General features: G+C 66.2%; 50 protein-coding genes, 1 tRNA gene and 1 other RNA gene (2 of these 52 only partly in view). 27 read left to right on the top strand and 25 right to left on the bottom strand.

Annotated elements, in window-relative coordinates; all coding sequences use genetic code 11:
- Window positions 1-726, bottom strand: partial view of a MurR/RpiR family transcriptional regulator gene (locus IB236_RS11035; protein ID WP_192420741.1) — the 5' portion only. The gene continues 195 nt to the left of window position 1, outside the view; only the first 726 of its 921 coding nucleotides appear in the window; the start codon lies at window positions 724-726; its stop codon lies beyond the left edge, outside the window.
- 99 nt (window positions 727-825) lie between these two features.
- Here IB236_RS11035 and IB236_RS11030 point away from each other — a divergent pair, with 99 nt between their 5' ends.
- The 6 genes from IB236_RS11030 to IB236_RS11005 all read left to right on the top strand — a co-directional run bounded on the left by IB236_RS11030 (window position 826) and on the right by IB236_RS11005 (window position 7,838).
- Entirely contained in the window at window positions 826-2,007 is a 1,182-nt protein-coding gene (locus tag IB236_RS11030) for a M20 family metallopeptidase (protein WP_192420739.1), read from the top strand.
- Window positions 2,008-2,050: 43 nt separating this feature from the next.
- The gene (locus tag IB236_RS11025) at window positions 2,051-3,040 is read left to right on the top strand and encodes a tripartite tricarboxylate transporter substrate binding protein (protein ID WP_099731250.1); all 990 of its coding nucleotides are present in this window, start codon (window positions 2,051-2,053) and stop codon (window positions 3,038-3,040) included.
- Between the two features lie 130 nt (window positions 3,041-3,170).
- Entirely contained in the window at window positions 3,171-4,211 is a 1,041-nt protein-coding gene (gene pyrC / locus IB236_RS11020; RefSeq protein WP_192420737.1) for a dihydroorotase, read from the top strand.
- Window positions 4,196-4,969 carry a DUF3025 domain-containing protein gene (locus IB236_RS11015; RefSeq protein WP_192420735.1) on the top strand — a complete coding sequence of 258 codons (774 nt, stop codon included), beginning with the start codon at window positions 4,196-4,198 and terminating at the stop codon, window positions 4,967-4,969. Before pyrC ends, IB236_RS11015 begins: the two co-directional genes overlap by 16 nt.
- A gap of 186 nt (window positions 4,970-5,155) precedes the next feature.
- A complete protein-coding gene (gene htpX / locus IB236_RS11010; RefSeq protein ID WP_056745306.1) occupies window positions 5,156-6,034 on the top strand; it encodes a protease HtpX in 879 nt (292 codons plus the stop codon).
- 229 nt (window positions 6,035-6,263) lie between these two features.
- The gene (locus IB236_RS11005) at window positions 6,264-7,838 is read left to right on the top strand and encodes a methyl-accepting chemotaxis protein (protein WP_116748910.1); all 1,575 of its coding nucleotides are present in this window, start codon (window positions 6,264-6,266) and stop codon (window positions 7,836-7,838) included.
- Between the two features lie 19 nt (window positions 7,839-7,857).
- On the opposite strand, the gene IB236_RS11000 is transcribed toward IB236_RS11005, so the two are convergent.
- The gene (locus IB236_RS11000) at window positions 7,858-8,922 is read right to left on the bottom strand and encodes a GlxA family transcriptional regulator (RefSeq protein WP_192420733.1); all 1,065 of its coding nucleotides are present in this window, start codon (window positions 8,920-8,922) and stop codon (window positions 7,858-7,860) included.
- A 123-nt stretch (window positions 8,923-9,045) separates the two neighbouring features.
- Between IB236_RS11000 and IB236_RS10995 the strand changes: the two genes are divergently transcribed.
- Window positions 9,046-10,389 carry an amidohydrolase gene (locus tag IB236_RS10995; protein WP_099731246.1) on the top strand — a complete coding sequence of 448 codons (1,344 nt, stop codon included), beginning with the start codon at window positions 9,046-9,048 and terminating at the stop codon, window positions 10,387-10,389.
- A 34-nt stretch (window positions 10,390-10,423) separates the two neighbouring features.
- Here IB236_RS10995 and IB236_RS10990 read toward each other — a convergent pair whose 3' ends face one another.
- From IB236_RS10990 to IB236_RS10935, 12 genes are all read right to left on the bottom strand, one after another.
- Entirely contained in the window at window positions 10,424-12,142 is a 1,719-nt protein-coding gene (locus IB236_RS10990) for an NAD(P)/FAD-dependent oxidoreductase (RefSeq protein ID WP_099731245.1), read from the bottom strand.
- 189 nt (window positions 12,143-12,331) lie between these two features.
- On the bottom strand, window positions 12,332-13,399 hold the full coding sequence (locus tag IB236_RS10985; RefSeq protein WP_192420731.1) for a lysylphosphatidylglycerol synthase domain-containing protein: 1,068 nt from the start codon (window positions 13,397-13,399) through the stop codon (window positions 12,332-12,334).
- 17 nt (window positions 13,400-13,416) lie between these two features.
- Entirely contained in the window at window positions 13,417-14,655 is a 1,239-nt protein-coding gene (clsB, locus tag IB236_RS10980; RefSeq protein WP_099731243.1) for a cardiolipin synthase ClsB, read from the bottom strand.
- A complete protein-coding gene (locus IB236_RS10975) occupies window positions 14,652-15,425 on the bottom strand; it encodes an endonuclease/exonuclease/phosphatase family protein (RefSeq protein ID WP_192420729.1) in 774 nt (257 codons plus the stop codon). The genes clsB and IB236_RS10975 overlap by 4 nt, the downstream gene beginning before the upstream one ends.
- Before the next feature lie 189 nt (window positions 15,426-15,614).
- A complete protein-coding gene (gene cysK / locus IB236_RS10970; RefSeq protein ID WP_192420727.1) occupies window positions 15,615-16,532 on the bottom strand; it encodes a cysteine synthase A in 918 nt (305 codons plus the stop codon).
- A gap of 125 nt (window positions 16,533-16,657) precedes the next feature.
- The gene (gene rtcA, locus IB236_RS10965) at window positions 16,658-17,734 is read right to left on the bottom strand and encodes an RNA 3'-terminal phosphate cyclase (protein ID WP_192420725.1); all 1,077 of its coding nucleotides are present in this window, start codon (window positions 17,732-17,734) and stop codon (window positions 16,658-16,660) included.
- On the bottom strand, window positions 17,731-18,585 hold the full coding sequence (locus IB236_RS10960) for a nucleotidyltransferase domain-containing protein (protein ID WP_192420723.1): 855 nt from the start codon (window positions 18,583-18,585) through the stop codon (window positions 17,731-17,733). The genes rtcA and IB236_RS10960 overlap by 4 nt, the downstream gene beginning before the upstream one ends.
- A 60-nt stretch (window positions 18,586-18,645) precedes the next feature.
- Window positions 18,646-19,389, bottom strand: coding sequence for an abortive infection family protein (locus tag IB236_RS10955; protein WP_192420721.1), 744 nt, complete (start codon window positions 19,387-19,389; stop codon window positions 18,646-18,648).
- 11 nt (window positions 19,390-19,400) lie between these two features.
- Complete coding sequence (locus tag IB236_RS10950) at window positions 19,401-20,624, bottom strand: RtcB family protein (protein WP_192420719.1); 1,224 nt, start codon at window positions 20,622-20,624, stop codon at window positions 19,401-19,403.
- Window positions 20,625-20,646: 22 nt separating this feature from the next.
- On the bottom strand, window positions 20,647-21,387 hold the full coding sequence (locus tag IB236_RS10945; RefSeq protein ID WP_192420717.1) for a hypothetical protein: 741 nt from the start codon (window positions 21,385-21,387) through the stop codon (window positions 20,647-20,649).
- 27 nt (window positions 21,388-21,414) lie between these two features.
- The gene (locus IB236_RS10940) at window positions 21,415-22,554 is read right to left on the bottom strand and encodes a slipin family protein (protein WP_192420715.1); all 1,140 of its coding nucleotides are present in this window, start codon (window positions 22,552-22,554) and stop codon (window positions 21,415-21,417) included.
- A 291-nt stretch (window positions 22,555-22,845) separates the two neighbouring features.
- Window positions 22,846-22,918: transfer RNA gene (locus IB236_RS10935), tRNA-OTHER, on the bottom strand.
- A 343-nt stretch (window positions 22,919-23,261) separates the two neighbouring features.
- Between IB236_RS10935 and rtcR the strand changes: the two genes are divergently transcribed.
- Both rtcR and rnpB read left to right on the top strand, forming a co-directional pair.
- A complete protein-coding gene (gene rtcR, locus IB236_RS10930) occupies window positions 23,262-24,896 on the top strand; it encodes an RNA repair transcriptional activator RtcR (protein ID WP_192420713.1) in 1,635 nt (544 codons plus the stop codon).
- 10 nt (window positions 24,897-24,906) lie between these two features.
- Window positions 24,907-25,246: RNase P RNA component class A (gene rnpB / locus IB236_RS10925), an RNA gene on the top strand.
- 66 nt (window positions 25,247-25,312) lie between these two features.
- On the opposite strand, the gene IB236_RS10920 is transcribed toward rnpB, so the two are convergent.
- The 6 genes from IB236_RS10920 to IB236_RS10895 form a co-directional block, all read right to left on the bottom strand.
- Window positions 25,313-26,536, bottom strand: a complete 1,224-nt coding sequence (locus IB236_RS10920; RefSeq protein ID WP_192420711.1) for a M48 family metallopeptidase — start codon at window positions 26,534-26,536, stop codon at window positions 25,313-25,315.
- A gap of 2 nt (window positions 26,537-26,538) precedes the next feature.
- On the bottom strand, window positions 26,539-27,804 hold the full coding sequence (locus IB236_RS10915; protein WP_225581099.1) for a YjgN family protein: 1,266 nt from the start codon (window positions 27,802-27,804) through the stop codon (window positions 26,539-26,541).
- Between the two features lie 335 nt (window positions 27,805-28,139).
- The gene (locus IB236_RS10910) at window positions 28,140-28,934 is read right to left on the bottom strand and encodes an rRNA pseudouridine synthase (protein WP_108497158.1); all 795 of its coding nucleotides are present in this window, start codon (window positions 28,932-28,934) and stop codon (window positions 28,140-28,142) included.
- 33 nt (window positions 28,935-28,967) lie between these two features.
- Window positions 28,968-30,665 (bottom strand): MBL fold metallo-hydrolase, encoded by a 1,698-nt coding sequence (locus IB236_RS10905; protein WP_192420708.1) that lies wholly within the window; start codon window positions 30,663-30,665, stop codon window positions 28,968-28,970.
- A gap of 80 nt (window positions 30,666-30,745) precedes the next feature.
- Window positions 30,746-31,498 (bottom strand): Asp/Glu racemase, encoded by a 753-nt coding sequence (locus tag IB236_RS10900; protein ID WP_304503413.1) that lies wholly within the window; start codon window positions 31,496-31,498, stop codon window positions 30,746-30,748.
- A gap of 92 nt (window positions 31,499-31,590) precedes the next feature.
- Complete coding sequence (locus IB236_RS10895; protein WP_192420706.1) at window positions 31,591-32,553, bottom strand: tripartite tricarboxylate transporter substrate binding protein; 963 nt, start codon at window positions 32,551-32,553, stop codon at window positions 31,591-31,593.
- Window positions 32,554-32,651: 98 nt separating this feature from the next.
- Here IB236_RS10895 and IB236_RS10890 point away from each other — a divergent pair, with 98 nt between their 5' ends.
- Window positions 32,652-33,521 carry a LysR substrate-binding domain-containing protein gene (locus tag IB236_RS10890; RefSeq protein WP_056059282.1) on the top strand — a complete coding sequence of 290 codons (870 nt, stop codon included), beginning with the start codon at window positions 32,652-32,654 and terminating at the stop codon, window positions 33,519-33,521.
- A gap of 7 nt (window positions 33,522-33,528) precedes the next feature.
- Here the strand turns inward: IB236_RS10890 and IB236_RS10885 are convergent, their stop codons facing one another.
- Window positions 33,529-34,731, bottom strand: a complete 1,203-nt coding sequence (locus IB236_RS10885; RefSeq protein ID WP_192420704.1) for an MFS transporter — start codon at window positions 34,729-34,731, stop codon at window positions 33,529-33,531.
- Between the two features lie 124 nt (window positions 34,732-34,855).
- Here IB236_RS10885 and IB236_RS10880 point away from each other — a divergent pair, with 124 nt between their 5' ends.
- Window positions 34,856-35,740, top strand: coding sequence for a LysR family transcriptional regulator (locus IB236_RS10880; RefSeq protein WP_192420702.1), 885 nt, complete (start codon window positions 34,856-34,858; stop codon window positions 35,738-35,740).
- A gap of 25 nt (window positions 35,741-35,765) precedes the next feature.
- Here IB236_RS10880 and IB236_RS10875 read toward each other — a convergent pair whose 3' ends face one another.
- On the bottom strand, window positions 35,766-35,963 hold the full coding sequence (locus IB236_RS10875) for a hypothetical protein (RefSeq protein WP_146869969.1): 198 nt from the start codon (window positions 35,961-35,963) through the stop codon (window positions 35,766-35,768).
- A 120-nt stretch (window positions 35,964-36,083) separates the two neighbouring features.
- On the bottom strand, window positions 36,084-36,788 hold the full coding sequence (locus IB236_RS10870) for a glutathione S-transferase N-terminal domain-containing protein (RefSeq protein WP_192420700.1): 705 nt from the start codon (window positions 36,786-36,788) through the stop codon (window positions 36,084-36,086).
- A 95-nt stretch (window positions 36,789-36,883) separates the two neighbouring features.
- On the opposite strand from IB236_RS10870, the gene dapF reads away from it, so the two are divergent.
- From dapF to lepB, 4 genes are all read left to right on the top strand, one after another.
- Entirely contained in the window at window positions 36,884-37,765 is an 882-nt protein-coding gene (gene dapF, locus IB236_RS10865; protein ID WP_192420698.1) for a diaminopimelate epimerase, read from the top strand.
- Complete coding sequence (locus IB236_RS10860; RefSeq protein ID WP_056059265.1) at window positions 37,762-38,451, top strand: DUF484 family protein; 690 nt, start codon at window positions 37,762-37,764, stop codon at window positions 38,449-38,451. The genes dapF and IB236_RS10860 overlap by 4 nt, the downstream gene beginning before the upstream one ends.
- Before the next feature lie 56 nt (window positions 38,452-38,507).
- Window positions 38,508-39,485 (top strand): tyrosine recombinase XerC, encoded by a 978-nt coding sequence (locus IB236_RS10855; RefSeq protein WP_192420697.1) that lies wholly within the window; start codon window positions 38,508-38,510, stop codon window positions 39,483-39,485.
- A 118-nt stretch (window positions 39,486-39,603) separates the two neighbouring features.
- Window positions 39,604-40,272, top strand: a complete 669-nt coding sequence (gene lepB / locus IB236_RS10850; RefSeq protein WP_082522360.1) for a signal peptidase I — start codon at window positions 39,604-39,606, stop codon at window positions 40,270-40,272.
- A gap of 47 nt (window positions 40,273-40,319) precedes the next feature.
- Here the strand turns inward: lepB and IB236_RS10845 are convergent, their stop codons facing one another.
- Both IB236_RS10845 and IB236_RS10840 read right to left on the bottom strand, forming a co-directional pair.
- Window positions 40,320-41,975, bottom strand: a complete 1,656-nt coding sequence (locus IB236_RS10845) for a methyl-accepting chemotaxis protein (protein ID WP_056745281.1) — start codon at window positions 41,973-41,975, stop codon at window positions 40,320-40,322.
- 32 nt (window positions 41,976-42,007) lie between these two features.
- The gene (locus IB236_RS10840; protein WP_099731229.1) at window positions 42,008-42,535 is read right to left on the bottom strand and encodes a chemotaxis protein CheW; all 528 of its coding nucleotides are present in this window, start codon (window positions 42,533-42,535) and stop codon (window positions 42,008-42,010) included.
- A gap of 228 nt (window positions 42,536-42,763) precedes the next feature.
- On the opposite strand from IB236_RS10840, the gene IB236_RS10835 reads away from it, so the two are divergent.
- The 12 genes from IB236_RS10835 to murF all read left to right on the top strand — a co-directional run.
- Window positions 42,764-43,999, top strand: a complete 1,236-nt coding sequence (locus IB236_RS10835; RefSeq protein WP_099731228.1) for a class I SAM-dependent rRNA methyltransferase — start codon at window positions 42,764-42,766, stop codon at window positions 43,997-43,999.
- A 112-nt stretch (window positions 44,000-44,111) separates the two neighbouring features.
- Entirely contained in the window at window positions 44,112-45,173 is a 1,062-nt protein-coding gene (locus tag IB236_RS10830; RefSeq protein ID WP_192420695.1) for a GTP-binding protein, read from the top strand.
- Between the two features lie 497 nt (window positions 45,174-45,670).
- Window positions 45,671-46,168, top strand: coding sequence for an RNA polymerase-binding protein DksA (gene dksA, locus IB236_RS24600; protein ID WP_233193807.1), 498 nt, complete (start codon window positions 45,671-45,673; stop codon window positions 46,166-46,168).
- A gap of 47 nt (window positions 46,169-46,215) precedes the next feature.
- Window positions 46,216-47,955: an STAS domain-containing protein gene (locus IB236_RS10820; RefSeq protein ID WP_192420683.1), complete on the top strand. Its 1,740-nt coding sequence runs from the start codon at window positions 46,216-46,218 to the stop codon at window positions 47,953-47,955.
- 151 nt (window positions 47,956-48,106) lie between these two features.
- On the top strand, window positions 48,107-48,673 hold the full coding sequence (hslV, locus tag IB236_RS10815) for an ATP-dependent protease subunit HslV (RefSeq protein ID WP_056059237.1): 567 nt from the start codon (window positions 48,107-48,109) through the stop codon (window positions 48,671-48,673).
- Between the two features lie 132 nt (window positions 48,674-48,805).
- Entirely contained in the window at window positions 48,806-50,131 is a 1,326-nt protein-coding gene (gene hslU, locus IB236_RS10810; protein WP_192420681.1) for an ATP-dependent protease ATPase subunit HslU, read from the top strand.
- A 252-nt stretch (window positions 50,132-50,383) separates the two neighbouring features.
- Entirely contained in the window at window positions 50,384-50,812 is a 429-nt protein-coding gene (gene mraZ / locus IB236_RS10805) for a division/cell wall cluster transcriptional repressor MraZ (RefSeq protein WP_015012546.1), read from the top strand.
- An 8-nt stretch (window positions 50,813-50,820) separates the two neighbouring features.
- Window positions 50,821-51,747, top strand: coding sequence for a 16S rRNA (cytosine(1402)-N(4))-methyltransferase RsmH (gene rsmH / locus IB236_RS10800; RefSeq protein ID WP_192420679.1), 927 nt, complete (start codon window positions 50,821-50,823; stop codon window positions 51,745-51,747).
- Between the two features lies 1 nt (window position 51,748).
- Complete coding sequence (ftsL, locus tag IB236_RS10795) at window positions 51,749-52,078, top strand: cell division protein FtsL (protein WP_056059227.1); 330 nt, start codon at window positions 51,749-51,751, stop codon at window positions 52,076-52,078.
- Window positions 52,075-53,820 carry a penicillin-binding protein 2 gene (locus IB236_RS10790; RefSeq protein ID WP_116748936.1) on the top strand — a complete coding sequence of 582 codons (1,746 nt, stop codon included), beginning with the start codon at window positions 52,075-52,077 and terminating at the stop codon, window positions 53,818-53,820. Before ftsL ends, IB236_RS10790 begins: the two co-directional genes overlap by 4 nt.
- On the top strand, window positions 53,820-55,334 hold the full coding sequence (locus IB236_RS10785) for a UDP-N-acetylmuramoyl-L-alanyl-D-glutamate--2,6-diaminopimelate ligase (protein ID WP_192420677.1): 1,515 nt from the start codon (window positions 53,820-53,822) through the stop codon (window positions 55,332-55,334). The genes IB236_RS10790 and IB236_RS10785 overlap by 1 nt, the downstream gene beginning before the upstream one ends.
- On the top strand, window positions 55,325-56,650 hold the 5' portion of the coding sequence (gene murF, locus IB236_RS10780; RefSeq protein WP_192420675.1) for a UDP-N-acetylmuramoyl-tripeptide--D-alanyl-D-alanine ligase. The gene runs 153 nt beyond the window's last position; the window shows 1,326 of its 1,479 coding nt (coding positions 1-1,326); its start codon is at window positions 55,325-55,327; its stop codon lies beyond the right edge, outside the window. Before IB236_RS10785 ends, murF begins: the two co-directional genes overlap by 10 nt.

The following is a 56,650-nucleotide window of genomic DNA, read 5'->3' as shown; positions in this document are numbered from 1 at the left end:
GCGCACCTGCAGCCGGTGGTGGGACAGCGCGGCCAAGGGCGCAGCGGCGCTGTCGGTGATGGCCAGCACCTGGGCCCCCGCGTCGCGAAAGCGCTGCGCCACTTTCACCGGCCCGCTGGCGTAGCGGCGGATGCTGAAGACCAGCAAGGCATCTTCGGGCTGGATCCACAGCAGCTGGTCGGTGGCGTCCACCGCGCCAGCCCCCAGTTCGTGCACGCCCGGGCGGCACATGTTCAGGTGCAGCGCCAGCCAGGCGGCCACCGGGGCGCTGTTGATCTGCGCCAGCACAAAGATGCGTCCCTTGCCCTGTGCGATGCGCGTCACCATGGCCTCGAAGGCCGCCATGTCCAGTCCGTCGCGCGTGGTGGTGAGGTTGTGCTGGTCGTGCAGCAGCGCATCGTCCACACACTGCTGCAGGCTGCGCCGGGTGCCGATGGTGACCGGCGCGCGCTGCCCCGCCGTTTGCAGCAGGGCGGTGACCTCGGCCCGCGCCTCGCGCTGGGCCTCGGCATAGCTGCCGTAGCCCAGCTTGGCAAACAGCCGCACCACGGTCGATGCACTGGTGCCAGTGCGCGCAGCGAGGGCGGTGGCGGACTCCAGCAGGGCGTGGGGGTAGTCGCGCCCCAGGGCCTCGGCCAGCGCCCGTTCGCTGGCGGTCAGGTCGGCGTCCTGGCGGGCCAGCCGCTCGGTCAGCAAGGCGTTGGATTCGTGCAATGATGATTTCATAAAATTCTCATTCGTGCAAAATACGTTGCAGAACCCCGGGTCGCGTGCAACACTGCGGCCCAAATTTTGCCCCTACCTGGGGCTTGCCCAAGGACAACGATGCTCAATACCCTGAACGAAGGTCTGCTGCCGGTGCGTGCGCAGGTCCTGGACTGGCTGGCCAGACAGCAGCAGTCCATGCAAGACCTGTTGCAAAAAGTGGTCAATATCGAGAGCGGCAGCCGCAATGAGGCGGGCGTGGCAGCCGTGGCCCATGCCCTGGCCGAGCGCCTGCAGGCGGCCGGTGTGCCGGTGCAGTTCGAGCCCGTGCCCGGTTATGGCGTGCTGCTGCATGCGCAGGTCAACCCGGCAGAGGGCGCTGCAGCCGGTGGCGCGCCCATCATCCTCATGGGGCACATGGACACGGTGTTTCCCGATGGCACCGTGGCCAAGCGCCCTTACCGCGAGGAAGCGGGGCGTGCCTACGGCCCCGGCGTGGCCGACATGAAGTCCGGCCTGGTGCTCAACGTGTTTGTGGCCGAGGCCTTTGCGCGCTGCGGCGGCCTGCAGGCGCCGCTGCACCTGTTCTTCTCGTGCGATGAAGAGATCGGTTCGCCCGCCACGCGTGACCTCATCATGGCCCGCGTGCGGGGGGCGCGTGTGGTGTTCAACGCCGAGCCGGGCCGTGTCAGCGGCAACGTGGTCACCAGCCGCAAGGGCTCGATGGTGGTGGAGTTCGAGGTGCAGGGCGTGGCCGCGCATGCAGGCATCAACCACGCCGCTGGCGCCAGTGCCATCGAAGCCCTGGCCCGCAAGACCCTTGCGCTGCATGCGCTGACCGACCCGGCCACGGGCGTCACCTGCAACGTGGGCGTGGTGCAAGGGGGCATCGTGCCCAACATGGTGGCCCCTCACGCACGCGCTGAGGTGGACCTGCGCTTTACCGCCGACACCAACCCCGACGAACTGCTGGAGCGCGTGCGTGCCATCGTCGAAGAAGAGTCCGTGCCCCGCACCCAGGGCCGCATCACCACCACGCGCCGCACCCTGCCCATGAAGTCCACCCCGGACGACCTGCTGGCGCTGTACCAGCAAGGCGCGCGGTCGCTGGGCTTTGAGGTGCAAGGCGAGTTCACCGGCGGCGCGGCCGACAGCGGCCTGACCGCATCGGTGGGCGTGCCCACGCTGTGCGCCACGGGCCCGGTGGGCGGCCACGCACACACCGAACGCGAGTACTGCGAGCTGTCCACCTTTGTGCCACGCGCGCAGGCCGTGGCGCTGGCCGTGCTGGCACACCCCTGATTTTTTGTACCTTCCCGCCCCATTTTTGAGTTCTTTGATCGTCATGCACACCACACCTTCCCGTCGCCATCTTCTGACCACCGGACTGGGCCTTGCCGGCCTCGCCGCGCTGCCCGCCATGGCGCAAGACAAGTTCCCTTCGCGCCCGATCACGCTGGTGGTGCCCTTCCCGCCGGGTGGGTCGGTGGACATCATGGCGCGCCAGTATTCCGAGCCGCTGTCGCGCGTGCTGGGCGTGCCCATCGTGGTGGAAAACCGCGCCGGCGCGGGTGGCTCGGTGGGCGCGCAGTATGTGGCGCGCTCCAAGGCCGATGGCTACACCCTGGTCGTGTCGTCGCAAAGCAGCCACCTGGCCAACCCGCTGACCCAGCCCAAGATCGGCTACGACCCGGTCAAGGATTTTGAGAACATCGCCATCCTGGGCCGCCAGCCCAACGCGCTGGTGGTGCACAGCAGCCTGCCGTTCAAGACCTTCAAGGAGTTCATCGACTACGCCAAGAAGAACCCGGGCAAGCTCAACTACGGCAGCGGCGGCGTGGGCAGCATGGGCCAGCTCAATGTGGAAATGCTCAAGGTGTCCACGGGCGTGTTCACCACGCACATTCCCTACCGTGGGGGCACGCCGCTGATCACGGGCGTGCTGGGCAACGAGGTGCAGTTCATCCTCGACAACCTGGTCATCATGCTGCCCCACATCCAGGCGGGCAAGGTGCGCGCCCTGGCCGTGGCGGCCGACCAGCGCCTGCCGCAACTGCCCGATGTGCCCACCATGGCCGAGGTGGGCCACCCCGAGCTCAACCTCACCTCCTGGACGGGCCTGGCCGCGCCTGCGGGCACACCCGATGCGGTGGTGCAGACGCTGTACAAGGCCGTGCGCCAAGTGGCCACATCGCCCGCCATGGTGGCCAACCTCAAGGACCGTGGCGTGATCGTGCCTGAAGAGATGTCGCCCGCCGCGTTCGAAAAAATGATGGCGGACCGGATGGTGAAGTTCGGCGCGGTCGTCAAACGCGCAGGGATCACCGCCGAATAAACCGGCAGATCTGACCCTGGCGCTACCGTGATGAGCCGTTTCATGCGGTAGCGCTAAGAACATATGCCTCGCCAGCTATGAAAATGAGAGCGTTTGGAGGCGGCATGTCCGCAATGGGACAATGACGCCCATGACTGCAGCCCCCCAAACCCTCACCATCACCCGCCCCGACGACTGGCACCTGCACGTGCGCGACGGCGAGCCCCTGCACACCGTTGTGCCCCACACCGCCGCCCAGTTCGGGCGCGCGATCATCATGCCCAACCTGCGCCCGCCGGTCACCACGGCCGAGCAGGCCCTGGCCTACGAGCAGCGCATCCTGGCCGCCGTGCCCGCAGGCATGCGCTTTGAGCCGCTGATGACGCTGTACCTGACCGACAACCTCCCGCCCGAAGAAATCGTGCGTGCCAAGGCCGCAGGCGTGGTGGCCTGCAAGCTGTACCCCGCAGGCGCCACCACCAACAGCGACGCGGGCGTGACCGACCTGCGCAAGACCTATAAAACGCTGGAAGCCATGCAGAAGGCCGGCATGCTGCTGCTGGTGCACGGCGAAGTGACCAGCAGCGACATCGACCTGTTCGACCGCGAGGCCGTGTTCATCGAGCAGCAGCTCATCCCGCTGCGCCGCGACTTCCCCGAGCTGAAGATCGTCTTCGAGCACATCACCACCAAGGACGCGGCCGACTACGTGGCCAGCGCCGACCGCTTCACCGCCGCCACCATCACCGCGCACCACCTGCTGTACAACCGCAACGCCATCTTCATTGGCGGTGTGCGCCCCCATTACTACTGCCTGCCGGTGCTCAAGCGTGAGACCCATCGCGTGGCCCTGGTGCAGGCCGCCACTAGCGGCAGCAGCAAGTTCTTTTTGGGCACCGACAGTGCACCGCACCCGGCGCACCTCAAGGAGCACGCCACCGGCTGCGCGGGCTGCTACACCGCCCACGCGGCCATCGAGATGTATGCCGAGGCATTCGACAACGCGGGTGCGCTCGACCAGCTCGAAGGCTTCGCCAGCTTTCACGGCCCGGACTTCTACAGCCTGCCGCGCAACACCACCACCATCACCCTGCGCCGCGAGTCGTGGACACCGCCCGACAGCTTTGCGTTTGGCGAAGCCGAACTCAAGCCCCTGCGCGCCGGTGAAGCCCTGCCGTGGCGGCTGGTGTAAGTCCGCCCTTCGACGCCATCGACTGGAGCGCCCCCTGGCTGGCGCCGTGGCGCGGCCTGGGCCAACCCCTGGCCCAGCAGCTGTTGCAGGAGGACCCATCGGTGCACCAGGCATTGCAGACCGCAGCGCCGCAGGGTGCTCCCGTGGTCTTTGTGCCCCAGTCCGCGCTGCCCGAAGGCACCGCCTACGAGCAGTACATCTGGGACACCCGCCGCGTGCCCACGCGCGACAACCTGCACGACTTTTTCAACGGCCTGGTGTGGTTGCGGTTTCCGCACACCAAGCGGCGCCTGAACCAGCTGCAGGCCCAGGCCATCGCCGCCGATGGCGTGCAGGCCGTGCGCGGACCGCTGCGCGATGCACTCACGGTGTTTGATGAAAACGGAGCGCTGTTGCAGGCGCCGGATGCCCTGTGGGATGCGCTCCGCGCGAGGGACTGGCAGCGCCTGTTCACCGACTTGCGCCCGCTGTGGGGCCAGGCCCGGCTGGTGCTGTTCGGGCACGCACTGCTCGAAAAGCTGGTTTTTCCGCGAAAACCCATGGTGGCGCACGTATTTCATGCGCCGGCAGCTATTGATTCCATAGCGGAGGTGGATGCGTGGCTGGCAGGGCAGGTGGAGGCCTCGGCATGGTCCAGCAAGCCCTTCACGCCGCTGCCCGTGCTGGGCGTGCCCGGCTGGTGGCCGGCCAATGCAGCGCCGGGCTTCTATGCCGATGCGCAGGTGTTCCGGCCCTTGCGGGCCGCGGCGGTTTCGTAATTCCCGCCAAGGCTTGTGTGATAAGGCCCCGGCCGGGGTTTGCACCTACCATAGCGCGATGAAATCGCGGCCATGGGGGGCTGCCACGGCCTCGCCGCCTGGAGACTGGCGCTTGAAGCGGCGCCCCCGGCCCCCATCTGAGCCAGCAAACACTCGTTGTTGTTTACCCCACGGAGAAACCATTCCATGAAGCGGATCCTTTTGTTTGTGATGACCAACCTGGCCGTCGTTGTCGTGCTGGGGGTGGTGGCCAGCCTGCTGGGCGTGAACCGCTACCTCACGGCCAACGGGCTCAACCTGGGCGCGCTGCTGGGCTTCGCGCTCATCATGGGTTTTGGCGGCGCGATCATCTCGCTGCTCATCAGCAAGCCCATGGCCAAGTGGACCTCGGGTGTGCGCGTGATCGACGGCTCCGGCTCGCCGGACGAGCGCTGGATCGTCGAGACCGTGCGCAAGTTCGCCGACCAGGCCCAGATCGGCATGCCCGAAGTCGGCATCTTTGAAGGCGACCCCAATGCCTTTGCCACGGGCGCGTTCAAGAACTCGGCCCTGGTGGCGGTGTCCACCGGCCTGCTGCAGGGCATGACCCGCGACGAGGTCGAGGCCGTGATCGGCCACGAAGTGGCCCACATCGCCAACGGCGACATGGTGACCATGACGCTGATCCAGGGCGTGATGAACACCTTCGTGGTGTTCCTGTCGCGCGTCATCGGCTACGCGGTGGACAGCTTCCTGCGCAAGAACGACGAGAACAGCTCGGGCCCCGGCATCGGCTACTACGTGACCACCATCGTGCTCGACATCGTGCTGGGCTTTGTGGCCGCGATGATCGTGGCCTGGTTCAGCCGCCAGCGCGAGTTCCGCGCCGACGCGGGCGCAGCCCAGCTGATGGGCCGCCGCCAGCCCATGATCAACGCGCTGGCCCGCCTGGGTGGCATGCACCCCGGCGAGCTGCCCAAGAGCGTGGCGGCCATGGGCATCGCCGGTGGCATTGGCAAGCTGTTCAGCACCCACCCGCCCATCGAAGAGCGCATTGCTGCGCTGCAAAACGCACAGCAGCAATAAACCGAACCGCCTCAGGCGCAACGCCTGATCAGCCCCGAGGGCCGCCACAGTCTTGCACTGTGGCGGCCTTTTTGTTGGTGCGTGGCGGCTGTTGCTTTGGCGCTCCGGCAGGGTGTGGCCTGTTGTGGGCCGGCTCAAGGACTTGTAACCTTTTGTCGATACATTCCCAACGCCTGCCACCCCCAGCGGCTGTCCCGCGTTGCCCCATTCACCCTCACGAGAGCCTCCCATGTCCATCTCCCACGCACGTGTTGCTGTCCGCCTGGCCCTGGCTTTTGGGGTGGTCTGCCTCGTCATGTCCCTGTCGGCGGCGGTGGGCATCTGGCGGCTGGCCGGGCTGCAGGACATTGCGGACGACCTGGGCGGTGCGTCGTCCGAGCGCGCGTTGCTGGCGCGGGAGCTGCACGCCATCGTGGTGCTCAGCTCCGCCCGCGCCGAAACGCTGCTGGAGATCGACAACAACCCCGACTACGCGGCGCGCATCGACGCCGACCGCAAGACCACCTCGGCCCGCTCGTCCGAAGTGCGCAAGCGCCTGGACGAGCTGGCGGCAGACCCGGAATCCCAGGCGTTGTTCGATGCCATCGACAAGGCCGGCAACGGTTTTCGCACGGTGCGGGACGACCTCGTCAAGCGTCGGAAGGCGGGCGAGGCTTTGCCGCCCGACGCCATTGCCAAGCAGCTGCGTCCTGCGGCAGACGCCTACGCCGCAGCCGTGGACAAGCTGGCCGAATACCAGCGCCAGCGTGTGGCCGAAGCGCGTGCCGCTGCCGCCCGCAGCGAAAGCCAGGGCATCACGCTGCTGGCGGCGGGCTCGCTGGTGGGCTTGCTGCTGAGCCTGGCCTGCGCCTGGCTGCTGTCGCGCTCCATCCTGCAGCCCCTGGCCCATGCGTCCGAGGTGACCGACCGCATTGCCGAAGGCGACCTCACTTCCCCCGTGCCCGCGCCGCAGGCGGGCAACCGCGACGAGCTGCAGGCCCTGCTGGCGCGCCTGGGGGGCATGCAGGCGCGGCTGGCCGAGCTGGTGGTGGGCATGCGCCAGGCCAGCACCTCGGTGGCCGGTGCCAGCAGCGAGATCGCGGCAGGCAACAGCGACCTGTCGGCCCGCACCGAGCAGACCGCCTCCAACCTCGAAGAGATCGCCGCCAGCATGGAGGAGCTGCTGGCCACCGTGCGCCACAGCGCCGACGCGGCTGCGCAGGCCAGCACCCTGGCCACTGGCGCCAGCAGCGTGGCCCAGCGCGGGCGCGAGGCGGTGGACCGCGTGGTGGGCACCATGGACGGCATTGCGCTGTCGTCGCGCCGCATTGCCGACATCACCAGCGTGATCGATGGCATTGCGTTCCAGACCAACATCCTCGCGCTGAATGCGGCCGTGGAAGCAGCCCGTGCCGGTGAGCAGGGCCGTGGCTTTGCGGTGGTGGCGAGCGAAGTGCGCAGCCTGGCGCAGCGTTCCGCCACGGCGGCCAAGGAGATCGGGGGCCTGATCAGCGACAGCGTGCGGCAGGTGGACGAGGGCACCCAGCTGGTCCACGCGGCAGGCGGCACCATGGGCGAGATCGTGAACTCGGTGCAGCAGGTGGCCACCATCATTGGCGAGATCAGCACTGCGGCGCGCGAGCAGACCACGGGCCTGAGCCAGGTGGGTGAGGCGGTCTCGCAGCTCGACCAGATGACCCAGCAGAACGCCGCGCTGGTGGAGGAGTCCTCGGCCGCCGCGCAGGGGCTGCGGGTGCAGGCGCAGCAGCTGGCCGAGCTGGTGGAGGCGTTTCGCCTGCCTTCGGGGAACGCGCTGCCTCGCTAGGCGAGAGAACGCCGGGCTTTCACGTCAGATCCACCCGCCAGCGCCGCCGGGGCGCACGCAGTGCGTGGCGCTTGCGGTACTCCCCCGGCGCCATGCCGGTGTAGCGCACAAAGATGCGCCGGAACGCCGCCGGGTCGGCATAGCCGCAGGCCGTGGCAATGCTGGGCACGCTCTCCAGCGTCACCTCCAGCAGCACCTTGGCGCGTGCGCAGCGCAGGCTGTGCAGGTGGTCCAGCGGCGACTGCGACAGCTCCAGCTGAAAGTGCCGCAGCAAAGTGCGCGGGCTCACCGCCGCCGCCTCGGCCAGCCGGGCCAGCGAATAGGGCTCGTCCAGATGGGTCTCCATCCAGGCCATGGCGCGGGCCAGGGTGCTGTCGCGCGTGGCGGGGATGTGTTGCTGCGCGTTGGCCTGCAGCGCAGCCCGGGCGCGTTCGTGGTCGGGCCGCAGCACGCTGGCACAGGTCTGGGCCAGCGCGTCACCCAGTGCGTGGCGCACCAGGGCGATGGCCATTTCTCCCAGGCTGTGGGGCAGCGCACAGCTGAGCCAGAGGCCGTCATCGGTCAGGTCGTGGCCGGCATCGAGGTCGATGTCGGGAAAGTCGCGCTCAAACCCGGCCAGGTAGAACCACGGCAGGCCGCAGCGGCGGCCCTGCAGGCGCCCGCTCTGCGCCGCCAGCCAGGCCCCGTTGCCGACGGTGAGCACCTTGTGCCCGGCATCCAGCGCAATGCCGATCTGGCGCGAGAGGGCGCGGTGGCGCGACGCCACGCTGCGGATGGCGGGGATGTCGGCGGCGTGGAAGGAGGGAATGAACCAGGCGAATGCCGGCCCCTCGGCAGGTGCCGCCGGGGGCTGCGTGTAGGCCGCCAGCGGGCCCGGCTGGTGCGCCAGCGGCTGGCCTTGGGCGTCCAGCAGCCGCCAGGCCAGGCGGGGCGAGCTAGCGCCGCCCCGCAAGCCGGCCAGCAGATTGGCGCTGCGCAAGAGGTCGATGAACTGCAGTGCGTTGCCCACTGCCGATTCGGGCAGCAGCGGGATGTCGATGCGAAAAACCGGCGCCGTCGCAGATGGGACAGAAGAACGGGGCATGGCGATATTGGCTCTGTGGATGGCCATTTTCGCTTGTCTGCAGCGTGGGGTGGGCTCTTAGCATGAACGTGCGTTTTTTTGCCGCGTTCCTTTTTGTTTTCACTTCCTGCACGGATCTGTCTCATGCACAAACCCCTCTCTGCCATCTCGCTGGCCACCGGCCTGCTTCTCAGCGGGCTGACGTTCGCATCGTCCGCCCAGGCCCAGGCCCTGGACGCCGCCGGCCTGCAGGCCATCGATGCCGCCGTGACGGCCGTGGCGCCCAAGATGGTCAACTGGCGCCGCGACATCCATGCCCACCCCGAACTCTCGGGCCAGGAAGTGCGCACGGCCAAGCTCGTGGCCGAGCACCTGAAGAAGCTGGGCATGGACGTGCAGACCGGCGTGGGCGGCACCGGCGTGGTGGGCACGCTCAAGGGAGGCCTGCCCGGCAAGGTGGTGGCCCTGCGCGCTGACATGGATGCCCTGCCCGTGCCCGAGAACACCGGCCTGCCGTTTGCGAGCAAGGCCAAGGCCAACTACCTGGGCAAGGAAGTGCCCGTGATGCACGCCTGTGGCCATGACGCCCACACCGCCATGCTGATGGGCGCGGCCGAGGTGCTGGCGGGCATGAAGGCGCAGCTGCCGGGCACGATCAGGTTCATCTTCCAGCCCGCCGAAGAGGGCGCGCCCGTGGAGCCCGACGCCAACGGCAAGGTGCCCAGCTTCGGCGCCAAGGCCATGATCGAAGCCGGTGCGCTCAAGGACGTGCAGGCCATCTATGGGCTGCACATCACCTCCAACCTGCCTGGCGGCGTGGTGGGCTACCGCAGCGGCCCGCTGATGGCCGGGTCGGACAACATCACCATCCATGTGGAAGGGCGTGGCGGCCATGGCTCGTCGCCCTGGGCCACCATCGACCCCATCGTGGCCGCCAGCCAGGTGGTGATGGGCCTGCAGACCGTGGTGAGCCGCCAGCTCAACATCAGCCAGGAACCGGCCGTGGTCACCATCGGCCAGATCCAGGGCGGCACCCGCTACAACATCATCCCCGACAAGGTGGAGATGATGGGCACGCTGCGCACCTTTGACGAAGACATGCGCCAGGAAGCGCTCAAGCGCATCACCACCACGGCCGAGTCGATTGCCGCCGCCAGCGGTGCCAAGGCCAGCGTGCGTTTTGGCCCCGTGGCCTACCCCGTGACCACCAACCCTGCGCCGCTCACGCAGGCCTCGCTGCCCGCGCTGAACCTGGCCATGGGCGGCAAGACGATGGTGATCCCGAAGGTGGCAGGGTCGGAGGACTTCTCGGAGTTCCAGAAGGTCGTGCCGGGCTTCTTCTACTTCCTGGGTGCGCCACCCAAGGGCAAGGATTTCGCCAAGGCCCCGCCCAATCACTCTGCGCTGTTCGACATCGACGAAGACCAGTTGCCCGTGGGCGCCCGCTCGCTGGCGGCGCTGGCCGTGGACTTTTTGCAGCGCAAGTAAGCGGTGCCCCGGGCCGGCACCGCCAGGAGGCAGGTCAGCCCGCTGCGCCCAGCAGGCTCCGGGCCACGGCCTCGCCGACCTTGATGCCATCCACGCCGGCGGACAGAATGCCGCCCGCGTAGCTGGCGCCTTCGCCCGCCGGGTACAGGCCCGGCGTGTTCAGGCTTTGCAAGTTGTCGCCGCGCCCGATCTTGAGCGGCGACGAGGTGCGTGTCTCCACACCCGTCAGCACCGCGTCGTGCATGTCAAAGCCCTTGATCTTGCGGCCGAACACGGGCAGCGCCTCGCGCAGCGCCTCGATGGCGTAGCCGGGCAGGGCGGCGTGCAAATCGCCCAGCGCCACGCCGGGCTTGTACGAGGGCTCCACGCTGCCCAGCTGGGTCGAAGGCTTGCCCGCAATGAACTCGCCCACCAGTTGGCCCGGTGCGCTGTAGTCGCGCCCGCCCAGCACAAACGCATTCGATTCGAGCTGGCGCTGCAGCACGCTGCCCGACAGGGGGTGGAACTGTCCGGCGGGCAGTGCTTCCACGCCATAGGTCTGGCCCAGGTGGGTTTCAAACGCCTGCGCGCCCTGCGGGTAGTCGCGGGGGTCGATGCCCACCACCATGCCCGCGTTGGCATTGCGCTCGTTGCGCGAATACTGGCTCATGCCGTTGGTCACCACGCGGTGGGGCTCGCTGGTAGCGGCCACCACGGTGCCGCCGGGGCACATGCAAAAGCTGTACACCGCGCGGCCATTGGCGGCGTGGTGCACCAGCTTGTAGTCGGCTGCGCCCAGCAGCGGGTGGCCTGCGTGGCGGCCCCAGCGGGCGCGGTCGATCACGCCCTGCGGGTGCTCGATGCGGAAACCGATGGAAAAAGGCTTGGCCTCCATGGCCACGCCACGCTGGTACAGCATGGCAAAGGTGTCGCGCGAGCTGTGGCCCAGCGCCATCACCACATGGTCTGCGCGCAGCTCGGTGGTCTCGCCCGTGGCCTGGTTCAGCACCTTCAGGCCGCGCAGGTGGCGCGCACCGCCTGTGCCTTCGATGATCACGTCGGTCACGCGCTGCTCAAAGCGGATCTCGCCGCCCAGCGCAATGATCTGCTCGCGCAGGTTTTCCACCACCTTCACCAGCTTGAAGGTACCGATGTGCGGGTGGGCGACATACAGGATTTCTTCGGGCGCACCGGCTTTGACGAACTCGTTCATCACCTTGCGGCCCAGGTGACGCGGGTCCTTGATCTGGCTGTAGAGCTTGCCGTCGCTGAACGTGCCGGCGCCGCCCTCGCCAAACTGCACGTTGCTTTCGGCATGCAGCTCGCGCTTGCGCCACAGGCCCCAGGTGTCCTTGGTGCGTTCACGCACGGTCTTGCCGCGCTCCAGCACGATGGGCTTGAAGCCCATCTGAGCCAGCACCAGTGCCGCAAAGATGCCGCAGGGGCCAAAGCCCACCACCACGGGGCGCAGGGGCAGGTCGGCAGGCGCCTGGCCCACGGGGTGCCAGGCCATGTCGGGCGTGGGCTGGATGTGCGGGTTGCCTGCAAACTTTGCGAGCAGCGCGGCTTCGCGTTCAGGCTGGGCGAGCGTGATGTCCACGATGTAGACCGCCAGCAGGTCGGCCTTGCGTGCGTCAAAGCTGCGCTTGAAGACGTGCAGGTGGGCAATGTCGGCGTCTGCCAGGCCCAGAATGTGGGCGGCAGCGGCGCGCAGGGGCGCCTCGGGGGCTTCGGCCACGGTGAACGGCAGCCGGATTTCGGAGAGTCGGATCATGGTCTTGCGGGCCCGTGTCGATCGGGCGAAAAGCAATAGCGTGGGGCCGGGATGATACGGGGTCCGCGCAGCGGGCGGAACCCCTGTCGGACCGAGTTACCGGGGTATCGGGCGGCAGGGCTATATAAAAATGATAGCAACAAGGCCAATATGCACTAGCGCATCTGGCACTTTTGGCTGAAATTCTGACTACGGAGTGCGCTGCATGCCTTGCGCAGGCCCCTGGCGCCAGCGCAGCTCGGCCACACCCAGTGCCACGGCGGCCAGCACCAACGGCCCAAAGTAGTACAGCGCCCGGTAGGCCAGCAGTGCCGCCAGCACCTGTTCTTGCCCCAATGCGTGGGTGGCCAGCAGCGCCACGCCCACGGCCTCCAGCACGCCCAGGCCCGCAGGCACGCGCAGCACCAGCCCGGCCACGGCGCCCAGCAGCACTGTGGCCAGGGCGGCGGGGTAGGCCACCTGGTGTTGCAGCACCGTCCACAGTGCGGCGCCCATCAGCATCCAGTTGGTGGCCGATGCCGCGATTTGCCACAGCGCCACGGGCCAGTGCGGTAGCGGAAACGCATGGCCGCGCAGCGTGAGCGCGCGGCCCCTGCGCACCGCGCACAGTGCCAGGTAGGCCAGCGGCAGGCCGCCCAGTACCGTGCCGCCCCAGTGCCATTGCCAGGGCGCTACCGTCCACCCGGCCACTGCCGGTGGCTGCCACAGCCATGACAGCACGCCTGACAGCATCAGGTAACCCACCCAGTTGGTCACGATGCTGGTGCCCACCACCTGGCCGATGGTGCCGGGGTCCACGCCGCGCCGGTCGTACAGCCGGTAGCGCACGCCCACGCCGCCAATCAGCGAGCCCAGGTTGAGCGTGAACGGATAGCTTGTCATGGCAATCGCCAGCGTGGTGCCGCGCGTCAGGCGGTGGCCGCTGCAATGGCGCCCCACCCAGTCAAAGCTGCCGTAGGTGAAGTGGCTCAGCAGCGCCAGCGCGCCGCCCAGCGCCAGTGCGGTGGCGGGCAGGTCGCGCAGCGCCTGCAGCACGGCGGGCCAGTCCACCGAGCGCGCCTGCCGAAAGATCAGTCCGGCCACCACCGCAAAGAAGGCGAGGGCGAGCCCCCGGGTGAGCCAGGGCCACCAGGCTTGCTGCGGCCAACGGCGCCAGCCGCTGGGGGTGTGGCGGTTGCTGCTTCTGCGGGATGGCGCCTGCAGGGCGTCGGTGGCGCCGCCCGCCTGGGTGTCCGCGTGCAGCGTGGGGGTGGCCATGGTGGGCGCCTGCCGGCTCAGGTGGCGGGGCTGCCAGTGGGCTCTGCCGCACCCGCCCCCGGGTTCGCGAGCGTGATCTGGGGCTCGTGGCGGGGCAGCCAGCCCGCCCATGCGGGGAACCAGCGCAGCAGGTGGAACACCGCATAGCTGCGCAGCAGGCGCAGGCCGTTCCAGCGGCTGGGGGCTGTGGCTTGCACCTGCTTGCAGCTGTGCTCCATCAGGTGCGACAGGCGGCGGTGCAGGTGGGCGTTGAAGGCGCGGTCCTGGATGATCACGTTGGCCTCGAGGTTCAGCGACAGGCTCAGCGGGTCAAGGTTGCTGGAGCCCACGGTGGACCAGTCTTCGTCCACCAGCGCCACCTTGCCGTGCAGCGGGCGGTCGCAATATTCGTACACCCGCACGCCTGCGCGCTGCAGGTGGTCGTACAGCAGGCTGGCTGCCGTCTTCACGATGGGCATGTCGGGCTGGCCTTGCAGGATGATGCGCACATCCACCCCCCGTTTCGCGGCGCGCCGCATCTCGCGGATGAACCGGTAGCCCGGGAAGAAGTAGGCGTTGGCAATCACCACCCGGCTGCGCGCTGCGCGCAGGGCCACGCGGTAGTGGCGCTCGATGTCGTTGGTGTGCTGCTGGTTGTCGCGTGTCACGAACATGGCATGGGCCGTGCCAGCGTGCGGGCGCCCGGTGATGCCTGCGGCCTGGTGGCGCTTGCGGTCCTGGCGGCTGAGCACGGCCTCGCGGGTGAAGTGGTGCATCTGCGCCACGATGGGGCCGCGCACCTGCACGGCATAGTCCTGCTTGGCTTCGGGGCCAAAGTCGGCCACATGGTCGGCCGAGTAGTTGATGCCACCAATGAACCCCAGGTGCCCGTCCACCACCACGATCTTGCGATGCATGCGGCGCAGCAGGTTCAGCCGCTGGCCCAGGAAACGGCGGCCCGGGTCAAAGATGCGAAAGTGCACGCCGGCCTCCACCAGGCTGCCGACAAACTGGTCCGACAGATCGGGCGAGCCAAAGCCGTCCACCAGCACATGCACCTCCACGCCCCGCCGGGCGGCCGCCAGCAAAGCGGCGTGCAGCTGTTGGCCGATCTTGTCCTCGAACAGGATGAAGGTTTCCAGCATGACCTCGCGCCGGGCCTCGGCAATGGCCTGGAACACGCGGGGAAAGAACTCCTCGCCGTTTTCGAGCAACTCGAAATGGTTGCCGGGCACCCAGCGGGACGAGCGTGGCGCGCGGAAGGTAGGGCGTTTCATAGCAGGATCTCCGCAGCCAGGGGCGCATGGTCCGAGAGCTTGTCCCAGGGCTTCTTGGGCAATGCCAGTGGAGAGTGCACGGTCGCGTTGCGCACGTAAATGCGGTCCAGCGCCAGCAGCGGCATCGCCGCCGGAAACGTGCGCACCGCCCGGCCAAAGGCCTGCACAAACACTTCCTGCAATCCCGCCTCGTGCTGAAGCACCCGGTGGGCACGGTGGCGCCAGTCGTTGAAGTCGCCCGCCAGCACCACAGGCTCGTGGGCGGGAACGCTGTTGACCAGATCGCACACGCGGCGCAGCTGGTGTTGCCGGTGCGACTCCTGCAGGCCCAGGTGCACACACACGGCATGCACCGGCAGGTGGTGCCCGGGGGGCTGCAGCACACAGTGCAGCATGCCGCGCCGTTCGGGCCCGCTCACCGAGATGTCGTGGTTCTCGTAATGCGTGATCGGAAACTTGGACAACAACGCATTGCCATGGTCGCCGTTGTCATACACCGCATTGCGGCCGTAGGCGTATTGCGACCAGATGGTGTCGGCCAGAAACTCGTAGTGCGGAACCTGCGGAAAGTTGGCGAACCGGCTGGCGTGCCGGTGGTGCGTGCCCAGCACCTCCTGCAAGAACACCAGGTCGGCCGCCACATCGCGCACGGCCTCGCGCAGCTCGTGCAGCATGAAGCGCCGGTTGAAGGTGGTGAAGCCCTTGTGCACGTTCACGGTGAGCACCTTGAACGCAATAGGCTGGGAGTCTGTCGCGGAGTTCGGGGCCATGGGCAGTTGCAATCGTTGGGGGGGGGGCTCCGGCGAAATCACCGCAGAGGTGGGCCGGTGCGAACACTGATTGTTCTGGCCTGCGTGCCCCGCCGCTGTAGGACGGCTGGCCGTGGCTTTGTGCTGCGCAGCCCAAAAAAAAGGGGCCCCGAAGGGCCCTGGTGTGAGTGCGCTGCGTGCCAGCGGCCATCAGGCCGGCAGGAAACCTTCCACCGACAGGTAGCGCTCGCCCGTGTCGTAGTTGAAGCCCAGCACCTTGGCGCCTGCGGGCAGCTCGGGCAGCTTCTGGGCAATGGCGGCCAAGGTGGCGCCGGACGAGATGCCCACCAGGATGCCCTCTTCGCGCGCAGAGCGGCGGGCGTATTCGCGGGCCGGTTCGGCATCGACCTGGATCACGCCGTCGAGCAGGCTGGTGTCGAGGTTCTTGGGGATGAACCCCGCGCCAATGCCCTGGATGGGGTGGGGCGACGGCGCGCCGCCCGAGATCACCGGCGAGGCCGTGGGCTCCACCGCAAACACCTTGAGTTGGGGGAACTTTGCTTTGAGCACCCGCGCCACGCCTGTGATGTGACCACCCGTGCCCACCCCCGTGATCAGCGCATCAATGCCGTCGGGGAAATCTGCCAGGATCTCCTGCGCCGTGGTGCGCACATGGATGTCGATGTTGGCGGGGTTCTCGAACTGCTGCGGAATCCACGAGCCGGGCGTCTGCGCCTGCAGCTCTTGCGCGCGGGCGATGGCGCCCTTCATGCCTTTTTCGCGCGGGGTCAGGTCGAACTGCGCGCCATAGGCCAGCATCAGGCGGCGGCGTTCGATGCTCATGCTGTCGGGCATCACGAGGACGAGCTTGTAGCCCTTGACGGCCGCCACCAGCGCCAGGCCAATGCCGGTGTTGCCCGAGGTGGGCTCGATGATGGTGCCGCCGGGCTTGAGCGCGCCCGATTTCTCGGCGTCTTCCACCATGGCCAGCGCAATGCGGTCCTTGATGGAGCCGCCGGGGTTGCTGCGCTCCGACTTCACCCACACATTGGCGCCGGGGCCGAACAGGCGGTTGATGCGCACGTGGGGCGTGTTGCCAATGGTCTGAAGAATGTTGTCAACTTTCATGGCGTCTCCTGTGAGGTGTCGGATGGGTCAAAGGGAAGGGGTGTGGTGCGCATTCTGAACCACTTGTTCTACGGCCCTGGTCATATGGATATAGCCAGGGTATGGGTCCATGCCGCGCTGGCCCTTCAGGGCACGGGAGATATCTCAACGTGCATTGCATCCTCTGAGGGGGTGATCTGAACCTGAACCGGCAAGCCTAGCGCGATGGTCTGCGCATTGGTAACCGTGTGCTGCGTAACCTTGGTGCAGGTGTAGCGCGCGGCCTGCCCACTGCGCCACACAGACAGGGCCAGCGGCAGCATCCACTGGTCCGCCAGGTGCGGGCCCAGCGCGCCGGTGCTGCGCTGGTAGGCGCGCACCTCGTCCACCAGCCGCTTGGCAACCTGCTCGGCCGACAGGCTGCGCTCGCCCAACTGGCAAAACACCTCGGTCACCTGCGCATACTCCAGCGTGGCGATCAGCGCATTGCCCGGGCCCTCGTTCTGGCGTGTGGATGGCTGGCGCAGTTGGCCGGCCTCGAACGTCCACCCCATGCGCTGGCCCAGCGCCTCCAGCTCCCGCGTGGCAATGTGGCGCGCCAGGCCGGGTGCCAGTGCCTCGCCCCAGCCGTTTTGCAACGGGCCGCGCTCCAGCACATCCACCGGCGCCAGCGGCTGCGTGGTGGCGGTGGCGGGCATGATGTGCGCCACCAGCTCGCCGCCCCCGGCGGGGTAGAAGCCCCGCCGCTGCAGTTGCAACTCCAGCCCCACACCCAGCCGCCGCACCAGCGGCGCAAAGGCGCGTTCCAGAAAATCAAACGGCGGCGCCATCGGGTTGTGCGTGCCACCCGCCAGCTCGACCTTGCTCGGGCCATCGGCCAGCATCAGCGCGGGCAGCACCGTCTGCAGCACCAGCAGGCAACTGCCTGCCGTCGCGATCTGAAAACGGTAATCACCTGCACGCACGTTGCCGGGTGTGAACACCAGCGTTTGCGAATTCAGCTCCGCGCCTTCGGCCTGCCCGCCGCACACGGCCACCGCCGCTTGCACGCAGGCCAGGTGCTGGCGCATCAGCCCCGGCTTGGGCCGCCCCGCACGGATGCGCGTGATGTGCAGTGGGCGGCCGGTGACCATGGACAGGGCCAGGCCGGTGCGCAGGATCTGGCCGCCGCCTTCGCCGGTGGAGCCGTCGAGGGTGAGGGGCGTCACAGCGAGTTCCGTCATGGCGATACCTGCGCCGTACCCACGGGGCGCTTGCTGAACTGCAGCACGGTGTCATGCAGCAAGGCGTCCAGCGCGGCGTGCCCAGGCACGGGCAGCGGCTGCACGGGCTCCGCCGCATTGCGGGCCAGCTCGGCCTCGATGAACGCATGGATGCCGGGCCAGCGGGGGCTGGTGGCCGCTTCGCCAGCGCGCATCTTCACCTCCAGCAGTGCGTTGATCTCATCGACCAGCGCCGCATCCTGCACGGGGTGCAGCGTGTGCTGGGCCAGTTCGGCAAAGCGCATGGGTGGCACGCCGGGTTGTGTGCGTATCCACCGCGCGGCAAGCAGGGGGCGCAACACGTACAGGTACTTCTTGTAGCGCACCTCGTCGGCCTGCAGGTGCTCTCGAAAGTTCTTCTTGGCCATGGATGCGTAGTGGTGCCAGCCCTTGGCGTTGGAGAACACTCGCGCTGCCAGCGTGCGGAACTGCGCCATGGTGTCTGCCTCTTCGCGGTAGACGATGGGTGAGCCCAGCCATTCGAGCAGCGTGGGGTTGGACTCGCGCAGCAGGGCCAGGGCCTTGCGAAGGTCCCAGCCGTTCACGTCCAAGTCCCCGCTGATCGGCAGCTCGATTACGTCGCGGCCTGGCGCTACGGTCAGGTACCAGGGCAGGCGGTTCACGTAGATGAAGCGCACGTCGTAGTCGCTGTCGGGCGAGGCAAAGCCCCAGCCCCGGCTGCCGGATTCGCAGGCAAAGAGCACCGTCACGTCGTGTGTGGCTTCGATGTCGCGCAGGGCCTGCAGCACCTGCGTGCGCATGTGGGGCTCCACCGGGTGGGCGGAGCGCAGCATTTCTTTTTGTACAGGCATTGAATATCACTTGTTGCGGACGATGCCGCTGCTATTTGTTGCGCCAACTTCTCAGCGCGTTCAGGTGGATAGCTCCCTCCGAGCTTCGTGTGTAGACAGTAAATAGACTGCCAATGCTCCGGAAAGGTTTACAGCCAGTTCTGCGTGCCTAGCCGCAGGGCGCGTACCTGCCTTGCCTTTCCCGTGAGCGTCTCCCAAGCGGTTACGTAACGCTGCCAATCCTTCAACGATCGCACTACAGCCGCCCAAGATTTGCTTGAAAACTTGTTCGGTGTGTTGCGAGGGCGCGAGCCGCAGCTCTTCCGCTGTTAGCCGATACAGCTTGTTCATGTCCGGGTTATCGTTGTGTGGAACGCCTCGTTCATCCAAGATCTGCTTGCAAACCGATTCCATCAGTGTGCGAGCTACGGTGATCGCTCCCTCGGGGTCTGACGCACGACGATCTAGCGCTTTTGACCAGATAGCTTGTGCGTATGTGCAATCCAGCTTCTTGACCGCTCCGGTGACTAGTGCGTCCGATGGAGACTCAGCTTCAAATTCACTCGCTTCTAACAAAGGCCTGAATTCGCTCCATATGAACTCCCTGCGCTCCGCATAGGTTGCGCACTTGCCCTTTATGAGTTGCCAAAACTGGGTGAGACTTCTGCACGTCCGAACAAAACTCGGAATCAGTGCATCGAATTTCTTTTCGGACAACACTGATTGCCTCAGTCTCGTGTAGTTCGCTTCCTCTTCCATGCTCCCTGTAGCTTTCGCAACGAGCAGGTTTTGCAGTGCTTCCACTTGTTCGCTGTAAACATTCATTGCATTTCCCTTTACCCTTTTACACACACCACTTGCTTTAGCGTGTACACCACCTCCACCAGGTCTTCCTGCGCCGCCATCACCGCGTCGATGTCCTTGTAGGCCATCGGAATCTCGTCGATCACATCCGCGTCCTTGCGGCATTCCACGCCTTCGGTGGCCTTGATCTGGTCTTCCACGGTGAACAGCTTCTTGGCCTTGGTGCGGCTCATGGTGCGGCCTGCGCCGTGGCTGCAGCTATTGAAGCTCTCGGGGTTGCCTTTTCCGCGCACGATGAAGCTCTTGGCCCCCATGCTCCCAGGGATGATCCCCAGCTTGCCTTGCTCGGCACTCACCGCGCCCTTGCGGGTCACGAACACGTCTTGCCCGAAGTGCGTTTCGCGTTGCACGTAGTTGTGGTGACAGTTCACCGCCTCAAGGTGCGTCTCGAACGGCTTGGTGATCACCTTGCGCAGCGCGGCAATCACGCGGCCCATCATCACCTCGCGGTTGGCGGCGGCAAACTTTTGCGCCCACCCCACGGCTTTCACGTAGTCGCCGAAGTACTGCGCGCCTTCCTCGAAGTACGCCAGGTCCTTGTCCGGCAGGTTGCGCTGGTTCACCTCGGCGTCCTTCTTGGCCAGCTCGATGAAGTGGGTGCCGATGGCGTTCCCCACACCGCGCGAGCCCGAGTGCAGCATCACCCACACGCTCTGGTGTTCGTCCAGGCAGATCTCGATGAAGTGGTTCCCCGTCCCAAGCGTTCCCAGGTGCTTGTAGTTGTTGGTGTTCTTGATGCGCGGGTGCGCCTCGCAAATTTCCTCGAACTCATCCACCAGCCCCGCCCAGGCGCGGTCGGTTTCAGCGGGCGGCGTATCCCAGCTTCCCTTGTCGCGGCCAAAGCGCTTGGGCGTCATGCCTACCGGAACGGCGCGCTCGATGGCGGCGCGCATGCCTGACAGGTTGTCGGGCAGGTCGCTCGCAGTCAGCGTGGTCTTGCACGCCATCATTCCACACCCCAGGTCCACCCCCACCGCGGCGGGGATGATGGCCTTGAGGGTGGGCACCACCGAGCCAATGGTGGCGCCGATTCCCAGGTGCACGTCGGGCATCACCGCCACGTGCTTGAACACGATGGGCAGGCGGGCAATGTTGCGCAGCTGGGCCTTGGCGTCGTCTTCCACGGGCACGCCGTTCGTCCACATCTTCACGGGAACGCCGTTGGGGACTTCGAGTTGTTCATAGTTGTTGTTCATATTGTTCTTTCGTCTTTGTTGTTCATTGAACCATTCCACGCGCTGCGGCTTGCGCATAGTTTTTCAGTTCGTCGTCGTTCTTCACCTGGCGGATGAAGGCATCCATGTGTGCCTGCAATTCCTGGTGTCGGTTTAGGCGGTTGCCCTCATGGCCGATCCCGTGCAATGCCGATACCTGTGCTTCGCGCCAGGGCATCGCCAGCATTTCGCAAAAAACCTTCCACATCGCGTCGCACCATTCGGGAGCGTGCTTGGCGTTCCAGAACGAGGGCCACACGTCAAACCACATGTAGCTCACGAAGTAGAGGCGGTCGCTTCGGCTGCCAATCGCGCTCTGCTCGGTGCTCAGGCGCGGCCCCAGGCAATCGCGCCATAGGGTGGGCAAGGCCCGCACCATGCGCATGGCATCAACCAGGGGCACGGATGGGGCGTTGACCATGTGCGGAATGTCTCCGGCGTTGTTGCTCATCACATGGTTCAGGCCCATGCCGACCTGAGCGTCACTGTAGGGCGCCAGGTCGTTACCTGCGTTGGCGAACAGCACTGTCTGGATGTGCGTCCATTGCAGCGGTGTGGCTTCGAACACGGGCTCTTCGATGTCCCAGTACCACTCCTGACCGCTCTTGTCGGGTACGGGGCGGTCGAACAGGTAACTCAGGGCCGCGTTGTAGACCGCTGGGTCGAGGCCAATGGATTCGCAGGTGACCGCAGCGTTGTCCCGCCGCTGGCGCTTTTCGCGGGGCGTCAGTTTTTTGTTCTTCATCGCATTCCTCCTCGCGCTTTGCTCACCTCAGCGCATCTTCACCAATCCATTCAACACCTGGTCCAGGCCACCAAACACCGAGATCTTGTCGATGCGTTCAGCCACGCGCTCCAGCGTCTCCAGCTCCTTCATGCGCAGGGCGACAGGGTTGTCCTCCATCACTTTCGCGGTGTTGAGCAGCGAGCGCGTGGCGGCAGTTTCCTCGCGGCGGCGGATCACGTTGGCCTCGGCCTGCTTCTGGGCCTGCACCACCTGGGTCAGGATGGTCTTCATCTCGCCCGGCAGCACGATGTCCTTCACGCCCACGCTCTCCAGTTGCATGCCGTAGGGCAACAGCTTGGCGGCCATGTGTGCGGTCACCACGTCGTCGATCACCGTCTTGTTCTCCAGCAGCTCATCGAGCGTGCGGGTGCCCACGGCGGCGCGCAGCGCAAACTGCAGCTCGCGGTACAGGTGGTCGGCAGGCTTTTGCAATTGGGCAAAAGCGCGCAGCACATCGGTGTAGCGGTAGGTGGCGCACAGGTTCAGGCGCAGGCTTACCTTGTCGCGGGTCATGATGTCCTGGCCCGATACTTCCACGGCTTGCAGGCGCAAATCCACCATCTCCACTGCCACAGTGCGGCCATATTTCCAGAAGGCGTAGGTGCCAGCCGTGAGCAGGCGCTCGACCTTGCCGTCCACCGTCAGCAGCGCGCACTGGCCCTCGGGCACCTGCACCTGCAGCACACCGGCCAAGCCGGTCACGCTGCGCTGGCGCAGCTGGGTTTGCGTCAATCGTGCCACCAGTGCGGCGGGCAGTTCAGCGCCCGCTTGCAGGTCCACCACTTGCACGCTCACCTCCACCAGGCCTTTCCAATAAAGGCGGCGGGTGCCGGGCGGCAGGATCTCGACCAGCACGCCGTTTTCGCTGCGCAGGCCCACTTCGGTTTCCGACAGGTTGACCTGCACAAACTCGGCGGCCACCGTCGCGGGCTCTTGCGCCATCAGGTACTCGGCCAGGCCGTGGGTGAAGGCGGGTTGTTCCAGGGCGAAGGTCTCCACGCGCAACTGGTCGGTGCCCGCAAACAGCCAGTAGGTGCCGCTGCGCAGCACGCGGTCAAAGCTGCCGTTGCGCAGCAGTAGGGCGCGTTCGTTCTTCTTGACGGTGGCGCGTTGGAACATCTTCATCAGCATCTCTTTTTCCTCTCTCTTCTTCGTTGTCGTATCGGGTTGCCGTTACAGCGATGGCGGGGTGCCAGGGGGGGGCCGCCTGGGCCGTGCAGTGCGCCGTGGTGGCTGCCCCCATCCCCAGCGGGAATGGCGGCAGCGCGGCTGGCTGCGGGCGCGGGCTGTGCCGGGTGCTGGCACAAACCGCCACCGGCTGACGGGGTGAATCCCTTGCGGTCGCTGCGCAACCTCGGGGCCTCTCCCCGCGTTCGGCGGGTGGTCTTTCGACCGGTACTTCCAATCAAGGTCTTGCGACCGTGGGCAGGAATCGAACCTGCGACAACCGCCTTTCGGCGGGGCTCTACCAGACTGAGCTACCAGTGGTGGCACGCCTGGAGTCGAACCAGACACTTCCTTTCGGGGTGGTCACCACGACCGTGCCGCTACCCAGCGTTGGCGATGTGCGGCATGCAGAACATCAACAGAACCCGAAGGCCCCGGACGCCCGGCACCGGTGGGGCGAACATTTGTCCTAACCCCAGCCTGTGAGCGGTCACCGCTTGCGCTGGATGCTTCTTCTATTGCCAGATGTGTGCCAGCTTGTGGCGAGTGGTATTCAACTTGCGCAAGCTGTTGATTTGTATGGCTATATTTTTGTTTTCCGAAATCGGTGTGGCATGCGCTTGTCAAAATAACTAGAATGAAAGCTAGTTAAATAGACAAAATAAATGCGCAAAAACAAGGTGGTCATGGGGTTCCTTGGCACCCAGCTCGACTCCGGCCGGGGCGCGGGGCGGTGGGAGAAGTGGCGCCCCACCGTATCGCTGGTGCAGCATGAGGACGTGGTGATCGAGCGGCTGGAGCTGCTCTACACACCACCGCACCGCGAGCTGGCCCACCAGGTGCGCGCTGACATGGCGACTGCCTCGCCCGAGACCACGGTGAACCTGGTGCCGCTGCCCATTGCCGACCCGTGGGACTTTGGCGAGGTCTATGCCCAGCTGTACGACTGGACGCAGGCCTACCGCTTTGACACCGAGCGCGAGGAGTACTGGACGCACATCACCACCGGCACGCACGTCGCGCAGATCTGCCTGTTCCTGCTGGTGGAGTCGCGCCGCATTCCGGGTGTGCTGGTGCAGACCTCTCCGCCCAAGCGCCAGCAGATGGGCAACCCTGGCAGCTACACGCTGATCGACCTGGACCTCTCGCGCTACGACGTGATCGCGCAGCGCTTCGGCGCGGAGCAGCAGGATGCGGTGCAGTTCCTCAAAAGCGGCATTGCCACGCGTAATGCGCGCTTCAACGCGCTGATCGACGAGGTGGAGCGGGTGGCGGTGCGCTCGCGCGCACCCATCCTGTTCACCGGGCCCACGGGCGCAGGCAAGTCGCACCTGGCGCGGCGCATGTATGAGCTGAAAAAATCCCGTCACCAGGTCGAGGGCGAATTTGTGGAGGTGAACTGCGCCACGCTGCATGGCGACGGTGCGGCGTCCACGCTGTTCGGCCACAAGAAAGGTGCGTTCACCGGCGCTGCGGCCGACCGTGCGGGTTTGCTGCGCACGGCGCACAAGGGCGTCCTGTTTCTGGACGAGATTGGTGAGCTGGGCCCGGACGAGCAGGCCATGCTGCTCAAGGCCGTGGAGGAAAAACGCTTCTACCCCCTGGGCAGCGACCGCGAGGTGGAGAGCGACTTTCAACTGGTGGCTGGCACCAACCGTGACCTGCGCACCGAGGTGGCGGCAGGGCGCTTTCGTGAGGATCTGTTTGCGCGTATCAACCTCTGGAGCTATGTGCTGCCGGGCCTGGCCCAGCGACCCGAAGACATTGAGCCCAACGTGGAGCACCTGCTGGTGCGTGCGGGCACGGAACTGGGACGCAGCGTGCGCTTTTCCAACGAAGCGCGCGCCGCCTACCTGCGCTATGCCCAGTCGCCTGAAGCGTTGTGGACCGGCAATTTCCGCGACCTCTCGGCCAGCGTCACACGCCTGGCCACGCTGGCCGACAGCGGTCGCATCGGCCTGCCCCTGGTCGAGGCCGAGATCGCCCGCCTGCGCTGGCTGTGGCAGCCCGCCAGCGATGCGCGCAACGGGCTGGCATCTGCAACAGGGACGGTGGGACGCGACGAACTCGCGGCCCTGCTGGGCGACGAGGGGGTGGAATCCATGGACCTCTTCGACCAGCTCCAACTGGCGGCGGTGCTGCAGGTCTGCCGCCAATCGCGCACTTTGTCGGACGCGGGGCGCCTGCTGTTCCAGGCCTCGCGCACGCAGCGCACGGTGGTCAATGACGCGGACCGGCTGCGCAAGTATCTTGTGCGCTTTGGTCTGGACTGGGATCGCGTCGCGGCCGCTGGGCGATAATCCCACCCGTGAAGCACGCCAGACCGCCGCTGGTGCAATCTGGGAAACCAGGCACTGGAGGAACGTCCGGACTGCACAGGACAGCGTAGCAGCTAACGGCTGCCCACCGTGAGGTGAGGATCAGAGCAACAGAGACGAGTCCCGGGGGAGTGCCGCAAGGTAGACCACTGGGGGTGAAACGGGCAATCTCTACGCGCAGCAATACCAAGTAGGCCAACGTTGATGTGGTTCCGCAGAGTTGGCGGGTAGGTAGCACCGAGCCGTGGTGGCGACACCCGGCCCAGATTAATGGCGGTCACACTGCGGGCAACCGTGGTGCACAGAATCCGGCTTATCGGCGCGCTTCACACTTTATTTCCACCCCGACTCGCCAAGGGTCGTGTGGTGAGCACGCCGCCCCTGTGGCGCGGCTGTGTTCAGTTTTTTGCGCAATGGGGTGCTTGCCCCCGCTCCAGCTCTGTCGCACGCTCCACCGTGTCGGGGTGGCTGCTCAGCAGCGACCAGACAGGGTGCGAGCCGATCTCCTGAGCCACCTTGCGCTGGCGTACTGCATCGGGTGTGCTGGCCCCGGAGGAGGGCGCCGATGCCGAGGTGGTCGGGCCCTTGCCCTGGTCTTTTTTCTGGGCCTCTTCGTTGTCCTCATCGCGCGCAATCGCCAGCAGCAGCTGGCCCATGGGCGCTGTGGGCAGTGCGGCGTGGCGCATGACGGCGATGGCGTAGCAGTCAGCCTCGCGCTCATGGCTGCGGCTGTAGGCCAGGCCGGTCAGCAAGGATGCACCCGTAGAAACGATGCCGGACACATCGCCCAGTGCCAGCCCCAGGCCCATGTTGAGCACGCCCTGCTGCACCACCATGCGCGTGGTGTGGCGCTGCACCACGTGGCCGACCTCGTGGGCCAGCACGCCCACCAAGGCGTTGTCGTCTAGGCCCTTGTCGGCCGCTGCCTTCACGATGCCGTCGGTCATCACGATCTTGCCGCCGGGCAGCGCAAAGGCATTGGCACCCATGCCGGATCGGAACTCCAGGGACAAAGGCGGCCGGTAGCCGGAGTAACGCTGCAGGCCAGGGGGCGTTTGCTGCACCAGGGCATCAAAACGCGCCTTGAGCTGGTCTTGTCGCTCCTTGGGCAGCTTGCTGGGCTTCAGGGTGCCGTTGTCCATCTGCTGGAGCACGTTCTCGGCCACGCTGGTCTCCCAGCTGATGGGCACAAACCGCGTGAGCTGCGTGGCCGCCCAGGGTGTGCCGTAGCGGTAGAACAGCGTGAGGCCAATGACGGCGGCGGCCGTCACGCCCAGCAGCACGGGCCAGCGGGTCTGCATGCGTTGTGCGATGCCGGGGCGCTCGCCCGCTGCTGCCAGGGCGGCGCGCCATTCGGTCACTGCATCGATCTCCACGCTGCCATGGTCGCGCAGATCGACGACCACGCGGGGTTGCGGCTTGCGCTCGTTCCAGGCCTCGGGCCAGCCCACCTGTTTCCAGGCAAAGACCACAGGCTCGGCCCCGGGCTGCGAGAGCGGGTGCAGCACCAAGGAGGGGCCTTGCGGCGTGGGCCGCAGGCTCACCACCACGGGCCGGGCCTTGCTGCTCTGGCCATCGAACCAGCGTCCGGGGACGAGGGCTGGGTGCGCAGGTGCCGACATGTTCAGCCGATAAGGTCGAGGCCAGCCGCATCCGCCAGGGCATCGCCCAGGCCACCCTGCTGCTGGCGCACCATGGCACCGGTCACCTGCTCCACGCCGCCCTTGACGTGCAGGGTGACGGACTCGCACTTCATGCGGTATTCGCTGACCCGCGCAAACGGGCGGTACAGCCCCAGCGTCAGAAGGGTGAGCAGCATGTTCTTGATGCGCAGCCATACGTAGCGGCCGCTCTTGAGGTGGCACTTGAAGCGGGCCACGTGGCTCACGCCGATGTTGTTCCACATCAGCTGGAACATGCGCGCCTCGCGGTATGCGCGGGCCGGTGCCGACGCCAGGATCAGCATAAAGATGCCCGCGATGATGGACACGATGATCACCACAAACATCCACAGGCCCAGGCGGTCGCTCTGGCTGGCCACCAGGGCGATGGAGCTGCCTGCGAGGATGCCGATCAGCGCCGAGAACCCCACCACACACAGGATGAGCACAGCCACGGTGGCCATCCACACCTTGACGAAGTCCATGTACACGGGCTTCCAGCGGCCTCGCTCGGCGCCCACCTGGGCCTTGAGCACCAAGAGGCTCTTGAAGTTGTATTCGGTGCGGATCACGCACAGCACCGACAGCACCAGGCCCAGCAGTACCAAGCCGCCCATGGCGGGCGTGAAGCGGGGCATGGGTTGTTTCTTGCCCTCTTCTTCGATGGCCTCCAGCGCCTGGGCCAGGTCGGGCGACAGCAGCTGCAGACCATAAAACACGCCAAACCACACCAGCGCCAGCGCAAACACAGGCCAGCTGGCGATGTAGACCTCTTTCCAGCTGGCCGTGAACTGCAGTCGCAGCCCGCGCCACCGCGTGGCCCCCAGGCGAAACCGCATGGCGCTGGCCCAGATGAAGGGCGCCAGCGCCGCGCCCGCCAGCAGGAACAGGCCCACCGCCGTGTCCTGCCCGGTGTTGGCGGCCAGGTTGTAGGCAATGGTCAGCAGCATCAGCAGCACAAAGCCCATCACCATCTTGCGTTGCTGCGCGGTGAATTCGAGGGGGCTGCCGGCCACCAGCGTGTGGCTGTAGAAATACTGGGCGGTGCGGCGGCGCGCCCAGGGGGTGTAGATGCCCAGCGTGACGATGGACAGCAGCACGTTGACGATCCAGACCCGGAAATACTCGCCCCCGCTGCCCGTGAACTCGAGCGGGTGGGCATCGATGTTCATCGGCATGAAGGTGGACATCGGCCCCGCAGCGCCGCCAGACGATTGGTTTGTGTTCATGAACTCCCTCCAGAGTGCTGCGCAGTGTAGCAGCGGTGCGGATCGAAGGAATTCAAATGAAAAAGGCTTGAAGCGCTTGTTGTAAAAGCGCTGGTAGCTATGTTTTCAGGAGCATATGTGCTTGACTTGTCCGGTGCGCATCGGCAGGGCGCCGCTGGGCCCGCAAGCCCTTAGGGCAGCGCTGAACAAGTCCCTCGCGCACCGCGCACCCCTGCTTTGGGCGGTCTGCCGCGTTGCACATCCTCGCGATAGCTACGGCTATCGCTGTGGTTTGCGCCTGGCATCCCATCCCAAATCAGGGCGCGCGCCACTGAGGGGACTTATTCAGCGTTGCCTTAGAACTTCTCCCAAGGCTGCAGGTAGCGCCACTGCCCCTCGGGCACCTTGGCCAGCGGCACGCGGCCGATGCGGATGCGCTTCATGCCCACCACCGTCAGGCCCACCGCTTCGCACATGGCCGGGATCTGGCCGGGGCGGATGCCCTTGAGCGCAAAGCGCAGCTTGGTTTCGTTCTGCCAGCTCACCTTGATGGGGGGCAGGGGGCGGCCATTGAACGTGAGGCCATGGCACAGGCGCTGCAGGCCATTGGGCGCGATGTCGCCCTTGACCTCGACGATGCACTCCTGCTCCAGCGACTCGATGTCTTCGGCCAGCTTGCGCGCGATGCGCTTGTCTTGCGTGTACACCACGAGGCCGCTGGCCTCGGTGGGCAGCGGGGTGAAGCATTCGAGCTGCTTGAAGTGGCGCTGCAGCACGCGGATGCCCGAGGCGTCTTCCGGCAGGTGGGACGCCGCGCTGAGCAGCGTGAGCGCCTGTTGCGCACCTTGGCTGCGGCTGGCGTGGGCCGCCTGCCCGGTGGGGGCGCCCGGCAGGCCCAGGCCGGCTTCAAACCCTGCGGGCTTGTGCAGCAGCAAGGTCACTGGGGTCAGCTCCAGCAGGCTGGCATCGGGTGCAACCGTCACGGCCTGATCGGGGCGCACGCGGGCGCCGGGGGCTTCCTCGATCTGGCCGTCCACGCTCACAAAGCCGCCCTCGATGAATTGCTCGGCCGTGCTGCGCGAGCAGCTCAGCTGTTCGGCCACGCGTTTGGCCAGGCGGATGTGGGTGGGGTCGGGGTTCTTGTCGGTCATTGAATATGAAGGCGGTCTTGGTGTTCTTGTGGCTCAGTTGTTGCCGGGTTGCAGCGAGCGAATGCGCTCCACATGCGCCAGCAGCGAGCGCTGGGCCACGGGCCACATGCGCTGCGGTACGTCGTCATAGGCGTGGCGCACCCAGTCGTCCATGCTGCCCTGGGGCAGCGCCTGCATGGCGGCCAGTACCTTGGCCTCGCGCGCCAGGCGGTGGGCCCTGAGCTTGGCTATGGCATTGCGGGCACCGAGGACCGGGCCCCCCAGCACGTAGCCATGCGCGGGCAGGATGAACTCCACGCTGTGCTCGGCGCAGACCGCATCCAGCCGGTCCAGCGAATCCAGATAGTCGGCCATGTTGCCGTCCGGCGGGTCGATCACCGTGGTGCTGCCGTTCAGGATGTGGTCACCACTGAACAGCAGCGCGTCTTCCACCAGCAGCAGGCACAGGTGGTTGGCCGCATGGCCTGGGGTGTGGATCACCTGCAGGGTATGGGTGATTTTGCCTTCAGGTACTAGTCCCTCAAGCACGAGTAGCTCACTATTTTGTAGCGCCCGGTCGGGGGTGAACTGGCTGGCCGCGCGGGCCGTGGGGGCCGACGGCAGGCCCAGAACGGGCGGGCGTGCCTTGCCCGTCTGCACGCATAGAGCCTGCAGCGGTGCGGCGCCGGGAGAGTGGTCGGCGTGCGAGTGGGTGCACACAATCATGCGGATGTCGCCACCTGCGGCACGCCAGAGCTTGTCCAGGTGCTCGGCGTCGGCCGGGCCAGGGTCGATGGCGATGAAGCCTGTGGCCGGGTCGCCCACCAGATAGCTGTTGGTGCCAGGGCCGGTCATCACGCCGGGGTTGGGGGCGGTCAGGCGCATCACGTTGCGCAGCAGCGGCACGGGGCGCTCAGTCTGCCAGTCCAGTGGGTGCACGATCTGCCCGTCGGGGCAGACCAGCGCCAGCTCGCCAAACGGCATGTCGTCCTCCATGTAGCGCGCTTCCTTGCCTGCCAGCAGGCCGGCGCGCGGGCAGCTGACCCACAGGGGCTGCTCGTGCGCCACGGCGTCCAGCACCGCCTGGGTGCTAGAAAATTGTGCCAGGCGCTGCAGCGTGCGGATGGTCGGGAAGATCATGAAGAACTGCCCCGCCTCGTGCCGCGCCAGCGCGTCGGCAGGGCGCACCCACACGGGCTCGAACTGCTCTGCCTCGTCGGCCACGGGCTCCTGGCCCTCGGGCATGCGGGCCACCAGAAAGGGCACTTCAAAGCGGCGCGCCAGATCACGATCGGCCGTCCAGTGGGCCAGCAGATACACCCCATCTGCCGCCAGGCGCAGTCCGCGTGCGGCGCACTGTGCGGCAAACGGCTGGTGGCGGTCGATGGCGGCAATGTCCTGCGCATCGGCCATCTGCCCTTGGCGGGGGCCTTCTGCATGGCGCGCCAGCAATACGCCCAGCTCTTCAAAACTCTCGCGGATGGCGGCAATCGCCTGGGTGAGGTGCAGGTCGCTTTGGGTGGGGCGGCGGTCGGCGGCGGCGTGCGTCGCGGGTGCTGCATCCAGCGCATCAATGCCACCGCCGGGGAACACATACGCGCCAGGCGCAAAACTGGCCGTGGCCGAGCGCCGGGTCATGAGGACTTCGAGCCCGCCGCCGCCAGGCACATCGCGCAGCAGCAGCACGGTGGCAGCGGGGCGGGTGGCTACCGGTTCTCGGTGGGGGTGGAGTTGTTGGCTGGAGCGGGGCATCGGGCCATTATCCGGCGTTGCCCTGCAGCCTGCCCGCCAGCTGCTTTCGTCAACGGACCGGCCTCTTGCCCTTGGGGAGGTCAGTAGGCGCCAGAGAGCAGGGCCCCTGCGTTGGGTACCCGCGTTTCCAGCCCCAGGCGCTTGAGCATCGCCCAGGTGGTGCAGGCTGCAGCGGACACGACAGGAATGCCCAACTGGTCCTGTGCCATCTGCACGGACGCCAGCGAGGGCATCTGGACGCAGGCCGAGATCACCACCACATCCACGCCGCGCGTGTCCAGCCGTTGCACCAGCCGGGCCGGGGCGGCGGGGTCCTGCGCGCCCACCTGCAGGTTGTCGGCAATTTTCAGCGACAGGCTGTCGTGCACGGCAATGCCCTCGTGCTCGATGTAGTCCACCACCAGCTGGGTCAGCGGCTTCATATAGGGCGTGAGCACCGACACCTTCTTGGCGCCCATGGCCTTGAGCCCTTCGACCAGCGCGCCTGCGCTGGAAACTACGGGCGCTGGCTTGCCATTGGCCACGGTGACCTCATGCAGCCGCTTTTCGGATGCGCGGTGGTAGCCCAGGCCCATGCTCATGATGGCCACGAGGCAGGCATAGCCCATCACGTCCATCTTGCCGTCCGACAGCTCCAGTGCGCAGCGGTCGGAGTCGCGGTCCATCGCGGCCAGCTCTTCCTTGGTGACCTTCTGCATGCGCATGCGGCTGGCGTGGAAGCTGAAGCGCTCGGGCAGGATCTGCTCGCGGGCGCGCAGCATGGCCGGGATCTCGGTCTCCATCGTGGTGTTGGAGCTGGGCACGATCTGCCCGATGCGGTAGGTGCGTTGCATGGTGGTCTTTCAGGAGTCAATGGGCAAAGCGCTGCCCGCCCGGCGCGCGGAGCGCCGGAAATGGGATCGCGCAGGGGAAGTCTGTGGGCCGGTCAGTCGGCTTTGATACCGGCGGCCTTGATGGTCTTGGCCCAGTAGGAGGTTTCGGTCTTCACCAGCTCACCGAGGGCGTCGGGCGGCAGGTAGCGCAGTTCGATGCCGGCAGCGTCGGCGCGCTGGCGCGTCTCGGGCATGTCCAGCGCCTTCTTCACATCGGCGGTGAGCTTGGCCACCACGGCGGGTGGCGTGGCGGCCGGGGCGAACAGGCCCACCCAGGCTTCGAGCTTGAAGTCGGGCATGCCGGCCTCGGCCACGGTGGGCACGTTGGGCAGGCCCGGGTGGCGCTTGGTGCCGGTGACGGCAAAGGCCTTGAGCTTGCCGCTGACCACATGCTGCATGACCGACGGTGGCGTGGTGATGAACACCTGCACCTGGCCCGCCAGCACATCGGCCACCGCAGGGCCCGAGCCACGGTAGGGGATGTGGGTCATGAAGGTGCCGCTTTGCTGCTTGAAGATCTCGGTGCCGATGTGCGACAGCGAGCCGTTGCCCTGCGAGGCGTAGTTCACCTTGCCCGGGTTGGCCTTGAGGTACGCGATGAATTCCTTGAGGTTGTTGGCTGGCACCGAGGGGTGAGCGGCAATCACGTTGGTGGCCACGGTGAGCAGCGCGACGGGGGCGAAGTCCTTGGCCTCCCAGGGCAGGCTGGGGGTGAGGGCCGGGTTGCCCACGTGGTAGGCCGAGTACGAGATCAGCAGGTTGTAGCCATCGGGTTTTGCGCGGGCCACGGCGCCGTAGGCCACGTTGCCGCTGCCGCCCGCCTTGTTGTCGATTACCACCGGCTGGCCGATCACGCGCGCCAACGGCTCGTTGAGCAGGCGGGCCGAGGTGTCCACCACGCCGCCGGGCGGGTTGGGCACGGTGAGCGTGATGGCCTTGCTGGGGTAGTAGTCTTGCGCCATGGCCAGGCCCGAGAGGGCCAGCGTGGCAGCCAGCAGGCTGTGCTTGATCGTCATGTTCGTCTCCACCAGATGTTGTAGTGAAGGTATTGTGGAAACAAGCGAATCAGCAGTCCAATATATTGTTGGTCTTGATCAAGACCTGAAAAGTATCAATGGAACTGCGCCATCTGCGTTACTTCGTCGCCCTGGCGGAAGAGCTGAGCTTCACACGCGCCGCGCAGCGCCTGCATGTCTCGCAGCCGCCGCTGAGCCTGCAGATCGCCCAGCTGGAACAAGAACTGGGCGCCCAGCTCTTCGTGCGCACCAGCCGGCGCGTGGAGCTGACGCTGGCAGGCCAGGCCTATCTGGTGGATGCACGCGCGGTGTTGGAGCGGCTGGACACGGCGCGCCAGCGTGTGGCGGCCATCGGCCAGGGGCAGGCCGGGCGCATTGAAGTGGGGCTGTCGGGCTCGCATTTCCTCGGGCCGTTTCCGGCGGCGCTGGCGCGCTACCGACAAAGCCATCCGGGCGTGGATGTGGTGCTGCACGAGATGCAGCCTTCGCTGCAGCAGGCGGCCCTGCGCGACAAACGCATCGATGTGGGCATCTCGCGCACAGCCGTCAACGACGACCAGCTCGCCAGCACCCTGCTGTGGCCCGACCCTGTGGTGGCGGCTTTGCCGCCCGGCCACCCGCTGGCGGCGCGCAAGGCACTGGCCTTGAAGGACCTGCGCAGCGAGGCCTTCGTGATGCTGCGCCGCGACTCGTCGGCCCATGCCGAGCACATGGTGCAGTGCTGCGTGCAGGCCGGCTTTGCGCCCCGGGTGGCGCAGACCACGGTGGAGCTGGCCGCCGTGCTGAGCCTGGTGGCGGCCGGGCTGGGCGTGGCCCTGGTGCCTTCGTCCCTGGGCATGCTGTTCGGGCCGCGCGTTGTGTTCAAGCCCCTGGGCGCCAAAGCGCCGCGCGCCGATGTGCATGCGGTGCAGCGGCGCGACGACCTGCTGGGCGTGGTGCCGGCTTTCGTGCGGGTGATGGCGGGCTGACGTGGGCTCAGTGCCCCACAGGCACCACACCAGCGGCACGCACGGGGATGCCGCTGCGCCGGTCCAGCACACCGCTCCAGTGCGTGAGGGCCAGCGACACCAGCACCACCAGCGCACCGATCCACGGCGTGTGCTGCAGGCCCAGGTGCGTCACGATCAGACCACCGGCCCACGCGGCGCCGGCGATGCCCAGGTTGAACGCTGCGATGTTCAGGCCCGAGGCCACGTCCACCGCCTGCGGCGTGAAGCGCTCGGCCTGCTTGACCACATACACCTGCAGCCCCGGCACATTGCCGAATGCCACGGCGCCCCACAGCAGCACGGTGCCCACAGCCAGCCAGGGGTGGGGCGCGGTGAACTGCAGCAGCAGCAGCACGGCCGCCAGCAGCGCAAAGATGATGCGCAGCGCAGGGATGGGGCCCAGCCGGTCGGCCAGCTTGCCGCCCCAGAGGTTGCCCACGGCCACGGACACGCCGTACACCAGCATCACCCAGCCCACCGAACCCGCGCTGAACCCCGAGATGTCGGTGAGGATGGGCGCGAGAAAGGTGAACGGGATGAACGTGCCGCCGTAGCCGATGGCCGTCTTGGCATACACCAGCAGCAGGCGCGGCTCGGCCAGCACCTTGGCCTGCTGCAGCAGCGAGGCGGGCGGGGTATGCGCCAGGTTGCGCGGCACGAAGAGGGCGCTGCCGATGAAGGCTGCCGCGCCCAGGGTTGACACGGCCAGGAAGGTCTCGCGCCAGCCAAAGTGCTGGCCGATGAAGGTACCCAGCGGCACGCCCGTGACCAGGGCCACCGTAAGGCCGGTGAACATGATGGCAATCGCACTTGCGGCCTTTTCGCGTGGCACCAGGCCGGTGGCGATGGTCGAGCCGATCGAGAAGAACACGCCATGCGCCAGCCCAGTGAGGATGCGCGCGGCCACCAGTGTCTCGTAGCTGGGGGCCTGCCAGGCCAGCAGGTTGCCGGCGGTGAACAAGGCCATCAGCGCCAGCAGCAGCGCCTTGCGCGGCAGCTTGCCCGTGAGTGCGGTGAGCACGGGCGCGCCGATGGCGACACCCAGGGCGTACAGGCTGACCAGCAGGCCCGCCGAGGGGATGCTGATGGAAAGGTCTGCCGCCACGGTGGGCAGCAGGCCAACGATCACGAACTCGGTCGTGCCGATGGCAAAAGCGCTGAGCGTCAGCGCGAGCAAGGCAATGGGCATGGGAACACTCCAGTTTTCAGGCTTTCGGGCTCTGGAGTGTGGGTGTTTGGGTCTTGCAGAAAAAGAGGGTGAGGCGCCATTGATAATTGACTGGAAATCAACAATCAAAGAGCCAGGAGCACCCATGAAAACCACGCTGGAAGAACTGCAGGCCTTTGTCGCCGTGGTGGATGGCGGTTCGATCACGGCCGCAGCCGACGCACTGGGCCAGACTGTCTCTGGCATCAGCCGGGCACTGGCGCGGCTGGAGAAAAAGCTGGACACCACGCTGCTTCGCCGCACGACGCGCCGCACTGAGCTGACCGAGGAGGGCCAGGCCTTTTTGCAGCGCACGCGCGCCATCCTGGCCTCCATCGACGACGCCGAGGAGCACATGGCTGCGCGCCGCCAGCAGCCCGCAGGCCGCCTGCGGGTGAATGCCGCCACGCCGTTCATGCTGCATGCCGTGGTGCCCCTGGTGCCAGCGTTTCGCGAGGCGTATCCGCAGATCACGCTGCAACTGGACACGGACGAAACGTACATCGACCTGCTGGAGCGGCGCACGGACGTGGCCATCCGCATCGGACAGCTCCAGGACTCCACCCTGCATGCGCGCCCCCTGTGCACCAGCCGCGTGCGGGTGCTGGCCAGTCCCGACTACCTGGCGCGGACGGGCAGGCCCAAGAGCGTGGCGGACCTGGCACGGCACACGCTGCTGGGCTTTCACCAGCCTGAGTCACTCAACCACTGGCCGCTGCGGGGCGAGCATGGCGATGCTTGGCCCATCGTGCCCAGCCTCACCGCGTCGAACGGCGAAACGTTGCGCCAGCTCGCGCTGCAGGGGGTGGGCATCGTGTGCCTGTCCGATTTCATGACGGCAGCTGACCGTGCGCGTGGCGACCTGGTGCAGGTGCTGGCCAAGGACACGGTGGAGGTGCGCCAGCCCATCAGCGCGGTGTACTACCGCAACACGCAGCTGGCGGCACGCATCGCGTGTTTTCTGGATTTTCTGCAGGAGCGTCTGGGCTGAGCAGGCCTGCCTTGCAGGCCCGCCATTAGCGCAATGCGCGCAGCTGCTGTAGGCGAAGCAGCACCGCGTCGATGACGGCATTGGCACCCTCCACATCGCAGCTCCACAGCATTTCCAGCAACTCGATCAGCGCGATGGCGTTGGTCTCCTGCAGCGCTGCGCGGGCGGCAGCCTGCAGGTCGTGCAGGTCCAGTTCCTGAAGAACATCAACGGTCAATCCCATGGGGCACTCCCTGTTTTTTTGAGGAGGCCCATGGTAGGTGCGTGGCGGCCGGGTGCCGGGCTGCGCGGCATGATCAAGATCAAGGGCCTATGAGAAACCCAGGCGCCCTGGCGCCCGCCGTCAGCCGCGTGCCGGAATCGCCAGCCCCCGGGCCACCGCAGGGCGGGCCACAAACGCATCGAGCACGCGCTGCACTTCCTTGAACTGGCCAAACTCCACCAGGTCGCCCGCGCCATAGAAGCCGATGAGGTTGCGCACCCAGGGCAGGATGGCAATGTCGGCGATGGTGTACTGGTCGCCCATCACCCATGGGCGGCCCGCCAGGCGCTCGTCCAGCACTTTGAGCAGGCGCTTCGACTCAGCGACATAACGGTCGCGCGGGCGTTTGTCTTCGTAGTCCTTGCCCGCAAACTTGTGGAAGAACCCGAGCTGGCCAAACATGGGGCCCACGCCGCCCATCTGCCACATCACCCACTGCAGGGTCTCGTAGCGCCCAGCGGTGTCCTGCGGCATCAGCTGGCCGGTCTTGCTGGCCAGGTACACCAGGATGGCGCCGGACTCGAACAGCGCCAGCGGCTGGCCGTCCGGGCCGTTCGGGTCCAGGATGGCCGGGATCTTGTTGTTGGGGTTGAGCGAGAGAAACTCGGGGGAGGTCTGGTCGTTGGTCTCAAAGCTCACCAGGTGGGGCTCGTAGGGCAGGCCCAGTTCTTCCAGTGCAATCGATACCTTCACGCCGTTGGGCGTGGGCAGGGAATACAGCTGGATGCGGTTGGGGTGCCGGGCGGGCCACTTGCGGGTGATGGCAAAAGCGGAAAGATCGGTCATGCGAGGTTCCTGAAAAAGCCGGTGGAATCGAGAGAAGCTGCCAAGCGTAAGCCCGCACGTGGTTTGGCGCAGGGGCGGGGCCATAATCCCATCCCATGCAGATTCGCTTCACCAAAATGCAGGGCGCGGGCAACGATTTTGTGGTGCTCGACGAAACCCAGGGCCGCCTGGGGCTGAACACGGCCCAATACCGCTTCCTGGCAGATCGACACTTCGGTGTCGGGGCCGACCAGATCCTCACCGTGCGGCCTTCTCCTGGTGACGGCATTGACTTCGAATACGTGATCCACAACGCCGACGGCGGCGAGGTGGAGCAGTGTGGCAACGGCGCGCGCTGCTTTGCGCGCTTTGTGCATGACCGGGGCCTGTCGGGCAAGGACACCATCCGCGTGCAGACCAAAAGCGGCGTGATCGCGCCCCGCCTCACGGGCGACGGCCGCGTCACGGTGGACATGGGGCGTCCCGAGTTCGACCCCGCCCAGGTGCCGTTCGACACCACCGGTCTCACGCCCGTGCAGCAGGGTTTGGGGCAAAAATGGCCGCTGGCGATAGAAGAATATGCCCCTGGTGCTTCTGTTTTGATAGCTGTTGCCTCCATGGGCAACCCGCATGCGGTGCAGTTGGTGGACAACGTGGACACCGCTCCGGTCGCGCAGGCCGGGCCGCTGATCGAGCGCCATGCGCGCTTCCCCCAGCGAGTGAACGCCGGCTACCTGCAGATCGTGGACCGCTCCCATGTGCGCCTGCGCGTGTTCGAGCGCGGCGCAGGCGAGACCCTGGCCTGTGGCACCGGCGCCTGCGCGGCAGTGGCCAGCGGCATCCGCCTGGGGCTGCTCGACCCCGAGGTGCAGGTGGACACGCGCGGCGGCCGCCTCACCATTGCGTGGAGCGGTGCCGACACCGATTCCGTTTTCATGACAGGCCCCGCCACCACGGTGTTCGAGGGCCAGATCGACATTCCCGACACGCTCGTATGACTACCCACATCCCACCGATCACCGAAGACGACATCGCCCAGTTCCTCACCAACACGCCCGGCTTCTTCGAGCGCCATGCCGAGGTGCTGGCCAGTGTGCAGATCACCAGCCCGCACGGCGCGCGTGCGGTGAGCCTGCAGGAGCGCCAGGCCGAGATGCTGCGCGAGAAGATCAAGGGTCTGGAGCACCGCATTATGGAAATGGTGCGCAACAGCACCGAAAACGCCGCCATTGCCCAGAAGGTGCACCAATGGACTGGCAGCCTGCTGCAGGTGCGCGACCCGTTCGACCTGCCCCAGGCCGTGGTCGACGGCGTGCGCACCCTCTTCGACGTGCCCCAGGCGGCGGTGCGTGTGTGGGAGGTGGCAGCGCCTTACATCGACGCCGACTTCACCCAGGGCGCGAGCGAGGACGCGCGGGCATTTGCGTCGTCGCTGACCATGCCGTTCTGCGGGCCCAACCTGGGTTTTGAGCCTGCGGGCTGGCTGGCGCAAGAGGCCGGTGAGCCCGCACAGTCGCTGGCCCTGCTGCCGCTGCGCGCAGGCGCCATCGACAGCGCCACGCCTGCGTTTGGCCTGCTGGTGCTGGGGTCGCACGATCCACAGCGTTTTGATGCCACGATGGGCACCGACTTTTTGTCGCGCATGGCAGAGCTGGCCAGCGCAGCCCTTCTGCGGCTTCAGTAAGCAGTCGCAAGCCCCGCCGCCATTGCCAACCCAACGGCGTCTCAGCCACGGCCCCCATGCCTGAAACGCCTGCGGCACCCACCACGCTCGACCCCCACGTCCTGCGGTATCTGGAACATGTGCGCGTCGAAAAGCGGCTGGCCGCGCGCACGCTCACGCTCTACACCCTCGACCTCGAAAAACTGGCGCAGTTTGCGGCCGGCGTGAATGTGCCGATGCTGCAGTTGCAGACCGCTCACATTCGCCGCTTTGTCGCGCAGATGCACAGCGGCGGCCGCAGCGGGCGGGGCATCGCGCTCATCCTGTCGGGCTGGCGCGGCTTTTTCATCTGGGCGGGGCGGCAGGGGCTGATCCCGCACAACCCGGTGCAGGACGTGCGTGCCCCCAAGGCGCCCAAGCCTTTGCCCAAGGCGCTGGGGGTGGACGACGCCGTGCGGCTGGCCGAGTTCGACAACACCGGCGCCGACCCCTGGCTCGAGGCGCGCGATGCAGCCATGGTGGAGCTGCTGTACGGCTGCGGCCTGCGCGTGGGCGAACTGGCGGGGCTCGATGCCAACCCCAACGCCGACACCCAGCGCCAGGGCCGTGGCTGGGTGGACCTGCAAGCGGGCGAGGCCCATGTGTTCGGCAAGGGCAGCAAGCGGCGCAGCGTGCCGGTGGGCGCGGCTGCCACAGCCGCGCTGCAGGCCTGGCTGCAGCTGCGGGCCACACCGTTTGGGGGCGAGGGCTCTGTGCGGCTGGACACCGCCCTGTTCGTGGGCCAGCGCGGCAAACGCCTTACCGCCCAGTCCATCTGGCTGCGCCTGCGCCAGCGCAGCCAGCAGGCGGGGCTGACCACGCCGGTGCACCCGCACATGCTGCGCCACTCGTTTGCCAGCCACCTGCTGCAAAGCAGTGGCGACCTGCGTGCGGTGCAGGAGCTGCTGGGGCACGCCAACATCACGACCACGCAGGTGTACACGCGGCTCGACTTTCAGCACCTGGCCAAGGTGTATGACGCGGCCCACCCGCGCGCGCGAAACAAGTCCCCCTGAGTTGCCGTGCGGCGTCCCTCCAAAGGGCGGCGCGCCTGCTGGCCTGGCGGAACCAAGTGACAACCAGGCGCCTCCGAGCAACGTGGCGCCCGCTGTGGAGCGCCCTGGAGTTGTCCTCATGCTGCTGAAATGGATCCAATCGAACCGGTGGTTCATCGTGTTGCTGTTGTGCTTTGGCGTTTTTCGCACTGCCGTGGCCGACTGGAATCCCATCCCTTCGGGCTCGATGCGGCCCACGCTGCTGGAGGGGGACGTGGTGCTGGTCAATCGCCTGGCCTACGACCTCAAGCTGCCGCTCACGGACATGATCCTGGCGCACATCGATGATCCGCAGCGCGGCGATGTGGTCACCTTCTCGTCCCCGCTGGATGGCACCCGCCTGATCAAGCGCATTGCGGCCTTGCCCGGAGACACGGTGGAGATGCGCAACGAGGTGCTCTACATCAACGGCCAGGCGGCCGAATACGAGATGCCCGATTCTGTGCAGGAGCCGGTGCTGCCAGGTCACACGCTCACGGCCACGCGCTGGACAGAGCGCCTGCTGGGGCATGAGCGCCGTGTGCAGTGGCTGCAGGGCGTGACTGCGCGCAGCAGCTTCGATCCGGTGCAGGTGCCCGAGGGCGAATACCTGGTGCTGGGTGACAACCGGGACAACAGTGCCGACTCGCGCTACATCGGCCTGGTGCCACGCCATCTGCTCATCGGGCAGGCGCACCGCGTGCTGCTGTCGGCCGATGTGCTGGGCCACTGGGCGCCGCGCCTGGAGCGCTTTGGCAAGGCGCTGTAGTCCCTCCAGTTCATCAGGGGCGCGGCCTGCACGCCTGGCCGCGCTGCTCAGACGGCTGCCATCGGCGGATGGGCGTGACCGAGCGAGGGGCGGCGTACGGGCCGGTGCTGCGCGACAGCAAGTGGCTCATGGACGTGGACGAGGGCTTGGACCGCAGGCAGCTTGAAGGTGGCAACCGTGTCGACCAGTTCGCCCGCCTGCTGGTTCAGGCTGGCAGCGGCTGCGGCCATTTCTTCCACCAGTGCGGCGTTTTGCTGTGTGGCCTGGTCCATCTGCGTTACCGCTTCGTTGATCTGGTCCACCCCCTGGCTCTGTTCGGTGCTGGCGGCAGTGATATCGCCCATGATGTCGGTGACACGGCGGATGGAGGCAACGACCTCACTCATGGTTTGACCGGCGCGGTCCACCAGGGCAGACCCGGCTTCCACGCGCTCCACGCTGGTTCCGATCAGGCCCTTGATCTCGCGGGAGGCCTCGGCCGAGCGGCTCGCCAGCACGCGCACCTCGGTGGCCACCACGGCAAAGCCCCGGCCCTGGTCGCCGGCGCGGGCGGCCTCCACCGCCGCGTTCAGCGCCAGGATATTGGTCTGGAACGCGATGGAGTCGATGACCCCGATGATCTCGGAGATCTTGTTGCTGCTGTCGTTGATGTCCTTCATGGTGCGCACCACGTCAGCCACCACCTCGCCACCCTGCACTGCAATCGAGGTGGCGGTCTGGGCCAGCTGGTTGGCCTGGCGGGAGTTCTCGGCGTTCTGGCGCACAGTGGCGTTGAGCTGCTCCATGGAGGCGGCTGTCTCTTCGAGCGCACTGGCTTGCTCTTCGGTGCGCGAAGACAGGTCGTTGTTGCCCTGTGCGATTTGTTCCGAAGCGCTGGCTACGTTGATGGAGCTCTGGTGCACCATGGCTACCATGGTGGCAAGGCTGTCCTGCATGCGCTTGAGTTGCGCCATCAGGCTGGAGGTGTCGCCGGGCCTGAGGTCAATGGCCACGGTCAGGTCGCCGTGCGCCACGCTGCGCGCCAGTGCGGCAGCAGTGCCCGGCTCGGTGCCCAACTGGCCCACGATGCTGCGGGTCACGAGGTAGCCAAAGCCCAGGGCGAATAGCACACCACTGGCAATAGCCAGCGCCACGAACCATCGCGTATTGGCATAGGACTCGACCGCTTGGTCATACTCCTTGCGCGCGGTGTCCAGTTGCACCTGCACCAGAGCGCCCAGCACGTCTTGCAGCGGATCGAGTGCGGGGTACATCTCTCGTGCTGCATAGTCGGTCAGGCCCGGCAGGTCCTTGTTACCGATCAGGTTTTCCAGCGCTTGGACGGCGCCATCGGCTTTGGGCTGCAGCTCTTTGAATTGGGCTGCCAAGCGCACTTCGTCGGCCACCAGCTCGGTCGCCAGATAGGCGTTCCAGTTGTCACTGATGTCCTTCTTGGCTCTGGCGATCGAATCCAACCCTTGCTGCGGGGTGAGCGCGCCGTCGCGCACCTTGTGTGCGGTATCCACTACGTTCACGGCGTACGCGTCTGACACCAGCTTGATCTGTTTGAGTGGCACCACGCGGTCCTGGTACACGGTATTGAGCCCCGCGTTGGCGCGCTGCATGCCAGTGAGGCCTGCGCTGCCGATCACAACGGTCAGCACGCAAAGTACGGCCAGCAGCAGAGACAGGCGGGTAGAAATCTTCAGGTCATTGAAGTTCATGATTAGCAGTTCCTTGTGGGTGATGCAGCCGCTCAGTGGCTGGTGGCAGGTGTATCACTCGCTACCGATTTGGCAAGAAATTTCTCGATATCGAGCAGGATCAGCATGCGCGGGCCGACCGAGCCGATGGCCAGCAGGTGTTCGGGCTTGACGTTGCCGCGCAGGGCGGGCACGGGGCGCAGCTGTTCGCGCTCCAGCGTGAGCACGTCGGACACGCCGTCCACCACCACACCCACCGTCCGCTGGCCGATGTGCAGCACGATCACCACCTTCAGGTGGTCGTACTGCACGGCGGTCTGGCCCAGCTTCAGGCGCAGGTCGAGGATGGGCACGATCACGCCGCGCAGGTTCATCACGCCCAAAAGCTCACCGGTCGCGTTGGCGATGGTGGTGGGCTTCTCGTACGACCGGATCTCCTGCACGCGCAGGATGTCCACCCCGTATTCCTCGTTGCCTATCTTGAAGGCCAGAAATTCGCGAAGGTCGGTCATCACGGCCTGGGCCGTGCCGGGCGCGGGGGCCAGGCGGGTGATGCTGGGGCGTGTGGCAGAGGTGGTCATCGGATTGGTTGTGATAAAAATGATAATTTCCGCAATTTTATCGATTGCAAATCATATTTGTCAAATATGCGATTTCAATGCGGCAGATCGGCTGCGTTCCTGCCGGGCTGGGAAGGGCTGGCTGGGCCTGCCTGATGGGGGTGTGACCAGGGGCGTGGGTAGCTTTTGCGCGCAGTTTTCCATCGGCGGGTGGCTCACCCGTGCCCGCCAGCACGCACAATCCGGGTCATGAAAACCCTTCGACTCCGCGCGGGCAAAGAGCGCTCGCTGTTGCGCCGCCATCCCTGGATCTTTGAATCGGCCATCGCCAAGGGCGGCGGCGACAGCGGCGAGACCGTGCGCGTGGAATCGCACGAAGGCCAGTTTTTGGCCTGGGCTGCGTACAGCCCCAGCTCGCGCATCCGTGCCCGGGTGTGGAGCTTTGATGAGGCACAACGCATTGATGCTCCGTTTTTTATAGCTGCTTGCGCACGTTCCATCATCGCCAGGGCACGTTTTGACGTGCAAAGCGATGGCGTACGCCTGGTGCATGGCGAGTCCGACGGCCTGCCCGGGCTCATCGTGGACCGCTATGGCGATACGCTGGTGGCGCAGTTCACCAGCGCAGGCACCGAGCGCTGGAAGGGCGTGATTGCCGATGCGCTGCTGCGCGAAACGGGGCTGACCAAGCTCTACGAGCGCTCGGATGCCAGCGTGCGTTCGCTGGAGGGCCTGGAGCCCGCCACCGGCTGGCTGCGCGGTGGGCCCACGGGTGCGGCAGGTGATGGCGAGGGGCCGCCGCTCGAACTCACGATCCGTGAACACCAGTGGCGTCTGACGCTCAACATCGCTGAGGGCCACAAAACCGGCTTCTATCTGGACCAGCGCGACAGCCGCCAGCGGTTTGCCGACTACACCCAGCGCCTGGGCTTCAAGCATGTGCTCAACTGCTTTTGCTACACCGGTGGCTTCAGCGTGGCGGCACTGGCGGGCATGCGTGCAGCGGGCACTGTGGCCGACGGGCACGTGACCTCCATCGATTCCTCGGGCCCGGCCCTGGAGCGCGCCCGCGCCCATGTGGCGCTCAACGGGTTCGATCCGAACCGGGCCACCTTCCTCGATGCCGACGTGAATGCCTCGCTGCGCCAGTTCCTCAAGGAAGGCCAGCGCTTTGACGCCATCATCCTGGACCCGCCCAAGTTCGCCCCCACGGCGGCCCACGCCGAGCGGGCCGCGCGCGCCTACAAGGACATCAACCGGCTGGCGCTGCAGTTGCTGTCGCCCGGCGGGGTGCTGTTCACCTTCTCGTGCTCGGGCGGCATCAGCGCCGACCTGTTCCACAAGATCGTGGCCTCGGCTGGCGCCGATGCAGGGGTGGACGGCTACATCCTGGAGCGCCTGGGCGGCGCGCCCGACCATCCGATGACGCTGGAGTTTCCGGAGGGCGAGTACCTCAAGGGGCTGGTGGTGATGCGCAAGGGGTGAGCTTTCCGGTGCCAGCAGGGGCTTGACAGCCTCGGTACACTGAAAAAGATGCCCCTGGGTGGGGCACTGCGCCGCGCAGCGCAAGTATTTGATTCCCTTGAAAGACAGATTTATGGCACTGATCCCCGTCACCATCCTCACCGGCTTCCTGGGCTCGGGCAAAACGACGTTGCTCAAGCGCCTCTTGAGCGAAGCCCATGGCCAGAAGATCGCCGTGATCGAGAACGAATTCGGCGAAGAAAACATCGACAACGACATCCTGGTGACCGAGTCCAAGGAGCAGATCGTGCAGATGAGCAATGGCTGCATCTGCTGCACCATCCGCGAAGACCTGCGCGAGACGCTGCAACTGCTGGCGGCCAAGAAGCGCAAGGGCTTGCTCGACTTTGACCGCATCGTGATCGAGACCACCGGCGTGGCCGACCCGGGCCCCGTGGCGCAGACCTTCTTCATGGACGAAGAGATCGCCGAAACCTACCTCATCGACTCGATCATCACGCTGGTGGACGCCAAGCATGCGCCACAGCAGCTCAACGACCGGCAGGAGGCGCGCCGCCAGGTGGGGTTTGCGGACCAGATCTTCCTGTCCAAGACCGACCTGGTGTCCAAGGACGAGACCGACGCGCTGATCCATCGCCTGAAGCACATGAACCCGCGCGCGCCCATCAAGGCCGTGCATTTTGGCGAAGTGCCGCTCAAGGAGGTGCTGGACCTGCGCGGCTTCAACCTCAATGCGAAGCTGGACATCGACCCGGACTTCCTCAAGGAAGAAGGGGATGGGCATGGCCACCACGACCATGACCACGAACATGGCAAGCACTGCAGCCACCCCTCCCACCAGCATGAGCACGGCCATGGCCATCATCATCACCACGATGACGATGTGAAGAGTTTTGTGTACCGATCGGACCGCCCGTTCGATCCGGCCAAGCTCGAAGACTTCCTTGGCGCCATCGTCAATATTTACGGCCCGCGCATGCTGCGCTACAAAGGGGTGCTGAATATGAAGGGCACTGAACGCAAGGTCATATTCCAGGGCGTGCACCAGCTCATGGGCAGCGACCTGGGCCCCCAGTGGGCCGAGGGCGAGGCGCGTACCAGCAAGATGGTCTTTATTGGCATTGACCTGCCCAAGGACATCTTCCTGCAGGGGCTGGAGCAAAGCCTGGTCTGACCTGTTCGCCGGTTCCGAGGGGGCAATGGAGCCCGATTTGTGTTGTATCTGCAACGTTTCCGTTTGCGTCAGCCCAGGTCGATACAATCGCGCCCCGGCAAGAACCTGTGAACAGGTTCTAGACCCCGGAAGGCTTGCCACACGCCCTTGGCTGCGAATGCAGCTGGGGCCCGCCCGTACTGCGAGGAGACCAGGAAGTGAAAGCCGACACCAGCAAATCCAAGGGGGCCACCAAGGCAACCCCTGCCGCGGCGAAAAGCGCCGCCGCCCCAGCGGCACCCAAAGTTGCTGCGAAGGCCACTGCCAAGGCTGCTGCGGCACCCAAGGTGGTCGCGCCCCCGGCCGTGCCGGCACCCGCTCCGGCGCCCGCACTGCAAGCGGGCTCGCAGGTACCCGTGCGCACAACCCGGCCTTCTTCCCGATTGGCCCAATTGACCGTACCATCCATGGCACAGACGGTGGCTTCGACAGCTGCCAAAGCCAGTTATCAACACACCATGCCCACGACCGCGCAAGCGCAGCCTACTTACACGGCTGCCAAAAAAGACCCCAAGCTGGCGAACAACTGGAAGACCAAGTCCGTCGCCGAGCTGACCGACGCTGAAGTCATGGCCATGCCCGACAGCGAGTACATGAACGAAAAGCAGATGGCGTTCTTCCGCCTCAAGCTCGTTCAGCTCAAGCAGGACATCCACAACAGTGCCGGCGAAACCACCGAACACCTGCGTGAGGACACCGTGGTGGTGCCCGACCCGGCCGACCGCGCCACCATCGAAGAAGAGCACGCACTGGAGTTGCGCACCCGCGACCGCGAGCGCAAGTTGCTCAAGAAGATCGAGCAATCCATTGCCCGCATCGATGCGGGTGACTACGGCTACTGCGACGAAACCGGTGAGCCCATTGGTGTGGGCCGCCTGATCGCACGTCCCACCGCCACGCTGTCGCTCGAAGCGCAGCAACGCCGCGAACTCAAGCAGAAGATGTTTGGGGATTGAGCAGGCAGCCGCCTGTTGATCAACGCGCGCACTCTGCACCCTGAGTCATGAGCAAGGAAGAATCCACCCCTGGCGGCCTGCTATCGAAGGTGGTGCGGTTCGTGAAGAATCCGACCGTCAACTGGACGGAGCTGGACTCCCTCCAGGACGACCGGGAGAGCCAGTACAGCAAGCAGATGCTCAAGGAGATGATCGAGCGCAAGCGCCGCAACGATTTTGTGCGGCGCCGCGAGTTTGATCAGCTGCGCAAGCTGCGCCAGCGCGAGGTCTTGCACGGGCAGCGGGTGGAAGATGCCGCAGGGCGCCCCTCGTTTTTCCAGAGCAGCATGGCATCGCCCGACGAACGGGCCGTCACGCTCAAGAAGATCGACGAGATCGAAGCGCAGATGTCCCAGCAGTGGTGGAAGAGCAAGCAGGGCGCCGACGCACCCACCCAACCAGGGGTGATGCCGGATTCCAGCATGGAGGCGTCTGCGGAAGAGCAAGCCCGTGCCTATGCGCCCACGGTGCCCGGGAGCCTGTCTGCCCCGCTGGATACCAAACCCGCCGTTCAGCCTCTGTTCGCTGATGACAGCATGGCCATTGGCCGCTTTGGTGGCACGGACGCCACCATGCTGCCCGGCAGCACCCCACACGTCGAAGCATCCTTCAGCCCTGCGGCTCCCACGGCTGCGCCCGCGCCCGCATTCGAACCGGAGGAATTCGTGCACGAACCCGATCTTGAAGAAGCCGCCATCCGGTTTGCCAATGGTGACCATGCAGGGGCCGAGTCTGGCCTGCTGGAGGTGCTGGCCCAGCACCAGCAGGACGATCCAGCGCAGCAGCTGGAAATCTGGATGACGCTGTTCGACCTTTACCGGGCCACCGGGCAGCACGACCGTTTTGACACCCTGGCCATCGACTTTGCCGCGCAATATGGCCGCTCGGCGCCGCTGTGGTTTTCCATCCCGGCGCAACTGGGCCTGGCCGTTGAAGTGGCTCCCGCTGCCGAGCCTGCCGCCGCCATGCGCCGTGATTTCAGCTGGAACGCTCCGCCCACCGTGGCGGTTTCTTCGGTGGCCGCACTGCAGGCCTCGCTGGCCCGTGCGGCGTCCCCCTGGACGCTGTCCTGGTCACGCCTTGCTTCGATTGACGAGGCGGCAGTGCCCCTGTTGGCTGACCAGTTCAGCCTGTGGGCCGACCGCGATGTCCAGATCGTGTTTTCGGGGGTTGAAAAGCTCCATGCCCTGCTCGATGCCAAGACCCAGTCGGGCGACCGCTCGAACAGCCCCGAGTGGTGGCGTTTGCGCATGGCAGCCATGCGCCTCATGGGCAAGCCCGACGAGTTTGAACTGGTGGCGCTCGACTACTGCGTGACCTACGAAGTCTCTCCGCCCTCCTGGGTGTCGCCACGTTGCGGATACTCGGACAACGAGGGTGTGTCTTCGGGCTCTGCGCCTCTGGCCGCCGACAGCGACTTCATGGCGTCCGATCTCGGTGAGTCGTCGGTCCCCGCTCCCTTGGAGACCGGGCCCGTCGCACAGCTCAGCGGCCATATCGACGGCGATGCCACGCCCCTGCTGCAGCCGTTCGAGGCACACTTCAAGCCCGGCGTGCCGCTGACCATTGCCTGCGACAAGCTGATCCGGGTGGACTTTGCTGCTGCAGGCTCCGTGCTCAACTGGGCGGCTGAGCAACAGGGCCACGGCCATGTGATCCAGTTCCACAACCTGCAGCGGCTGGTGGCGATCTTCTTCAACGTGATCGGAATCAACGAGCACGCCTGGGTGGTTCCCCGGAAGAACTAGAAGCACCTCTCCTGGAGGGCCTGTTCCGGTCCAGATTCCAGTCTTGCGGGCGTTGGGGAATGGCGTGTCGCGTGGTTGGCCAGGCTGCGTGCGCGGCATCCGTCCCGAGGTCGGCTTGCAAAATGCCTGGTGATCCCCATCTGCCGCAGCTATGGATTCATCTCAAGACAACCATCCGGTGTTCCACGGCACCACCATCCTCAGTGTGCGTCGCCAGACGCCTTCCGGCATCCAGGTCGCCATCGGCGGCGATGGGCAGGTCACTCTGGGCAACATCGTGGTCAAGGGCACGGCGCGGAAGGTTCGCAAGCTCTACCACGGCAAGGTGCTGGCGGGCTTTGCGGGCGCCACGGCCGATGCGTTCACGCTGTTCGAGCGCTTCGAGGCGAAGCTGGAAAAGCACCAGGGCCACCTGACGCGCGCTGCCATCGAACTCACCAAGGACTGGCGTACCGACCGGGTCTTGCGCCGCCTCGAAGCCATGCTGGCCGTGGCTGACGCCAGTGCGTCGCTCATCATCACCGGCAATGGCGACGTGCTGGAACCTGAGCAAGGCATCGTGGCGATTGGCTCGGGGGGCGCTTATGCGCACTCGGCGGCCAAGGCGCTGCTGGTGAATACCGAGTTGTCTGCCCAAGAGATCGTGAAAAAGTCGCTCGAAATTGCGGGCGAACTCTGCATCTACACCAACATGAACCACACCATCGAGACGCTCTGAGCGTGCGACGGTGGAACAGGCCCCGCGCTGGCCTCACGGTCAGCGCATCGAGGGCTGAATGCTCTGTTTTTTATAGCTGCTGGCGCATGATTCACTAGCGCTACAGCCCCATTTGATACCAGGAAGACCTGTATGTCGTCCATGACCCCCCAGGAAATCGTCTCCGAGCTGGACCACCACATCGTGGGCCAGGCCAGCGCCAAGCGTGCCGTGGCCATCGCTCTGCGCAACCGCTGGCGCCGCCAGCAGGTGGAAGGCAGCCTGCGCCAGGAGATCACGCCCAAGAACATCCTCATGATCGGCCCCACCGGCGTGGGCAAGACCGAGATTGCACGCCGCCTTGCAAGACTCGCCGATGCGCCCTTCATCAAGGTCGAGGCCACCAAGTTCACCGAGGTGGGCTACGTGGGCAAGGACGTGGATTCCATCATCCGCGACCTGGCCGAGATGGCTGTGAAGCAGACGCGCGAGGCCGAGATGAAGAAGGTGCGTACACGCGCCGAAGATGCCGCCGAGGAACGCATCCTGGACGTGCTGATCCCCCCGGCCCGCGCAGCGGCAGGCAGCGAACCCGCCGCTGACAACACGGCCCGCCAGGTCTTTCGCAAGAAGCTGCGCGAAGGTGCACTGGATGACAAGGAGATCGAGATCGACGTGGCCGAAGGCCGCCCCCAGCTTGAAATCATGGGTCCCCAGGGCATGGAAGAGATGACCGAGCAGCTGCGCGGCATGTTCAGCCAGCTGGGCCAGGACAAGCGCAAGACCCGCAAGCTCAAGATCGCTGAGGCCCTGAAGCTCATCGCCGATGAAGAGGCGGCCAAGCTGGTCAACGAAGAGGACATCAAGACCCGCGCGGTGGCCAGCGCCGAGCAAAACGGTATCGTCTTCATCGATGAGATCGACAAGGTGGCCGCGCGGCAGGAAAGCAGTGGCGCCGACGTATCGCGCCAGGGCGTGCAGCGCGACCTGCTGCCGCTGGTGGAGGGCACCACGGTGTCCACCAAGTACGGCATGATCAAGACGGACCACATCCTGTTCATCGCCTCGGGGGCGTTCCACCTGTCCAAACCGAGCGACCTGATCCCGGAGCTGCAGGGGCGGTTCCCGATCCGGGTGGAGCTGGAATCGCTGTCGGTCAAGGATTTCGAAGCCATCCTCACGCAGACCCATGCGTCGCTGGTCAAGCAGTACCAGGCGTTGCTGGCCACCGAGGGCGTCGCGCTGGAGTTCTCGCCCGAGGGCATCACCCGCCTTGCGCACATCGCCTTTGAGGTGAACGAACGCACCGAGAACATCGGCGCGCGCCGCCTGTCCACGGTGATGGAGCGCCTGCTGGACGAGGTGAGCTTTGACGCCACCCGCCTGGCCGGCCAGACCATCACCATCGACGCCGCCTACGTCGATACCCGCCTGCAGACCCTGAGCCAGGACGAGGACCTGTCGCGCTACATCCTGTGACCACTCGGTCAACCCTTGAGAGGTCACTTTCATAGGCCTCTCTAAGTGCTTCTTTTTCAACGACTTTTGGCATTCTGGTGTCTGAAAAAACGCATCTAAGTCGTTGATTTCATTGAAAAGTTTGTGGGACAACCCCCTTGTTCGGTGTGCTTTTCCTGCTACAGTGCAAAAAAGTGCAATTAAGTGGTGAAAAGTGCCCTCAGGGTCCGTTTCTGGACCTGCGAGGCGCAAAACCGAACTGGGAATCTGTCCGTGTTTCAAGGTGCCTCGTCGCTGAGTCTCGATGCGAAGGGTCGGCTGTCCGTGCCGACCCGGCATCGTGACGTCCTCGCGGCCACGGCATCGGGCCAGCTCACCATCACCAAGCACCCGCACGGCTGCCTCATGGTCTTTCCCCGCCCTGAATGGGAGAAGTTTCGTGAGCGCATTGCCCAGCTGCCCATGTCCGCCCAGTGGTGGAAGCGCATCTTCCTGGGCAATGCCATGGATGTGGACATGGACGCCACCGGCCGTGTGCTGATCTCCCCCGAGCTGCGCGAAGCCGCCGGTATTTCCAAAGACACCATGCTGCTGGGCATGGGCAACCATTTCGAACTCTGGGACAAGGCCACCTACGACGAGCAGGAAGCCAAGGCCATGCAGGGTGAGATGCCGGATGTCTTCAAGGACTTCTCCTTTTAAGGCGCGCTGTGACATCCCCCTTGCAACACACCACCGTCCTGCTGAATGAGGCCGTGGACTCTCTCCTGGGCGGCGCAGGCCCGGAGCCTTCCGGCACCTGGATCGATGCGACCTTCGGGCGCGGCGGGCACTCCCGCCTCATCCTGCTCCGGCTGGGCCCCCAGGGGCGCCTGGTGGCCTTTGACAAGGACCCCGAAGCCATCGCCGAAGCAACGCGCATCACCGATGCGCGTTTTTCCATTCGGCACGAAGGTTTTCGCCATCTGGCCGACCTGCCGCCGGCCAGTGCTGCGGGCGTGCTGATGGACCTGGGCGTGAGCTCGCCCCAAATCGACAGCCCCGAGCGGGGCTTCAGTTTCCGTTTTGACGGTCCGCTGGACATGCGCATGGATACCACGCGCGGCGAAAGCGTGGCCGATTGGTTGGCCACGGCCGAAGTCGGTCAGATTGCGGAGGTGATACGTGACTACGGTGAAGAACGGTTTGCTGGCCCCATTGCAAAGGCGATTGTTGCTCGGCGCGAAGAACGGGGTCCTCTTGCAACCACCGCAGAACTGGCCGACCTCGTGGCTGGCGCGGTCAAAACCCGCGAGCCGGGCCAGAACCCTGCAACGCGCACATTTCAAGCTCTTCGGATTTTCATCAACGCCGAGCTTGAAGAGCTGCAACAGGCGCTAGACGCCAGCCTCTCGGTGCTGCAGCCCGGTGGGCGGCTGGTGGTCATCAGCTTCCATTCGCTCGAAGACCGCATCGTCAAGCAGTTCATCGCCAAACATTCCAAGGAGGTCTACGACCGCCGCGCACCGTTTGCTGCGCCGCAGGCCATGAAGCTCATCGCGCTCGACCGCATCAAGCCCAGTGCGGCCGAGGTCGAGGCCAATCCCCGCTCGCGCAGCGCCATCATGCGCGTGGCCGAGCGCACGGCGGTCGTCTGACATGACGCGGCTCAACGTGGTCCTGTTGCTGGCGGTGCTGGCCAGTGCGATCTATCTGGTGCACACCCAGTACGAATCGCGCCGCCTGTTCACCGAGCTGGACCGCGCCGTGGCCGAGGCCCGCCGTCTGGAGACGGAGCACCAGCGCCTGCAGGTGGAAAAGCGCGCCCAGGCCACTCCGCTGCGGGTGGAGAAGATCGCGCGCGCGCAGCTGAACATGCGTACCGCCACCCCAGCGATCACCCAGTACGTGTCTGACCCGCAAGGCGTCGCAACTGCCACCGCAGCGGCAGCCGCCGCCGCTTCGCAACCCGCCGGGGTGCAGCCATGAGCCGCAGCGTGCTCTACACATCCAGCCCTTTGCTGGCCAGCAAGACGCCGGTCTGGCGCAGCAAGTTCATCGTGGCGGTGATTGGGCTGGGCTTTCTGGGGCTGGCTGGGCGGGCGGCCTATGTACAGGTGTTTGGCAACGCGTTCTTCCAGCGTCAGGGCGAGGTGCGTTTTGCGCGCACGCTGGAGCTGCCTGCCAACCGCGGCAAGATCGTGGACCGCAATGGCCTGATCCTCGCGTCCAGCGTGCCGGCTGCCAGCATCTGGGCGATCCCCGAAGACGTGGACCAGGACAAGCCCGAGGTTCGCGCCAAGCTCAAGCAGCTGGCCAAGCTGCTGGACATGCCGCAGGCCGACCTGCTGAAAAAACTGGCGGATGAGGACAAGACCTTCGTCTGGATCAAGCGTCAGCTTGACTGGGATGTGGGCCAGCAGATCGCAGCCCTGGACATCAAGGGCATCTACCAGCGCAAGGAATACAAGCGCCAGTATCCCGAGGGCGAGGCTGCCGCACACGTGGTGGGCTTCACCAACGTGGAAGACCACGGCCAGGAAGGCATGGAGCTGGCGTTCGATAAGGAGCTGGCGGGCAAGCCCGGTTCGCGCCGCGTGATCAAGGACCGATTGGGCCGTGTGGTCGAAAGCGTGGGCGAAACCGTGCCCCCGGTCGATGGCAAGGACATGCAGTTGTCCATCGACAGCAAGGTGCAGTTCTTTGCGTACCAGAAGCTGCGCGACCAGGTCGCCGCGCACAAGGCCAAGGCGGGCAGCGTGGTGGTGCTCGATGCCCACACGGGTGAGCTGCTGGCGCTGGCCAACTACCCGAGCTACGTGCCCGACAAGCGCCAGAACCTGACTGGCGAGCAGTTGCGCAACCGTGCGCTGACCGACGTGTTCGAGCCCGGCTCGACCATGAAGCCGTTCACCATCGGCCTGGCGCTGGAGACCGGGCGCGTGCGCCCCGAGACCGTGGTGGATACCAACCCCGGACGCATCACCATCACAGGCTCCACGATCTCGGACACGCACAACTACGGCGTGCTCACGGTCGAAGGCGTGATCCAGAAGTCCAGCAACGTGGGCACCACCAAGCTGGCCATGCAGATGCCCGCGCGCGAGATGTGGGAGACCTTCTCGGCCGCCGGTTTTGGTCAGAAGCCCCAATTGCACTTCCCGGGCGTGGTGACGGGCCGCCTGCGCCCCTACAAGAGCTGGCGCCCCGTGGAGCAGGCCACCATGTCGTACGGCTACGGCCTCTCGGCCAGCCTGTTCCAGATGGCACGGTCGTACACCGTGTTTGCCAATGGCGGTCGGGTGATTCCCGCCACCATGCTCAAGACGGCCGAGCCCGCCGTGGGCGTGCCTGTTTTTTCCGAGCGCACGGCCGACCAGGTGCGCAAGATGCTGCAGATGGCCGCAGGCCCCGGCGGCACGGGCCAGAAGGCGCAGACCGTGGGCTACTCCGTGGGCGGCAAGTCGGGCACGGCACGCAAGCAGGTGGGCAAGAACTACGCCTCGGGCAAGTACCGCGCGTGGTTCACCGGCATGGCACCCATCGACAAGCCCCGCATCATCGTGGCCGTGATGATCGACGAGCCCAGCAACGGCGTGTTCTACGGCGGTGCCGTGGCCGCGCCGGTGTTCAGCGAGGTGGTGCAGCAGACCCTGCGCATGATGGGCGTGCAGCCCGACATGGCTGTCAAGCCGCAGATCGTGGCCAATGCCGTGGAGGAGTCGCTGTGATGCAAGCGCCGCTCCACACCCTGCAGACTGCCAGCGACGCGGTGCAATGGCTGCGCACGCGGGTCACCGGCACCCTGCACACCGACAGCCGCCAGATCACGCCCGGCGACGGCTTCATTGCCTGGCCCGGTGCCGCCACAGACGGCCGCGCGCATGTGGCCGACGCCATGGTGCGTGGCGCCACGGCCTGCCTCGTCGAACAGGCGGGGGTCGAGGCCTTCGCTTTTGCGGGCGACCACATGGCCGCGCTGCAAGGTCTCAAGGCTGCCACAGGGCCCATCGCCGCCGAATGGTTTGCGCAGCCCACGCAGCAGCTGAAGGTGCTGGCGGTGACGGGAACCAACGGCAAGACGAGCACGGCGTGGTGGCTCGCAGGTGCTCTGAATGCGCTATCGAATGAGGAGCAATCAGGGCAAGATCAATGTGCGCTGGTGGGCACTTTGGGCATGGGACTGCCACCCGCGCTCACCTCCACCGGCATGACCACACCCGACCCGGTGCGGTTGCAGCGCGCGTTTGCCCATTTTGTGGCGCAGGGCCTCGGTGCCTGCGCCATCGAGGCCTCGTCGATTGGATTGGCCGAGGCCCGGCTCGACGGCACGCACATCCACGCGGCCATCTTCACCAACTTCACGCAAGACCACCTGGACTACCACGGCAGCATGGCCGATTACTGGCTGGCCAAGCGGGCGCTGTTCGACTGGCCGGGCCTGCAGGCTGCCATCATCAATGTGGACGACCCTGCAGGCGCCCAATTGCATGGCGAGCTGAAGGGCAGTGCCCTGGATCTGTGGAGCGTCTCGGCCCAGGGGGCTGCGCGCCTGGCGGCGCAGGACATCACCCTGGGCGACCAGGGTCTGTGTTTCACGGTGGCCGAGGGCTCTGACCGGCAGCTGCTGCAAACCCGCGTGATCGGCCAGTACAACGTGCTCAACCTGCTAGGCGTGCTGGCCACGCTGCGCAGCCTGGGCGTGCCGCTGGACCGCGCCGTGCGCGCCTGCGCCAGCCTGCAGCCCGTGCCGGGCCGCATGCAGCGGCTGGTGTCTGCAGGCCAACCGCTGGTGGCGGTGGACTACGCCCACACCCCCGACGCTCTGGACAAGGCCCTGCAAGCCCTGCGCCCCCTGGCGGCCGAGCGTGGCGGGCGCCTGTGGTGCGTATTCGGCTGCGGCGGCGACCGTGATGCGGGCAAGCGCCCGCTGATGGGCGCGGTGGCCCAGCAGCAGGCCGACCAGGTGCTGGTGACCAGCGACAACCCCCGCAGCGAAGACCCGGCAGCCATCCTGCACCAGATCCTGCAGGGCACGATTGCCGGTGGCACCGTGCGTGCCGAGCCCGACCGTGCGGCCGCCATCGCGCAGGCCATTGCCGAGGCCGCACCTGCCGATGTGGTGCTGATTGCCGGCAAGGGCCACGAAGACACCCAGGAGGCGGCAGGCGTGCGCGTGCCGTTCTCCGACATGGCCCATGCGCAGGCTGCGCTGCAGGCCCGAGGAGCCCACACATGGGCATGAACACCATTGCACCCGTCATGACACTGCAGCAAGCCTGGGCGCTGCTGCAGCCGCGTATTCCCGCTGCCCGCTTGGTGGGCGATGGCGCCACGCCGCTGGCGCGTGTGCACACCGACACGCGCACCCTGCAGCCGGGCGATCTGTTTGTGGCGCTCAAGGGCGAGCGTTTCGATGCCAACGCCTTCCTGGCCGATGCCCGTGCTGGCGGTGCCGCTGCAGCCATCGCACACGGTGGTCTGGAGGCAGCCGGTTTGCCCGGCATCGAAGTGCCCGACAGCCTGGCTGCGCTGGGCGCACTCGCCACCGGCTGGCGTACGCAGTTCCACCTGCCGCTGATCGGCGTGACGGGCAGCAATGGCAAGACCACGGTGACGCAGATGATCGCGTCCATCCTGCGTGCCTGGCATGGTGAGGCTGCGTTTGCCACGCAGGGCAATTTCAACAACGACATCGGTGTGCCGCTGATGCTGATGCGCCTGCGCGCCAGCCACCGCGCCGCCGTGATCGAGATGGGCATGAACCACCCTGGCGAGATCGCCACGCTGGCCGCCATGGCCCAGCCCACGGTGGCCTTGGTCAACAACGCGCAGCGGGAGCATCTGGAGTTCATGCATACCGTCGAGGCGGTGGCCCGCGAGAACGGTTCGGTGTTTGCCAGCTTGCCCGCCGATGGCGTGGCCGTGTTCCCGTCAGGGGATGCCTACACGGGCCTGTGGCAGTCGCTGGCCCTGGGGCGGCCCGGCCGCCGCACGGTGACCTTTGGTGATGGCGGTGATGTTCGCTGTGCGCAGGCCACGTGGGAGCGCGGCGCCTGGGCGGTCACCCTGACCACACCACGCGGCGAGATCACGACCCGCCTGCACATCGCTGGCCGCCACAACGTCACCAACGCGCTGGCGGTCACGGCGTGCACGCTGGCAGCGGGTGCACCCGTCGCGGCCATTGCCCAGGGGCTGCGCGACTTCACACCGGTCAAGGGCCGCTCGCGCGCTTTCAGTGTGACCGTCGCGGGCCGCGACATCACGGTGGTGGACGACACGTACAACGCCAACCCCGATTCCATGCACGCTGCCATCCAGGTGCTGGCCGAACTGCCAGGCCCGCAACTGCTGGTGATGGGCGACATGGGCGAGGTGGGCGACCAGGGGCCACAGTTCCACACCGAGGCCGGCGCACTGGCCCGTGAGGCTGGTATCCCCACGATGTTTGCGCTGGGCGCGCAGTCGGTGCACGCCGCGTCGGCGTACGGCGACGGGCAGGGTGGTGTTGCCCGGCATTTCAACGATATGAGCGCACTGCAGGATGCGGTGCGCAAC

Origin of the sequence: Acidovorax sp. ACV02, from assembly GCF_014851475.1 — a bacterium.
Taxonomy (GTDB): Bacteria; Pseudomonadota; Gammaproteobacteria; order Burkholderiales; family Burkholderiaceae_C; genus Acidovorax; species Acidovorax delafieldii.
This window is presented reverse-complemented; position numbering and strand designations above follow the sequence as displayed.

What these genes read in the sequence shown, in the direction of transcription:
- IB236_RS11025 (WP_099731250.1), top strand. Translation starts at nt 2,051, where the DNA reads ATGCACACCACACCTTCCCGTCGCCATCTTCTGACCACCGGACTGGGC.
- IB236_RS10870 (WP_192420700.1), bottom strand. Translation starts at nt 36,788, where the DNA reads ATGACCGATCTTTCCGCTTTTGCCATCACCCGCAAGTGGCCCGCCCGG.
- clsB (WP_099731243.1), bottom strand. Translation starts at nt 14,655, where the DNA reads ATGAAACGCCCTACCTTCCGCGCGCCACGCTCGTCCCGCTGGGTGCCC.
- IB236_RS10905 (WP_192420708.1), bottom strand. Translation starts at nt 30,665, where the DNA reads ATGCCCCGCTCCAGCCAACAACTCCACCCCCACCGAGAACCGGTAGCC.
- IB236_RS10785 (WP_192420677.1), top strand. Translation starts at nt 53,820, where the DNA reads ATGCAAGCGCCGCTCCACACCCTGCAGACTGCCAGCGACGCGGTGCAA.
- pyrC (WP_192420737.1), top strand. Translation starts at nt 3,171, where the DNA reads ATGACTGCAGCCCCCCAAACCCTCACCATCACCCGCCCCGACGACTGG.
- dapF (WP_192420698.1), top strand. Translation starts at nt 36,884, where the DNA reads ATGCAGATTCGCTTCACCAAAATGCAGGGCGCGGGCAACGATTTTGTG.
- IB236_RS10995 (WP_099731246.1), top strand. Translation starts at nt 9,046, where the DNA reads ATGCACAAACCCCTCTCTGCCATCTCGCTGGCCACCGGCCTGCTTCTC.
- IB236_RS10985 (WP_192420731.1), bottom strand. Translation starts at nt 13,399, where the DNA reads ATGGCCACCCCCACGCTGCACGCGGACACCCAGGCGGGCGGCGCCACC.
- IB236_RS10990 (WP_099731245.1), bottom strand. Translation starts at nt 12,142, where the DNA reads ATGATCCGACTCTCCGAAATCCGGCTGCCGTTCACCGTGGCCGAAGCC.
- IB236_RS10915 (WP_225581099.1), bottom strand. Translation starts at nt 27,804, where the DNA reads ATGAACACAAACCAATCGTCTGGCGGCGCTGCGGGGCCGATGTCCACC.
- IB236_RS10945 (WP_192420717.1), bottom strand. Translation starts at nt 21,387, where the DNA reads ATGAAGAACAAAAAACTGACGCCCCGCGAAAAGCGCCAGCGGCGGGAC.
- lepB (WP_082522360.1), top strand. Translation starts at nt 39,604, where the DNA reads ATGCTGCTGAAATGGATCCAATCGAACCGGTGGTTCATCGTGTTGCTG.
- cysK (WP_192420727.1), bottom strand. Translation starts at nt 16,532, where the DNA reads ATGAAAGTTGACAACATTCTTCAGACCATTGGCAACACGCCCCACGTG.
- htpX (WP_056745306.1), top strand. Translation starts at nt 5,156, where the DNA reads ATGAAGCGGATCCTTTTGTTTGTGATGACCAACCTGGCCGTCGTTGTC.
- IB236_RS10875 (WP_146869969.1), bottom strand. Translation starts at nt 35,963, where the DNA reads ATGGGATTGACCGTTGATGTTCTTCAGGAACTGGACCTGCACGACCTG.
- IB236_RS10910 (WP_108497158.1), bottom strand. Translation starts at nt 28,934, where the DNA reads ATGACCGACAAGAACCCCGACCCCACCCACATCCGCCTGGCCAAACGC.
- IB236_RS10920 (WP_192420711.1), bottom strand. Translation starts at nt 26,536, where the DNA reads ATGTCGGCACCTGCGCACCCAGCCCTCGTCCCCGGACGCTGGTTCGAT.
- IB236_RS10845 (WP_056745281.1), bottom strand. Translation starts at nt 41,975, where the DNA reads ATGAACTTCAATGACCTGAAGATTTCTACCCGCCTGTCTCTGCTGCTG.
- IB236_RS10860 (WP_056059265.1), top strand. Translation starts at nt 37,762, where the DNA reads ATGACTACCCACATCCCACCGATCACCGAAGACGACATCGCCCAGTTC.
- IB236_RS10890 (WP_056059282.1), top strand. Translation starts at nt 32,652, where the DNA reads ATGGAACTGCGCCATCTGCGTTACTTCGTCGCCCTGGCGGAAGAGCTG.
- IB236_RS10940 (WP_192420715.1), bottom strand. Translation starts at nt 22,554, where the DNA reads ATGAAGATGTTCCAACGCGCCACCGTCAAGAAGAACGAACGCGCCCTA.
- IB236_RS10830 (WP_192420695.1), top strand. Translation starts at nt 44,112, where the DNA reads ATGGCACTGATCCCCGTCACCATCCTCACCGGCTTCCTGGGCTCGGGC.
- IB236_RS11005 (WP_116748910.1), top strand. Translation starts at nt 6,264, where the DNA reads ATGTCCATCTCCCACGCACGTGTTGCTGTCCGCCTGGCCCTGGCTTTT.
- rtcA (WP_192420725.1), bottom strand. Translation starts at nt 17,734, where the DNA reads ATGACGGAACTCGCTGTGACGCCCCTCACCCTCGACGGCTCCACCGGC.
- dksA (WP_233193807.1), top strand. Translation starts at nt 45,671, where the DNA reads ATGCCCACGACCGCGCAAGCGCAGCCTACTTACACGGCTGCCAAAAAA.
- IB236_RS11030 (WP_192420739.1), top strand. Translation starts at nt 826, where the DNA reads ATGCTCAATACCCTGAACGAAGGTCTGCTGCCGGTGCGTGCGCAGGTC.
- rtcR (WP_192420713.1), top strand. Translation starts at nt 23,262, where the DNA reads ATGCGCAAAAACAAGGTGGTCATGGGGTTCCTTGGCACCCAGCTCGAC.
- hslU (WP_192420681.1), top strand. Translation starts at nt 48,806, where the DNA reads ATGTCGTCCATGACCCCCCAGGAAATCGTCTCCGAGCTGGACCACCAC.
- IB236_RS10820 (WP_192420683.1), top strand. Translation starts at nt 46,216, where the DNA reads ATGAGCAAGGAAGAATCCACCCCTGGCGGCCTGCTATCGAAGGTGGTG.
- IB236_RS10835 (WP_099731228.1), top strand. Translation starts at nt 42,764, where the DNA reads ATGAAAACCCTTCGACTCCGCGCGGGCAAAGAGCGCTCGCTGTTGCGC.
- IB236_RS10960 (WP_192420723.1), bottom strand. Translation starts at nt 18,585, where the DNA reads ATGCCTGTACAAAAAGAAATGCTGCGCTCCGCCCACCCGGTGGAGCCC.
- IB236_RS10885 (WP_192420704.1), bottom strand. Translation starts at nt 34,731, where the DNA reads ATGCCCATTGCCTTGCTCGCGCTGACGCTCAGCGCTTTTGCCATCGGC.
- IB236_RS11000 (WP_192420733.1), bottom strand. Translation starts at nt 8,922, where the DNA reads ATGCCCCGTTCTTCTGTCCCATCTGCGACGGCGCCGGTTTTTCGCATC.
- IB236_RS10900 (WP_304503413.1), bottom strand. Translation starts at nt 31,498, where the DNA reads ATGCAACGCACCTACCGCATCGGGCAGATCGTGCCCAGCTCCAACACC.
- IB236_RS10855 (WP_192420697.1), top strand. Translation starts at nt 38,508, where the DNA reads ATGCCTGAAACGCCTGCGGCACCCACCACGCTCGACCCCCACGTCCTG.
- IB236_RS10790 (WP_116748936.1), top strand. Translation starts at nt 52,075, where the DNA reads ATGAGCCGCAGCGTGCTCTACACATCCAGCCCTTTGCTGGCCAGCAAG.
- IB236_RS10840 (WP_099731229.1), bottom strand. Translation starts at nt 42,535, where the DNA reads ATGACCACCTCTGCCACACGCCCCAGCATCACCCGCCTGGCCCCCGCG.
- IB236_RS10950 (WP_192420719.1), bottom strand. Translation starts at nt 20,624, where the DNA reads ATGAACAACAACTATGAACAACTCGAAGTCCCCAACGGCGTTCCCGTG.
- ftsL (WP_056059227.1), top strand. Translation starts at nt 51,749, where the DNA reads ATGACGCGGCTCAACGTGGTCCTGTTGCTGGCGGTGCTGGCCAGTGCG.
- IB236_RS10880 (WP_192420702.1), top strand. Translation starts at nt 34,856, where the DNA reads ATGAAAACCACGCTGGAAGAACTGCAGGCCTTTGTCGCCGTGGTGGAT.
- hslV (WP_056059237.1), top strand. Translation starts at nt 48,107, where the DNA reads ATGGATTCATCTCAAGACAACCATCCGGTGTTCCACGGCACCACCATC.
- IB236_RS10955 (WP_192420721.1), bottom strand. Translation starts at nt 19,389, where the DNA reads ATGAATGTTTACAGCGAACAAGTGGAAGCACTGCAAAACCTGCTCGTT.
- IB236_RS10975 (WP_192420729.1), bottom strand. Translation starts at nt 15,425, where the DNA reads ATGGCCCCGAACTCCGCGACAGACTCCCAGCCTATTGCGTTCAAGGTG.
- IB236_RS10895 (WP_192420706.1), bottom strand. Translation starts at nt 32,553, where the DNA reads ATGACGATCAAGCACAGCCTGCTGGCTGCCACGCTGGCCCTCTCGGGC.